This window comes from Microcoleus sp. PH2017_34_RAT_O_A, assembly GCF_020737885.1.
GTDB lineage: Bacteria > Cyanobacteriota > Cyanobacteriia > Cyanobacteriales > Microcoleaceae > Microcoleus.
In genome coordinates, this window is the sequence record NZ_JAEQDD010000019.1 from 23,989 (window position 1) to 79,784 (window position 55,796).

The 55,796-nt window shown below is 44.9% G+C and carries 47 protein-coding genes; 26 read left to right on the plus strand and 21 right to left on the minus strand.

The annotated features are described in order from the left end of the window. Positions 1 to 203 precede the first annotated feature (203 nt). On the minus strand, positions 204 to 2,282 hold the full coding sequence (locus JGK11_RS09160) for an abortive infection protein (protein ID WP_293190435.1): 2,079 nt from the start codon (positions 2,280 to 2,282) through the stop codon (positions 204 to 206). 8 nt (positions 2,283 to 2,290) lie between these two features. Further along, the gene (locus tag JGK11_RS09165) at positions 2,291 to 2,965 is read right to left on the minus strand and encodes a hypothetical protein (protein ID WP_293185215.1); all 675 of its coding nucleotides are present in this window, start codon (positions 2,963 to 2,965) and stop codon (positions 2,291 to 2,293) included. A gap of 237 nt (positions 2,966 to 3,202) precedes the next feature. Between JGK11_RS09165 and JGK11_RS09170 the strand changes: the two genes are divergently transcribed. Next, positions 3,203 to 4,120: an OmpA family protein gene (locus JGK11_RS09170; protein WP_293211342.1), complete on the plus strand. Its 918-nt coding sequence runs from the start codon at positions 3,203 to 3,205 to the stop codon at positions 4,118 to 4,120. 539 nt (positions 4,121 to 4,659) lie between these two features. Here JGK11_RS09170 and JGK11_RS09175 read toward each other — a convergent pair. Next, complete coding sequence (locus JGK11_RS09175; protein WP_293185217.1) at positions 4,660 to 5,772, minus strand: AI-2E family transporter; 1,113 nt, start codon at positions 5,770 to 5,772, stop codon at positions 4,660 to 4,662. A 144-nt stretch (positions 5,773 to 5,916) separates the two neighbouring features. Here JGK11_RS09175 and JGK11_RS09180 point away from each other — a divergent pair, with 144 nt between their 5' ends. Further along, complete coding sequence (locus tag JGK11_RS09180) at positions 5,917 to 6,897, plus strand: alpha/beta fold hydrolase (RefSeq protein ID WP_293185218.1); 981 nt, start codon at positions 5,917 to 5,919, stop codon at positions 6,895 to 6,897. A 61-nt stretch (positions 6,898 to 6,958) separates the two neighbouring features. Here JGK11_RS09180 and cysS read toward each other — a convergent pair whose 3' ends face one another. After that, positions 6,959 to 8,581: a cysteine--tRNA ligase gene (gene cysS, locus JGK11_RS09185; RefSeq protein WP_293196740.1), complete on the minus strand. Its 1,623-nt coding sequence runs from the start codon at positions 8,579 to 8,581 to the stop codon at positions 6,959 to 6,961. Positions 8,582 to 8,729: 148 nt separating this feature from the next. On the opposite strand from cysS, the gene JGK11_RS09190 reads away from it, so the two are divergent. Next, a complete protein-coding gene (locus tag JGK11_RS09190) occupies positions 8,730 to 9,020 on the plus strand; it encodes a type II toxin-antitoxin system Phd/YefM family antitoxin (protein ID WP_293185221.1) in 291 nt (96 codons plus the stop codon). A 24-nt stretch (positions 9,021 to 9,044) separates the two neighbouring features. Continuing rightward, positions 9,045 to 9,488 (plus strand): Imm30 family immunity protein, encoded by a 444-nt coding sequence (locus JGK11_RS09195; RefSeq protein WP_293185222.1) that lies wholly within the window; start codon positions 9,045 to 9,047, stop codon positions 9,486 to 9,488. Here the strand turns inward: JGK11_RS09195 and JGK11_RS09200 are convergent. After that, positions 9,481 to 9,600 carry a hypothetical protein gene (locus JGK11_RS09200; protein ID WP_325315896.1) on the minus strand — a complete coding sequence of 40 codons (120 nt, stop codon included), beginning with the start codon at positions 9,598 to 9,600 and terminating at the stop codon, positions 9,481 to 9,483. The genes JGK11_RS09195 and JGK11_RS09200 overlap by 8 nt on opposite strands. A 195-nt stretch (positions 9,601 to 9,795) precedes the next feature. Between JGK11_RS09200 and JGK11_RS09205 the strand changes: the two genes are divergently transcribed. Both JGK11_RS09205 and JGK11_RS09210 read left to right on the plus strand, forming a co-directional pair. After that, positions 9,796 to 11,154 (plus strand): P-loop NTPase fold protein, encoded by a 1,359-nt coding sequence (locus JGK11_RS09205; protein WP_293196739.1) that lies wholly within the window; start codon positions 9,796 to 9,798, stop codon positions 11,152 to 11,154. Further along, on the plus strand, positions 11,111 to 12,604 hold the full coding sequence (locus tag JGK11_RS09210; protein ID WP_293211344.1) for a tetratricopeptide repeat protein: 1,494 nt from the start codon (positions 11,111 to 11,113) through the stop codon (positions 12,602 to 12,604). Before JGK11_RS09205 ends, JGK11_RS09210 begins: the two co-directional genes overlap by 44 nt. A 280-nt stretch (positions 12,605 to 12,884) precedes the next feature. On the opposite strand, the gene JGK11_RS09215 is transcribed toward JGK11_RS09210, so the two are convergent. Beyond that, entirely contained in the window at positions 12,885 to 13,007 is a 123-nt protein-coding gene (locus tag JGK11_RS09215; RefSeq protein WP_293190426.1) for a hypothetical protein, read from the minus strand. 241 nt (positions 13,008 to 13,248) lie between these two features. On the opposite strand from JGK11_RS09215, the gene JGK11_RS09220 reads away from it, so the two are divergent. The 7 genes from JGK11_RS09220 to JGK11_RS09250 all read left to right on the plus strand — a co-directional run bounded on the left by JGK11_RS09220 (position 13,249) and on the right by JGK11_RS09250 (position 21,351). Continuing rightward, on the plus strand, positions 13,249 to 14,646 hold the full coding sequence (locus JGK11_RS09220) for a DUF4912 domain-containing protein (RefSeq protein ID WP_293185227.1): 1,398 nt from the start codon (positions 13,249 to 13,251) through the stop codon (positions 14,644 to 14,646). 578 nt (positions 14,647 to 15,224) lie between these two features. After that, the gene (locus JGK11_RS09225) at positions 15,225 to 16,541 is read left to right on the plus strand and encodes an ABC transporter substrate-binding protein (RefSeq protein ID WP_293182577.1); all 1,317 of its coding nucleotides are present in this window, start codon (positions 15,225 to 15,227) and stop codon (positions 16,539 to 16,541) included. Positions 16,542 to 16,621: 80 nt separating this feature from the next. Further along, positions 16,622 to 17,521, plus strand: a complete 900-nt coding sequence (locus JGK11_RS09230) for a sugar ABC transporter permease (protein WP_293182579.1) — start codon at positions 16,622 to 16,624, stop codon at positions 17,519 to 17,521. A gap of 174 nt (positions 17,522 to 17,695) precedes the next feature. Beyond that, a complete protein-coding gene (locus JGK11_RS09235; RefSeq protein WP_293182581.1) occupies positions 17,696 to 18,559 on the plus strand; it encodes a carbohydrate ABC transporter permease in 864 nt (287 codons plus the stop codon). 254 nt (positions 18,560 to 18,813) lie between these two features. Then, entirely contained in the window at positions 18,814 to 19,896 is a 1,083-nt protein-coding gene (locus tag JGK11_RS09240) for an ABC transporter ATP-binding protein (protein ID WP_293182583.1), read from the plus strand. A gap of 486 nt (positions 19,897 to 20,382) precedes the next feature. Then, complete coding sequence (locus JGK11_RS09245; protein ID WP_293196735.1) at positions 20,383 to 20,823, plus strand: DUF3574 domain-containing protein; 441 nt, start codon at positions 20,383 to 20,385, stop codon at positions 20,821 to 20,823. A 321-nt stretch (positions 20,824 to 21,144) separates the two neighbouring features. Then, positions 21,145 to 21,351 (plus strand): hypothetical protein, encoded by a 207-nt coding sequence (locus tag JGK11_RS09250; protein WP_293196734.1) that lies wholly within the window; start codon positions 21,145 to 21,147, stop codon positions 21,349 to 21,351. Here the strand turns inward: JGK11_RS09250 and JGK11_RS09255 are convergent. Beyond that, positions 21,348 to 21,530, minus strand: a complete 183-nt coding sequence (locus JGK11_RS09255; RefSeq protein WP_293196733.1) for a hypothetical protein — start codon at positions 21,528 to 21,530, stop codon at positions 21,348 to 21,350. The genes JGK11_RS09250 and JGK11_RS09255 overlap by 4 nt on opposite strands. Positions 21,531 to 21,606: 76 nt before the next feature. On the opposite strand from JGK11_RS09255, the gene JGK11_RS09260 reads away from it, so the two are divergent. After that, entirely contained in the window at positions 21,607 to 22,119 is a 513-nt protein-coding gene (locus JGK11_RS09260) for a hypothetical protein (RefSeq protein ID WP_293190424.1), read from the plus strand. A gap of 520 nt (positions 22,120 to 22,639) precedes the next feature. After that, complete coding sequence (locus tag JGK11_RS09265; protein ID WP_293211346.1) at positions 22,640 to 24,661, plus strand: ABC transporter ATP-binding protein; 2,022 nt, start codon at positions 22,640 to 22,642, stop codon at positions 24,659 to 24,661. A 768-nt stretch (positions 24,662 to 25,429) separates the two neighbouring features. Here JGK11_RS09265 and JGK11_RS09270 read toward each other — a convergent pair. After that, complete coding sequence (locus JGK11_RS09270; protein WP_293182595.1) at positions 25,430 to 25,639, minus strand: hypothetical protein; 210 nt, start codon at positions 25,637 to 25,639, stop codon at positions 25,430 to 25,432. Between the two features lie 151 nt (positions 25,640 to 25,790). Here JGK11_RS09270 and JGK11_RS09275 point away from each other — a divergent pair, with 151 nt between their 5' ends. Both JGK11_RS09275 and JGK11_RS09280 read left to right on the plus strand, forming a co-directional pair. After that, positions 25,791 to 32,057, plus strand: a complete 6,267-nt coding sequence (locus JGK11_RS09275; RefSeq protein ID WP_293211348.1) for a PAS domain S-box protein — start codon at positions 25,791 to 25,793, stop codon at positions 32,055 to 32,057. A 290-nt stretch (positions 32,058 to 32,347) separates the two neighbouring features. Then, positions 32,348 to 33,658, plus strand: a complete 1,311-nt coding sequence (locus tag JGK11_RS09280; RefSeq protein WP_293182598.1) for a cytochrome P450 — start codon at positions 32,348 to 32,350, stop codon at positions 33,656 to 33,658. Positions 33,659 to 34,066: 408 nt separating this feature from the next. Here JGK11_RS09280 and JGK11_RS09285 read toward each other — a convergent pair whose 3' ends face one another. Next, positions 34,067 to 34,663 carry a chorismate lyase gene (locus JGK11_RS09285; RefSeq protein ID WP_293211350.1) on the minus strand — a complete coding sequence of 199 codons (597 nt, stop codon included), beginning with the start codon at positions 34,661 to 34,663 and terminating at the stop codon, positions 34,067 to 34,069. Between the two features lie 275 nt (positions 34,664 to 34,938). Here JGK11_RS09285 and JGK11_RS09290 point away from each other — a divergent pair, with 275 nt between their 5' ends. Further along, positions 34,939 to 36,561 (plus strand): NAD(P)/FAD-dependent oxidoreductase, encoded by a 1,623-nt coding sequence (locus JGK11_RS09290; protein WP_293211353.1) that lies wholly within the window; start codon positions 34,939 to 34,941, stop codon positions 36,559 to 36,561. Between the two features lie 130 nt (positions 36,562 to 36,691). Here JGK11_RS09290 and JGK11_RS09295 read toward each other — a convergent pair whose 3' ends face one another. From JGK11_RS09295 to JGK11_RS09305, 3 genes are read right to left on the minus strand one after another with little or no spacing between them, the layout of a single operon-like run. Then, positions 36,692 to 37,030 carry a XisI protein gene (locus JGK11_RS09295; protein WP_293182604.1) on the minus strand — a complete coding sequence of 113 codons (339 nt, stop codon included), beginning with the start codon at positions 37,028 to 37,030 and terminating at the stop codon, positions 36,692 to 36,694. Continuing rightward, the gene (locus JGK11_RS09300; protein ID WP_293182606.1) at positions 37,018 to 37,434 is read right to left on the minus strand and encodes a XisH family protein; all 417 of its coding nucleotides are present in this window, start codon (positions 37,432 to 37,434) and stop codon (positions 37,018 to 37,020) included. Before JGK11_RS09300 ends, JGK11_RS09295 begins: the two co-directional genes overlap by 13 nt. A 2-nt stretch (positions 37,435 to 37,436) precedes the next feature. Continuing rightward, positions 37,437 to 37,988 (minus strand): cupin domain-containing protein, encoded by a 552-nt coding sequence (locus JGK11_RS09305; protein ID WP_293182608.1) that lies wholly within the window; start codon positions 37,986 to 37,988, stop codon positions 37,437 to 37,439. Between the two features lie 227 nt (positions 37,989 to 38,215). Here JGK11_RS09305 and JGK11_RS09310 point away from each other — a divergent pair, with 227 nt between their 5' ends. From JGK11_RS09310 to JGK11_RS09320, 3 genes are all read left to right on the plus strand, one after another. Continuing rightward, positions 38,216 to 39,181: a M48 family metallopeptidase gene (locus tag JGK11_RS09310; RefSeq protein WP_293205026.1), complete on the plus strand. Its 966-nt coding sequence runs from the start codon at positions 38,216 to 38,218 to the stop codon at positions 39,179 to 39,181. A gap of 299 nt (positions 39,182 to 39,480) precedes the next feature. Further along, positions 39,481 to 39,885, plus strand: a complete 405-nt coding sequence (locus JGK11_RS09315) for a DUF4359 domain-containing protein (protein WP_293190418.1) — start codon at positions 39,481 to 39,483, stop codon at positions 39,883 to 39,885. A 541-nt stretch (positions 39,886 to 40,426) separates the two neighbouring features. After that, a complete protein-coding gene (locus JGK11_RS09320) occupies positions 40,427 to 40,984 on the plus strand; it encodes a TerD family protein (protein ID WP_293182612.1) in 558 nt (185 codons plus the stop codon). 103 nt (positions 40,985 to 41,087) lie between these two features. Here the strand turns inward: JGK11_RS09320 and hpsP are convergent, their stop codons facing one another. Then, positions 41,088 to 42,320: a hormogonium polysaccharide biosynthesis glycosyltransferase HpsP gene (hpsP, locus tag JGK11_RS09325; protein WP_293211356.1), complete on the minus strand. Its 1,233-nt coding sequence runs from the start codon at positions 42,318 to 42,320 to the stop codon at positions 41,088 to 41,090. A 99-nt stretch (positions 42,321 to 42,419) separates the two neighbouring features. Here hpsP and JGK11_RS09330 point away from each other — a divergent pair, with 99 nt between their 5' ends. The 3 genes from JGK11_RS09330 (at position 42,420) to JGK11_RS09340 (ending at position 45,169) form a co-directional block, all read left to right on the plus strand. Next, positions 42,420 to 43,706 carry an ATP-binding protein gene (locus JGK11_RS09330; RefSeq protein ID WP_293182616.1) on the plus strand — a complete coding sequence of 429 codons (1,287 nt, stop codon included), beginning with the start codon at positions 42,420 to 42,422 and terminating at the stop codon, positions 43,704 to 43,706. Further along, positions 43,699 to 44,331 carry an RloB family protein gene (locus tag JGK11_RS09335; protein WP_293182618.1) on the plus strand — a complete coding sequence of 211 codons (633 nt, stop codon included), beginning with the start codon at positions 43,699 to 43,701 and terminating at the stop codon, positions 44,329 to 44,331. Before JGK11_RS09330 ends, JGK11_RS09335 begins: the two co-directional genes overlap by 8 nt. 205 nt (positions 44,332 to 44,536) lie before the next feature. Beyond that, positions 44,537 to 45,169: a DUF3455 domain-containing protein gene (locus JGK11_RS09340; RefSeq protein WP_293182620.1), complete on the plus strand. Its 633-nt coding sequence runs from the start codon at positions 44,537 to 44,539 to the stop codon at positions 45,167 to 45,169. Positions 45,170 to 45,314: 145 nt separating this feature from the next. Here the strand turns inward: JGK11_RS09340 and hpsO are convergent, their stop codons facing one another. From hpsO to rsmD, 5 genes are all read right to left on the minus strand, one after another. Beyond that, positions 45,315 to 46,484, minus strand: a complete 1,170-nt coding sequence (gene hpsO, locus JGK11_RS09345; RefSeq protein ID WP_293205030.1) for a hormogonium polysaccharide biosynthesis glycosyltransferase HpsO — start codon at positions 46,482 to 46,484, stop codon at positions 45,315 to 45,317. A gap of 92 nt (positions 46,485 to 46,576) precedes the next feature. After that, on the minus strand, positions 46,577 to 47,551 hold the full coding sequence (gene hpsN, locus JGK11_RS09350; RefSeq protein WP_293211358.1) for a hormogonium polysaccharide biosynthesis glycosyltransferase HpsN: 975 nt from the start codon (positions 47,549 to 47,551) through the stop codon (positions 46,577 to 46,579). An 18-nt stretch (positions 47,552 to 47,569) separates the two neighbouring features. Next, positions 47,570 to 49,267: a glycosyltransferase family 39 protein gene (locus tag JGK11_RS09355; protein ID WP_293211360.1), complete on the minus strand. Its 1,698-nt coding sequence runs from the start codon at positions 49,265 to 49,267 to the stop codon at positions 47,570 to 47,572. A 368-nt stretch (positions 49,268 to 49,635) separates the two neighbouring features. Beyond that, positions 49,636 to 51,096, minus strand: coding sequence for a phosphoglucosamine mutase (gene glmM, locus JGK11_RS09360; protein WP_293182640.1), 1,461 nt, complete (start codon positions 51,094 to 51,096; stop codon positions 49,636 to 49,638). Between the two features lie 406 nt (positions 51,097 to 51,502). After that, positions 51,503 to 52,045, minus strand: coding sequence for a 16S rRNA (guanine(966)-N(2))-methyltransferase RsmD (gene rsmD, locus JGK11_RS09365; RefSeq protein WP_293182628.1), 543 nt, complete (start codon positions 52,043 to 52,045; stop codon positions 51,503 to 51,505). On the opposite strand from rsmD, the gene JGK11_RS09370 reads away from it, so the two are divergent. Beyond that, on the plus strand, positions 52,016 to 52,153 hold the full coding sequence (locus JGK11_RS09370) for a hypothetical protein (protein ID WP_293211362.1): 138 nt from the start codon (positions 52,016 to 52,018) through the stop codon (positions 52,151 to 52,153). The genes rsmD and JGK11_RS09370 overlap by 30 nt on opposite strands. A 166-nt stretch (positions 52,154 to 52,319) precedes the next feature. On the opposite strand, the gene JGK11_RS09375 is transcribed toward JGK11_RS09370, so the two are convergent. The 3 genes from JGK11_RS09375 to JGK11_RS09385 form a co-directional block, all read right to left on the minus strand. After that, positions 52,320 to 52,463 carry a hypothetical protein gene (locus JGK11_RS09375; RefSeq protein WP_293182630.1) on the minus strand — a complete coding sequence of 48 codons (144 nt, stop codon included), beginning with the start codon at positions 52,461 to 52,463 and terminating at the stop codon, positions 52,320 to 52,322. 105 nt (positions 52,464 to 52,568) lie between these two features. Continuing rightward, the gene (locus JGK11_RS09380) at positions 52,569 to 53,015 is read right to left on the minus strand and encodes a hypothetical protein (RefSeq protein WP_293211364.1); all 447 of its coding nucleotides are present in this window, start codon (positions 53,013 to 53,015) and stop codon (positions 52,569 to 52,571) included. Between the two features lie 316 nt (positions 53,016 to 53,331). Beyond that, a complete protein-coding gene (locus JGK11_RS09385) occupies positions 53,332 to 53,793 on the minus strand; it encodes a CHAP domain-containing protein (RefSeq protein ID WP_293182636.1) in 462 nt (153 codons plus the stop codon). A 349-nt stretch (positions 53,794 to 54,142) separates the two neighbouring features. On the opposite strand from JGK11_RS09385, the gene JGK11_RS09390 reads away from it, so the two are divergent. Further along, a complete protein-coding gene (locus JGK11_RS09390) occupies positions 54,143 to 55,465 on the plus strand; it encodes an NB-ARC domain-containing protein (RefSeq protein ID WP_293211366.1) in 1,323 nt (440 codons plus the stop codon). The last annotated feature ends 331 nt before the right edge of the window (positions 55,466 to 55,796 follow it).

Genomic DNA, 55,796 nt, shown 5'->3' on the forward strand with positions numbered 1-55,796 from the left:
AAGACGGCGGTTAAAATCGCCGGATTCGTAGAAGACTCGGCGGTTAGAAACCGCGTCTACACAGACAAAACCCGCCTCCGCGGGTTGAAGAAAAGACGGTTAAAATCGCCGGATCTGATTAATTCTCTTCATTCCGCGGAGGCGGAATTTGTTTGTGTAGACGCGGTTTCAACCGCCGTCTTTTTCTTATATTATAATTTGAGTCAAAGTCCTGTAGGTGCGATCGGCTCAATATCTGGATCGAATCCACCAACTTGATTTGTGCGAATTATCCACAAAAAAGCTCCTTGTTTTAAGAGGATTTTGGCGATCGCATCTTGGGTACGCCTCGGCAGCATTGTTCGGTAACTCATAGCAGCTTTGAACGAATTCACGATGCCAGCAAAAAAGCTTTTTTTCAGTTCAGAATCAATACCCGCCAATCTCGCATTTTTGCGCCAATCTGGACGGACAACACCGAGGGGAATTAATACTTTTTCTAAACTCTCTCCTAAGGCTATTAACTGGTTAAATCTTTCGGTTTGTGCGGCGGTGGGATGTGTTTTCAGCCAGTCTTGAATCTGAGGATTTGACTCAATTTCCGCAGTGATTTTTTTAATTGTCGCGTAAATTGCCTGACTGGAATCTTGGACGCAAGAAGTTGCTGGCGTGACTAAACTGGCGCCGGTGCCGTCTCCGCTGCGGTAGCGCGCCATCATGATATCTAGTTGCTGGTTTAATTCAGTTAAAGGCGACAAGGTGATGCCGTCAAAGTCGTAGTCGCAACACACGCAGTCTAATTTACAGATGATATCGCACACCGGGCGATCGCCCAACCAGCCGCGCTGCAAGTCTCCCATGTAACTTTGCCATTTGCTGGAACCTGCTACAATGCCGTCTGGATTGTGGGCATAAACTTGTTTGTATTCTATGTCAAAACGCAGTTCGCGGGTAAAGCGATCGCGCACAACTTTTGCTACTCCAAAAGCAAAATGTCCGGTGACAATTCTCAGCGGTGCCGGTTCGCCGCCTTTGCCGCCGATACCGCCGAAACAGTGAATCACTATACCGATATCTCCTTCTTGCCAAGGGGAGATTGAATCGTTTTCTGTAGCATCATTTGGCATCAACAATACTCTTTTGGCTTGTCCTTTTTGCGCCCTAGTATTTAACCAGTTTTGGTCTTTTAAATAAGCGAGAGATTTTTGTAACCCGAAATGTGTTTCATCTGGGATTAATTGGGCAATTTTCCGGGGTTCGATAGCCTGAACAACAAAAATATTATCTTCATCTCTTTCGCCGTAAATGTACCAGCCCTCTGAATTTAATGGCGATTGTTCGATTTGGTGATTGGTAGACCTCGCTATCCCATTTTTGTCTGGCTGTACTTGGGGAATCCGAATGATTTCGGCGGCGCCGTCAAATTGTTGGGATGTTTGGCCCAAATGCCGGACAATAAATTTGTCGCTGTCGGGTTCTGGGCGCTGTAAAATTGAGACTAAGGCACAGAAACGTCCGATAATTTGTACTGGTTCGCGATCGATAATTAATTCTTGCGGGTCGCTGTTGCTATGGTTGATGGCAATCACCGGTCTCCGTAACATCACAGTCACGCTGTCTTCGCGTCTGCTACCTGCTAGAGTTTCTAAAGGGCCGACATTGCGCCAGCCGTTCAATCTATCTGGATGGATGTTGCCTGATTTTTGACTTTTTTGAGTTTGTTTGGTGAAGCTGATATCTTGACTGACGGCGTGGACAAAAAATTGTACTTGGCGATCTGTACTCCACTTCAAAAATGCTATTTTGCCAATGAAATTTTGATGTTTTTTGGGTGCATTGATCACTTCAAAAAAAACTGAGCCATAAATCTGGCGCTGTTCGTTTGATGGCAAAATCAAGCGCCCTTGCCAAAGTGCGATCGGGTTGTAGAGATGGGCAACTGCTGCTGCATCTTCGCAGACGATTTCTGGCTCCGGCTCTTCTAAAGTATCGCTTTCTGGTTCCTCAAAAAACGCCGGATAATTGGAATCTTCTTCGACAAATTGCGGTTCTAAAAAAACGTTTTTACCTGCGGCAATATTGGCAGTTGAATCTCGGTTTTTTAGGGGTGATTTCAATTTCAGAAAATGGCGTTTTTCCTCCAGCTTGTCCTGCAACCAATTGACAAAAACCCGAACAAAAATAAAAGCTGTGAGACCGAAAATCACAGCCAAAGCTGTCATCCCCAGAGTCAAAAGAAATTGCTCTAAAGATTGACCGGAAAGTAAAATAATTTTGGGCCAAATCAAAGAATATGCCGCCATAAATATATCTAGAAACGAGTTTTAGGTTCGATCCAGTCTGTGCTGGCTTGAGTGCCGAAAACTAGGGGTTTGTCTTGGGTGACAGATACGGTTTGGCCAGTCATATCGACGGCACAAAGAGGCCAAGATCGATCGCCCAAATGACCGGCGCGGAACAGAACTTGTCCCGGGCAAACTTGACTCCAACCCAACAATACAGCATGGGTGTAAAGACTGCGAGCCGGAGCAACGGTATAAGTATAATTATCATTTTTATCCCAAATGACCGCGTAGTCGGACATATCGGAAGAGTTGAACAACGCTTCAAATTCGCGGGCGAGAACGCGGGAACCCTCTTGATTCCAAGAAACAGGTACTAAAATTGCGATCGTCCCGGACATATCTGTGTCATCGCTAGCATACATTCCGCTTTCCGCCAGGGGCGAAGCAGCCGCCACTGTTTGCAGTTCCCCAGTTTTGAGATTTTCCACAAACATGACGCTGCTAACCCGACACCGCGACAATTCCGGCTGTACTTGCAATTCAATTCGACTGTAAGCCGCGTATTGGCCGTTAGTTGAAACTAGGGAAGGACTCCGATAGTAGCGGATACCTGTGCCAGCATTTGAACTCACCTTAGCGTGAGTCTCATTAATCCATTCCCAAGGCACGGGATAGGGGCTATTTAAAGGGTCAGCCATCATTTTTTTTCCACAAGTTCTACAGTATTATCTAACAGATTTAGGCTTACAGGCAGGGGAATAGCAATCGGGTTTTTGTCGGAAATGCTGTGCCGCCAAACCCCAGATTTGTAGAAACCGGGTGAATTTTTCAGATTTGAGATTTGTCCTCCAATCTAAAATCTAAAATCCAAAATCTAAAATTGGATATATAGGATAGTATCGAAATTAATCTGGTATGTGTACCGAGAGGGAGGAACCATGACGCGATATTCTACGGAAAAACCTTCAATCCCCCCGACTCGCGTCTCCAAGTCGCGGGGAAAAGGTTTATTTTTACTGTCGCTAATCTTTAGACTGCTGTTGCTGGGAGTAGGCAGCGGTTTTGCGTGGGTTTTGGGGATGGCGATCGCCCAAATTTATCCCTCACGCGCCACGTCTATGCCGATCGCCGAGAGATTGCTGCGCGTAACTCAAAATTTGACCTCCAGCCCGAAACGCGCCCCAGCAACGCCAATTCCAGCGCTTCCTGCACCAACCGCTACACCAACTCCCCAGTCGAAAGTCAATCCCGCCCAGAGAGAGAAATTGCAGGGAGATTTAAGAAAGTTGCAGGGCGAGCTCAACGCGCTAATTGGGCGCACAGCGGCTTTAGAAAGTCAGTTGGGTAGCAGCCGCCCGACGGAAACTTTGGAAAAGCGGTTGCAGTTGATGTCGCAGGAATTGGCTGCAACCCCAACGGAGGCCACTCCTCCTCTGGCTTTACCCGCGCCGAGCCCTCTCGATGGTAACGCGCAGCCACAGAATACGAGAAATCCAGTGTTTGCAGGGGATGCGCTGATGGTAACTTTGCCCAGCGATGTTTTGTTTAATACTGGCAGCATTTCTCTGCGGGCGGGTACCAGTGCGATTTTGGACAATTTGGTGGCGGAGTTGCGGAGTTACGAGGGGGCGACGGTGCGGGTTGCAGGCCACACTGACGACGCGGGAGAAGAGGCGGAAAATCGCAATGTGTCGTTTGCGCGGGCTCAGGCTGTGGTGCAGTATTTGTCTGGTGTGCTCGGGCAGAAGTATCATTGGGTGGCGATCGGCTACGGGGAAAGTCGCCCTTCGGTGGATAATAGTTCTGAGATCAATCGGCAGCGCAACCGTCGCATTGAAGTGGCAATTAGTCCTTAGTCATTGGTCATGGGGCATGGGGCATGGGGCATGGGGCATGGGGCATGGGGCATTGTCCGTAGTGCGAGCTTAAGTCATTGGTCATTAGAATTATTTGTAGGGTGTGTCGCCGTCAACCATCTCTAAATTTCACCAATAATCGATCGGGCGACGCACCGGATTATTTGTAGGGTGTGGATACGTCAACAATCTCTAAAGTTGACAAATAATCGATCGGGCGACGCACCGGATTATTTGTAGGGTGTGGATACGTCAACCATCTCTAAAATTGACAAATAATCGATCGGGCGACGCACCGGATTATTTGTAGGGTGTGTCGCCATCAACAATCTTTAAATTTGACAAATAAACTCAGGGCGACGCACCCGATCCAATATTTGAGGAAATAAGCCTTTTACGAGTTTGGTGTTTCTGGAAATAATTTTAATGAATGGTATCAGGTGCGTCGCCCTGAGATTGTCGATATTGAGTTAAGAATTTTTCATGGCGACACACCCTACAACTATTAAAATCAGTAAAATCCTCCCTCTCTCCCTCTCTTACGCCGAAGGTGTCAAAGGTGGTAAGTCAGAATTATTTTTAGCTTGATTTATTGTCTCTCGATATTCGCTCCTCAGCTTCGGTTTTAAATACAAATTCTCAATCAAAGCAGCTACTCCCGCAAACCAAGGCGGCACAATTACCGCGCCAATAATTCCTAATACTTGCACGCCTCCCAAGACAGACAGCAATTGATACAATGGATGCACGCCAACCGAGGAACCAACCAGCAAAGGATCTAGTACGTAAGTTTCCAAGTTTTGGATAAATACAAATAACAGCAATACCCACAACAACACCCATCCACCCTTAGCTAAGGCGACGATTAAGGCGGGTACTGCACCCAAAACCGGGCCAATGAAGGGAATCAGATTTGTCACACCTGCGATCGCACCCAAGCCCAAAGCAAACTCCGGCATCCCCAAAAAGCTCAAACCTGCGGTGATAAATATCCCTAAAATCCCCGAAACTAACACCCGCCCGCGAATGTAACTCCCCATTCTTTGCCCGATGGGCGTGGCTTGGGCGGCGAGTTTTGTGTCCCAAGGTTTCGGGAAAAACTGCACCAAACTTTTAATTAATGTGTCGCTGTCCGCTACCATGTACCCGGAAATAAATAATGCTAAAACTAGGCTGAAGAAGCCGCCGAGAATGCCTCTTGTTAAACTGTACGATCGCAAAACCAGTTGTTGGCTCGATCGAATCAGCCAATTTGTCAGCGATTGAGTGTCCAGCAACTGATTCACCAAAGCAGGTGCATCATCGGTGAGGCGACTGGCTAAGCTAGTCGCTACCACTTCCAGACTTTCGGCGTAAACTGGTAACTGTCGCACCAGTAACTGTATTTGATCGATGACTGTCGGCCCGATTAACACTACCGTCCCGCTGAATCCGCCAATCAGAGTTAAATAAACCAGAATCACCGCCAGCCAGCGGGGAACGCGCATGGTTTCGGCCCAATTGACGATCGGGACGATCGAAGCAGCGAGCACCACTGATATCATCAGAATTACTAGCAGACTCCGCAATTGCCACAGCAGCACTAGCAGCAAGGACGATGCTACAATGAGCAGCAAGTTAGGTATAGAAATTGTAATCCGCTGTTCAGACATGATTAAATAATAAAGGTCTGTAGTTGCGCTTATCTCCTCGCACAGGGCGGGTTTATTTATCTTCTGAGTTACCCCATATATTTTGGGTAAAACCCAGCCCTACTCATTTTATAATAAAAAGTAACATCGGCACAAAAAAATAATATGCAACCACAATATTCAACTCAAGATTTATCAGCCATTTCGTCTATCAAATCACCAACGCTGTTTTACGAATGGCAAAAATATCGCTGCGCTTATGATGTTTATCAACCAACTACTGCGACAGAAGATAGCATACCTTTGTTATTAATTCATCCCATAGGAGTTGGATTGTCAAGAGTCTTTTGGCACAGATTTTGCGAAAGTTGGTACAAATCAGGTAACACAAATCCGATTTACAATCCCGACCTTTTGGGCTGCGGTGATTGCGAAATGCCCGCTGTGGCTTGCTATCCTGAGGATTGGGCGGCACAGTTGCAGTTTTTCTTGGAGACTGTAGTAAAAAAACCTGCGATCGTCCTCGTGCAAGGTGCTTTACTGTGTGTAGCCTTGGAATTAGCCAAAATTCAGCAGGAAAGCGGTTCTAATTTAATCCATTCCTTAGTTCTCGCCGGGCCTCCAGCCTGGGCGGTGATGAACAAACATTCGACAGATAGAGAGCAAAGAATCGTCTGGAATTTGTTAGACTCTCCCTTGGGAAACGCTTTTTATCGATACGCCAGACGCGCTAAATTTTTGCGCTCTTTTTCTGCAAAACAACTGTTTGGCGATGCTGCTAAAGTTGACAGCGAATGGTTGGATGCTTTGCAAGCTGGGGCGGCAAATCCTGACAGCCGTCATGCAGTTTTCTCATTTTTAGCGGGTTTTTGGCGGCAAGATTATAGTACCACGATTCAACAGTTTATGAATCCGGCACTCGTTATTATGGGAGAAAAAGCCTCAAGCATCAGTCAATCAGGTAAGGAAGAAAAACCAGAGGAAAGAATAGCGCAATATTTGGCTAACTTTCCCAACGCAGAGGGTTTATTAATGCCGGGGCGCAATGTTTTACCCTACGAATCTACGGCAGAATTTGTGAGTGCTGTTGCGGAGTTTGTGAATGGAAGTTTGCAACCGCAGATATCAGCAGATGAACACAGATGAACGCGGATGGAATTTCGTCTGCGTTAATCCGCGTTCATCTGCGGTTAAAAAACTCTGAATTTCAACTGCGATGCCAAATTGTTGTGCCATCTTTTTGATCGATCAGAGTAATGCCCCGATCCTTGAGTTCGTTGCGAATGCGATCGCCCTCAGCGAAATTTCTAGCTATCCGGGCATCCTTCCGCTGCTGAATCATCGCCTCAATTTCCGCATCACTCAAACCGCCAACCACCGCATCGCTGTCAGCTTCCGGCTGCACTTCCAACCCCAAAACCCCCGCCAAACTCACCAAAGTCAGCCAATGAAGCTGCAACAATTCCGGCGAAGTTTCAGTTTTGCCTTGATGCACCAAAACATTGCTTTCCTTACCCAATTCCTTCGCCAATTCAAACAAAACAGCCAAAGCAGCCGGAGTATTGAAATCATTATCCATAGCTGCTTGGAATTGCTGCACAGCTTTGGTATCTTGTCCAGTTTTCTCAACATCCCAATTTAGTTTATCGGCATATCGGAGTCCAAAAAGCAAGCCTTCGTTGATAGTATTCCAGCCATTTCTAGCAGAGGCGATCGCATCTTCAGTAAAATCTATCTGACTGCGATACTGCGCCATAAACACAAACAGCCTCACCGCCATCGGTTCCACCGCTTTTGACTTATTACTTTGATTCTTACTCCCCCCCTTAGCAAGGGCAGATTCATTTTCACTCTTACTCCCCCCCTTAGCAAGGGGGGGCTGGGGGGGGTCAGATTCACTCTTACTCCCCCCCTTAGCAAGGGGGGGCTGGGGGGGGTCAGATTCAAGTTCTCCCGACCAATTCCCCTCCAACAAATCGCGAATTGTAATAAAATTGTGCAAAGACTTCGACATCTTTCTGCCATTAACAGTCACAAAAGCATTGTGCATCCAATAATTAGCCAAAGACTTGCCAGTCGCAGCTTCAGATTGAGCAATTTCGTTTTCGTGATGCGGAAAAGTTAAATCGGAACCGCCGCAGTGAATATCAATAGTTTCGCCCAAGCAATCGCGCACCATCGCCGAACATTCAATGTGCCATCCGGGGCGACCTTTTCCCCAAGATGATTCCCAAAAAGGTTCACCGGGTTTAGCACTTTTCCACAGGGCGAAATCTGAGGAATCTTGCTTTTTTTGAGCTTCTATTTCGGCAGTTTCCAATCTACCGCTAGCCCCGGCTGCCATTTCTTCCAACTTGCGGCCGGAAAGTTTTCCGTAGTTGTCAAACTTGCGAACACTGTAGTAAACGTCGCCACTGTTCGCATAGGCAAAGCCTTTGTTTTCTAACTCGTGAATCAGCCGTTTGATGCCGTCTATTGAGTGGGTGGCGCGGGGATATTCATCGGCCCTGAGAATATTTAGTTTGTCCATGTCGGCAAAATATTCGTCGATGAAGCGTTCGGCTACGGCTTCCATTGTGGAATTTGTCTCGCGGGCGCGATCGAGAATCTTGTCATCAATATCGGTAAAATTCTGTACGTAGCGCACCGAGTATCCCCGCCACATCAGATATCGGCGCACCATATCCCAGACGATGTAAGCGCGGGCGTGGCCGACGTGGCAGTAATCGTATACCGTAACGCCGCAGCAATACATCCGCACCTTTGAGGGTTCGATGGGATCGAAAGGTGATTCGCGGCGGGTCAAGCTGTTGTAAAGCGTTAGGGACATGGGATTTGAGATTTGGGATTGATGTATTGCTCTAATTTATTATAGTACCGCGTTTGATTCCGCTATTTTTTTTGCTATCAAAATTTGATTGACGAACTCCGTCGGCATGGTGTAGCATTGAATTGAATGCTAATTTAATGTTATTATTATGATCAACCTTTCAAGAGACATACATTCTCTCACCGATTTCAAACGTAATACGACTGAGTTTGTGCAGCGACTGAAGCAAACAAAAAATCCTTTAGTTTTAACTGTCAACGGGAAAGCAGAGTTAGTTGTTCAGGATGCTGAATCTTATCAGAAGCTTTTAGATGCAGTTGAGTTATTGGAGAGTTTAAAGGGAATTAAACTGGGTTTGGCACAAATGGATCGAGGGGAAGGGAAAAAAGCGGAGGATTTTTTTAATCAACTGTTTGATAAGTTAGACAGTTCCCCATGAATCAGATGAGGAAGGTAATAGCTGATGAAAGAAAATATTTGGATTAACTTTTTAGGAAAAAATAAATTAATGCGATCGCCTGATGAAGTGACAGCTTTTGAAAATGCTTTAGCCTCAGTTGCCGATCGTCCTCACAATGAAGATTTGCCAGATTTACATCTGATTTTAGACGATCGCTGCGAACAGCCAGAAGTCATGTTCGGTTTGATTCATTTTTTAGAATCTTTTGATGTGTCAGCACAGATTCAAGCATTTGTTACAGTTATACCGCAATTAATGCTCGTTGCTTCGGAATGGACGAGAATTCTCCACAACCGCATTTTGAATGATGATGATGCTTGTCGTTTGTATCGAGATATTTTGCATTCATTGAACTCCGAAGAACCTAGTTTTGTTCGTCAATTGCTGGAAGAAAGCGCTAGTTACAATTTAAGCAAGCGGGAACCAAAATTAGAGTTGGCTAGGTAAGAATGTTTAGGCAACAGCAAAATCTGTCAAAGGGCGATCGATCGTCTGGATGGTGAAAAGCCAGCACTATATCGCTTTGATGAACTTCTTCTTTTAACAGTTCGTTGGCGATTCCTTGTCTTTACAAAAGTATTGGAAAACCTGATTTTTAGGACAATAATTAATTATGGTCAGTCGGTGGCGATCGCCATTTTTTGAGTATCGTGTGAGATATGAGTTAGAATTGGGGTTGAAAAGCTCCACATTGCGATCGCCCCTAATCGCAGTCAACTGTGGGTTCCATCTACAATCCATAATCTAAAATCCGATGACTTCACTCCCACCCAACCGCGCCAAAACACTCAAGGAAGCTTACCGCGCTTGCGATGTCAAGCCTCTAGCGGGTGATGATATTGCCCGATATTATGTAGATTTGTCCGCAGTACGCAACACAGTGGCGATCGAAAATGTTAGCACGGATTTGGATCTTCAAGAACCGGGAGAATTTAACACAATTTTGTTTACGGGACATCGGGGATGCGGCAAAAGTACAGAATTAAAACGCATTCAGTCGCGGTGGGAAAATGAATATCGGGTGATTTATATAGAATTCGATCAGGAACTAGATGTTCTTGATGCTGAATATACCGATTTATATTTGCTAGTTATCAAAAAAGTAGCTGATGAGTTAACTGAATTAGGATTGAAGTTTGATCCAAAACTATTACATAGTTTTGAATTGTGGTTTAAAGAAGTCACTAAAGAAACAGAAGAAACTGTTCAATCTTCTGTTAGCATTGAAACTGAAGCAAGTGCAGGGGCAGAAATTCCCTTTATTTCTAAGCTGATGGCAAAATTGATCGGTCAAATCCGAGGTTCTAGTCAACACAAACAAGTTATTCGCGAAACTCTTCAGCGCAATCTATCCCGCTTGCAAACAGATATGAATCTGTTGTTAAAAGATGCTTTTGACAAGCTGATACGCAAATATCCAGGCCGTTACCAAAAAGGATTTTTACTGATTGTTGATAACTTAGACCGCATTACTCCAAGAGTTGCCAATCATTTGTTTTTTGATTATGCTCCTCAACTGCAAGAACTAGACTGTACAATTATCTATACAGTGCCGATTTCGGTAATTTATTCATATAAAAATGTCAGCAATTTATTTGATAGCAATCCCAACATCGTGCCAATGGTGAATATTTATGAATTTAACCGCAGTGAGTGCGATTTAAATTGCAATCAGCAAAGATTAGATGGAGTTGCCAGTTTGATCGAGAAACGAGTTGATGTTAGTGCGGTATTTGATGATCGAAAACAGTTGCTAGATTTGGCAAAAGCCAGTGGCGGTCATGTGCGACAATTGATGCAGATAACTCGATCGGCTTGTCGCACGGCCATTACTCGCAAACACAATAAAGTTTTGGCTGAAGATGTAACTTACGCTTTAAATCAACAGCAATTTGATTTTGAAAGGTCTACTCCTACACCAGAATATTATACAATACTAGCGCGAGTTTGCATCGACAAAGATATTGCTAAAGAAGAAATCGGACAAAATTTATTATTCAATCTTTCCGTCTTGGAATACAACGGCAATAGTCGGTGGAATTATGTCAACCCACTCGTAAAACAAAGTTATGCTTTCCAACAAGCCCTTAGATCAATTCAAGGAAATCCCTGAAATACACCAGCAAAGGATAATTGAATTCAATCAAGAATCTTTTGACCAATTGCTGACGTTTGTCGATATTGTTCCCGATGATGCCTTTGATTTGGGATTTATTGACTGTAATTTTGCGAAGGATACAGATGCGATTATTCAGGCTTTAATTAATCATCCCGATTGTCAAGAGATGCAGTTTGAGATTTGGGATTTTCCCGATCCTGATATGCGCTTTTTGATGGATGAAATTCTGAAGGTTTTGCCAGCAGTCAAGGTTCAACCAGACAAAAAGTTGATTTTCATTGTGCGGGGAGTGGAAAATGCGATCGGGATGACGGGGGAATATCCGCCAATGTTGGTAGATTTTAATTGGGTGCGAGATGCTTATCCGGTTATGGTACGGCATCCAATGATTTTTTGTTTGCCAGATTATGCGATTACGCGAGTTGCTAATTATGCGCCGGATTTCTGGGCCTGGAATTCGGGAACTTTTGTGTTTAAAACTCCGGCAAATACTAGGGATGATGCGATTTCTCAAACTCTGGATGCTAGCAAAGAAATTAGCAATTGTGAGGTTCCAGAAAAGCAGGAACGGATAGATTTATTAAAACGGTTATTGATTGAATACACTCCCTCGAATGGGCGCGAGGAAACTCAAGGTGATTTAAAAACTCGCATTAGGGTTTTGAATGATTTGGGAATTGCTTATCGCAGTCGGAGTGACTACTCAACAGCAAAATACTATCTGAAACAAGCATTAGATTTGGTTAAAGATGATGAAGATTTAGCCGAACTCAAGGCAAATTCTTTGCATGAATTAGCAATTGTTGAACGCAATCTAGGAGAAATCGAAAAAGCGATTACTTTAGAAAAGCAAGCTATGGAAATCTTTGAACGCATCGGCGATATTAAGATGAAAGCTGCTACTTTGCACAATCTAGCCATAATCTATGCGAATCAAGGGGAAGTAGAACAGGCGATCGCATTTTATCAACAATCTCTCGAACTTAAGGAAAAAATTGGCGATGTTCAAGGGAAAGCTGCTACTTTGCACTGTCTAGCAATAATCTATGCCAATCAAGGGGATGTAGAAAAGGCGATCGCATTTTATCAACAATCTCTCGAACTTAAGGAAAAAATTGGCGATGTTCAAGGGAAAGCTGCTACTTTACACCAACTAGCAGGAATCTATGCGAATAAAGGAGAAGTAGAACAGGCGATCGCATTTTATCAACAATCTCTCGAACTTAAGGAAAAAATTGGCGATGTTCAAGGGAAAACTGCTACTTTCGCAATGCTTGGACAGTTGTTAGCAGCGCAGGGAGATTTTGACCAAGCTTTGAATTATTTACAGCAATCTTTGAAGATTTTACAGCATTTGCGATCGCCCGATGCGGAGATAGTGAAGGAAATTATTGCTGAGGTTGAGCAGATGGATGGAGATCGTAAGTTTGCGCGCGGGATTTAGAAACCGGGTTTCTCACGAATATCTCGTGAGGATGCGTAAAATCTCGTAGAAACCCGGTTTCTGGCCGCCCTCACCCACCAAACCCTCCAAACCCATCACCAGCCCCGTCCCAGAATATGTCATCAAACCCTGATATTTGTCCGAACATCGATCCCCTGACGCTCTAAAATATCAATATTCCCTGACATATTGATCCCCGAATCCCCGAAAATGCGTATAAGTACCCATGATTAAGGCAAAAGACCCCTTGACCAGACCGGGAGTTGTCTGCAACATTAAGTCATGACAAAGCGATCCCAAAGAAATGCTTTGATTGAGCAACTTTGGGAGTCAGATAGCGCGTGTGCTGCCCGCACAGCGTTGCTAGCAGCACCGATCGCACTCGCAAAATCGATCTTGTCAATCAAGAATCGATAGATAAAGCTTTATTTAGATCGGACGGTGCGCGCAGAAGCCAATAAGTCAAAAACCCCGATCGCAATTGGGGACAAGACAAGGTAAAAACCAGCAAGGCTTCAAAGGTTGGAGAGATTCAGAAGCTCGATCGTAATTGTATTTAAAAGAGTTTCTAACTCAAAAAATCAACACATTAGTGTTGAATCGAAAAATCTAACCCGCCATCCAAATTAGTGGAGAACAAACTCATGGCAAAAGAACGCCCACCATTAGAAGAGATGACTTTGCGACAACTCCGCAGAGTTGCTAGCGAATGTGGAGTCTCTCGCTACAGCCGGATGCGGAAATCGCAACTTCTGGCATCAATTCAAGAAATTCAGCGCAACAAGTTTTCATACAGTCCATCTCGCAAACTAGAGGCACAAGAAGCAGTGGAAGCAGCAAAGTTTGAACTAGGTCAAGAAGATAGAACAGGCGGTTCTTTGGCGTCTGTAGATGAAGGTTTAGCAGATTTGCCCAACGGTTACGGCGAAAGCCGGGTTGTTTTGATGCCCCGCGATCCAGAATGGGCTTACACCTACTGGGATATCCCGAACGATCGCAAACAAGAAATGCGCCGCCAAGGCGGACAGCAACTCGCCCTGCGGATCTACGACGTTACAGATGTTAACCTCGACATCCAAAGCCCCCACAGCATTCAAGAATATCCCTGCGACGAACTGGCGCGGGAATGGTACGTGCCAATCCCCGTAAGCGATCGCGATTATGCGATCGACATTGGCTACCGCTGTGCAGACGGCCGTTGGTTGGTGTTGGCGCGATCGGCAGAAGTCCGAGTCCCGCCCATCTATCCCAGCGACTGGATTGAAGACCAATTCATCACCCTCGACTGGGAAGAAGACTTGCGCGGCCAAACCTTCGCCGAACTGGTTCCCCCGGCCAAGAAAATCGCACAAGCAACCAACGGCATCGCTTACAGCACCGGCAACGCCATCTACGAACAAATCTTCGGCATGGCAGAATCGGCAGAATCGATGCGCGTAGCAGGTTCGATGTTCGGTTCCATGCAGCACGTTGCAGGTTCGATCCAGCAATCCGCAATCCACGAACAAGCTTTGAGTTCCTACGTATTCCCCTCCGGTGTTGGAATGTGGGCTGGGGCAGGAATGTCTGCCCTCACTGCGTCAGGTGTGGGTATGTCCGGCCTCACTGCGTCAGGTGTGGGTATGTCCGGCCTCACTGCGTCAGGTGTGGGTATGTCCGGCCTCACTGCGTCAGGTGTGGGTATGTCTGGCCTCACCATGTCCGGTTTCGGTATGTCCTCCGGTGTCGGTATGTCGGGAGTTGGCTTTGCCGCCCCGATGCGCCCCCGCCAGTTCTGGTTAGTTGCTGATGCCGAACTGATCGTCTACGGCGCCACCGAACCCGATGCTACCGTCTACGTAGGCGGACAGCCAATCAAACTGAATGCTGACGGCACTTTCCGCTTCCAGATGTCTTTCCAAGACGGCTTGATCGACTATCCGATTTTTGCAGTAGCAGCAGACGGCGAACAAAACCGCGCTGTCCACATGAAATTCGAGCGCGAAACCCCTGAACGTCGCACCAACACTAAGGAAGATTCTGTTGTGGAATGGTTGGGCTAATCGTAAATGTCGATCGCGATCCCGGTAGGTGTTTGGGTTTGTGCCAATTTTTTAACCATCACAAGGCCTACCCGGAGCAAATGGCGATTTGTTAGGGTTAGTTTCAGACAACAACCCATAACACCCCCTATACACCGTTCTCCTATTTTGAGGAGCGGTGTTTTTTGTATTTAGAAGGAAGAGTTGACAGTTGACAGTTGACAGTTGACAGTTGACAGTTGACAGTTGACAGAGGGAATAAGGAATAAGAATTATTTCTTGGTAGGGTGCGTGAGGGCGAGAAATCTTTACATCCACACTTCGAGACTATGACTCACGCACCGCCCCAACGATTGAATCATATCAATGCTAGCGTCAACGATATTAGACACTCATCTCAACATCTGCCTGTAGATAGATGTTGACTTAACTTGCGATCGAACTCGTGACCTCAAAATTTGTAATTTTCACTCAACAATTATTAAGTAAGCTAAAGTTTACTTAAATTTTCATTGCACAAACTCGGTAAATCCCGCGAAACGAAAGAAAGCGAGTTATGAGATCAGTAAGGCGATCGCACAGTCATATCTCAAAAGCCAATGCCCAAAATAAATTCCCCGCCCCAGCGAAGGCAAAAGCGCCCCCGTCTTGTAGCCTTATTCGCTGTCACATTAGCAGCCGTCTTGCTGTTATTTATTCTGCCCGCACTGACTCAGCAGCCAGTTGTGCTCACCATGTTAATGCAAGGCCAAGACATTGCCAACTGGAAACCGTTTGTCAAAGAATTTGAACAGAAAAACCGCGATATTCGCATCAACCTCGTCGAAGGCCCCTTTGACACAAATCTCGTAGAAAATCTTTACACATCTGCCTTTCTTTTAGGCGAATCGCCCTACGACATCATCAACATGGATATCGTTTGGGTTCCCAAATTTGCCGCCGCAGGTTGGGTAAGGGATTTAACCGACAGAATTCCCCCCGAACAACTTGCAAAATTCATCCCCGGTAACGTTGAAGGCGGAAGGTATCGGGGCAAACTTTACCGAATTCCCCACGCTTCGGATGCCGGAATGCTTTATTACCGCAAAGACATTTTAAAACAAGCCGGAATTCCAGCACCGAAAAATTTTGAAGAGATGGTAAAAATCTCTCAAAACTTACAGCAACAAGGAAAAGCAACTTGGGGTTATCTGTGGCAAGGTAAACAATATGAGGGAGTATCTGCGATGTTTGTCGAAGTGCTCTCGGGTTTCGGCGGCTTCTGGGCTAATCCTCAAACTTTTGAAGTTGGGTTAGATAAACCCGAGGCCATTAAAGCAGTGGAATTTCTCAAAAATACGATCGCCTCCGGCATCTCTCCAGCGGGTGTTACTACCTACGGCGAAGAAGAAACCAGGCTGTTGTTTCAAAACGGCAAAGCGCTGTTTTTGCGAAACTGGCCCTATGTTTGGAAGCTAGCAAATGCCGAGGGATCTAAAGTGAGAGGCAAAATTGCGATCGAGCCAATGCTCAGCAGTATCGGTAAAACAGGCGGTTCTTGCTTGGGCGGCTGGGGCTGGGGAATATCCAAAACATCAAAACATCCAGAACAAGCCTGGAAAGCAATTAAATACCTCACCAGCGAGGCAACCCAGCGCAAATTCATTTTAGAAACAGGTTTAATTCCCAGTTACAAATCCCTATTTACCGACAAAGAAATAGTCGCCAAATATCCCCACTACCCGCAACTTTTAAAAGTAGTGGAACGCCCAGCCTTGCGCCCGCCCATTGCACAATACGCTCAAGCTTCTGATATTTTGCAGCGCTATTTGAGTTCAGCTTTTACTGGGAGAATGACTGCGGAACAAGCAATGAAAGCGGCGGCTAGCGAAACTCGCAATTTATTAGGAAGTTTGAAACAACCAAAAGCTTCTTGAACAGTTGACAGTTGACAGTTGACAGTTGACAGTTGACAGTCCTAAAGCCGTAAATGAGGGATAAATTAGGGCTAAAAAATATGCAATCAGACAAGATGCGACAGCGCGAACAAAGAACCGGATGGATATTAGTAGCACCAGCATTGATAATTCTGCTGCTAGTATTTGCTTACCCAATCTTGCGCGCGTTTTGGCTGAGTTTATTCACCCAAAACCTCGGTACTGAATTGAAACTGGTTTTTTCCGGCTTTGCTAACTACAGTCGAATGTTAGGCGACGGGCGTTTCTGGCAAACTTTAAGCAACACCACAGTCTTTACTTTTGCCTCTGTTGTGCTGGAATTAATTCTCGGCATGGGCATTGCCTTAGTCTTAAATCAATCTTTCACGGGGCGCGGCATTGTGCGGACAATTTCCCTGCTGCCTTGGGCGCTACCTACTGCATTGATGGGTGTAGCTTGGGCGTGGATTTTTAACGATCAATACGGCGTAATTAACGACATTTTACTGCGCTTGGGATTGATTCAAAAGAGCATTAGCTGGTTGGGAGATCCGACTTTGGCAATGATGGCAGTGATTACAGCCGATGTTTGGAAAACTACGCCGTTTGTCAGTCTGCTTTTGTTAGCGGGATTGCAATCGATTTCCGGTGATTTGTATGAAGCCCACGCCATTGACGGCGCCAGTAGTTGGCAGAGTTTCCGTCAAATTACCTTGCCGCTGCTGATGCCCCAAATTGTGATTGCTTTGCTGTTTCGATTTGCCCAAGCTTTCGGCATTTTTGACTTGATTCAGGTGATGACGGGAGGGGGGCCGGCTGGGGCGACTGAGACGGTTTCTATCTACATTTACAGCACGGTGATGAGGTATTTAGACTTTGGGTACGGGGCGGCTTTGGTGGTGTGTACTTTTTTGCTGTTAGTGGCCGCAGTTGCGATCGCCAGTTACCTATTATCGAGAGCCCGCACCACTCAAGTTTAGATTTGGGATTGGGGATTTTAGGTTGGTGGTAGTTAATGAATCAGATACGTTGAGGGAGAAATTAAAATCAGACTATTCATTGCTTCAATCTTCTTCCTTCCAGGTAGAGGTAGCTGTCAACTGTCAACTGTCAACTGTCAACTGAATGAAACGTTCCTTTCATTGGTATAAACTATGTCGATCGCCCGCGAACAACCTACCACAAAACCCTTTAACATCCGGCAATTAATCTTGCCCCTATCAGCGATATTAATTGTCGCCTATTTCCTCGCACCCATCATCTGGCAGGTGCTGACATCATTCAAAGTAAACGGCGATATCTCAGCAATTCCCAACGTCTACATTCCCGCACGAATTACCTTCGATCATTACCTGTCCTTATTCCAGCGCCGTCCGTTTGCACTTTACATTTTAAATAGCGCTTTTGTTTCCATTACTTCCACACTGCTGTGTTTAGCAGTAGGTGCTCCCGCAGCTTACGCATTAGCCAGATTGCGGCTGTGGGGCGAGAGAATTATTCTGGCAAGTGTGACAATTGTGACGCTATTTCCGGCGGTGTTGTTATTTTTAGGACTGTTGGAAATAGTCAAAGCTTTGGATTTAGGAAATAATTATTTAGCCTTAATTATCCCTTACACCGCCATCAATCTGCCGCTGACAATTTTGGTAATGCGGAGTTTCTTTCAGCAACTGCCAAAAGATTTAGAAGATGCAGCTAAAGTTGACGGTTACAACACCTTTCAAATGCTGTGGCAAATCGTGCTACCGATGACATTTCCCGCCTTAGTCACAACCGGAATTTTGACATTTATTTCAGCTTGGAACGAGTTTATTTTCGCACTGACATTTATGACTCGCGAATCTCTAAAAACAATTCCCGTCGCCACGGCTCAACTCAGCGGTGCATCAGTCTTTGAGATTCCCTACGGCCCGATCGCAGCAGCCACAGTTTTAGGAACCTTACCCTTGGTTTTGCTAGTTTTGGTGTTCCAACGGCGCATCGTTCAGGGTTTAACAGCCGGGGCTGTCAAGGGATAGTAAGGAGAGTTTTGAGTGGTGAATTTGTCAATAAAACAGTCAAATAGTTAAGGATCGCGAATTAAATAATTTACACAAGTTTGTGGAATGGGCGTCCCGCCCGTCCAGAAAGAACGGGCGGGACGCCCATTCCACAAGAACAATAAAGATTGTAAGTTATTTAATTATCATTCCTAAGTTGATTCCTAGTGACGAATAACCAATAACCAATAACCAATAACCAATAACCAATAACCAATAACCAATAAAAAATCATGGCAAAACTGCAACTAAAAAACCTCAATAAAACCTACAGCCCCAAAGTTGTACCAGTAAAAGACATTAGCTTAGATGTCAGCGAGGGCGAATTTCTGACCTTGCTGGGGCCCTCCGGGTGTGGCAAATCTACCACGCTGCGGTTGATTGCAGGGTTGGAACAGCCGACTAGAGGCGAGATTAGAATTGGCGATCGCGATGTGACATATCTCAGACCGGGCGATCGGGATATTGCAATGGTTTTTCAAAGTTACGCGCTGTATCCGCACATGACAGTGTACGACAATATGGCATCCAGCCTCAAACTCCGCAAAATATCCGACAGCGAAATCGATCGCTTAGTGACAGAAGTTGCAGCATCCCTCGGATTGACCGAATTAGTCGATCGCAAACCGGGTAAACTATCAGGCGGACAGCGGCAGCGAGTAGCCCTCGGACGCGCCTTAGTGCGCCAACCAGCAGTATTTTTGCTCGACGAACCTTTAAGCAATCTCGACGCCTTATTGCGAGAAAAAGTTAGGGCCGAACTCAAACAATTGTTTTCATCCCAAAAAGCCCCTGTAGTGTACGTTACCCACGACCAAACCGAAGCAATGACACTTTCTACAAAAGTCGCAGTTCTCAACAGCGGCAGCATCCAGCAATTAGACCCGCCACACTTGATTTATAACCGTCCGGCAAATCAGTTTGTAGCGGGTTTTGTAGGCAGCCCGCAAATGAATTTGCTAGTGCTTAAATGCCAGGGAAATTTTGCGATGTTGGGCGATTCTGGAGTTCCGCTACCAAATCTGCCGACAGTCCCACCAGAGATTGTCTTGGGAATTCGCCCGGAACACCTCAGCTTTGCAGATGTAGAGGCCAGGAAGAAGCCAGATCCAGAGGCAATTAAAGGTGAGGTTTATTTAGTAGAAAACTTGGGAATGCAAAATTTAGTTAGCGTCCGAGTTAAAGGTTTGGAGTCAGTAACGGTGCGCGCTTTGCTCCCAAATGACCGTCAGTGGAGTTCCGAAATTGTCGAGCTGGTTTTTCCGTCTCAGTTGCTGCACTGGTTTGATGTCAAAACTGGCGATCGCTTGAAATGAAAATTTGGCCTGTATAACACGATCGATTGAAAATAGTCTAACCCTGTGCTGAAAAATACTATTTCTGCTTTTAACTAAGTTATGACTGTAGTAAGAGGTATAAGTATTTGGCTGCTGTTAAGGTGATATTTGTGCTTGAAAAAGCTAGTTGACTGGTATCATTTGCGATCGATCGCCATCACAAAAAAGGTTTGTAGTGCGGACTTAAGTCCGCAGTATAGAGGTTTTCAGAAAGATGAGGTATGACTGACAGCTTATATAATAATAAACAAAGAGGGCTGAAGCCCAACTACGTCCGCGAATCTTTTTAAGAAAGGCTATACAAACTAATCTGCACATTTTATGTTAAATTATATCGCGAACGGTAGCATCGGTATTGTGCGATCGCTCGGGCGGTGCCTCAGTACCAATAGTCTCATAGTCGGTAGTTAAAGAGCGATCGCACTGGCGCACCCTACTACTTGTTTATTTATAGAAAATAATGACATGAAGAACAAACATCTTAACAGTCTTTGCTTGGCAGGCCTGCTGTTGCTCGTGCCGATTTGTCCGGGGACAATTGCCCGCGCTCAAATTTCCGAAACTTCCGATACTAACGCCAGTCCAAAAACCTTCCTCAAAGATGAACTGTATTTTGGCTTAACTAAACCCGGAGGCGAGACAATTTCTGAGTCAGAATGGCAGGAGTTTGTCAAGGAAGTTATTACCCCTCGTTTTCGGGAAGGGCTAACTGTATTAGACGGTTCCGGGCAGTTTCTCAACCAGGGCGGAATATTGATTCGAGAAAACTCTAAAATAGTTATTTTGATTTATGAAACTAGCCAGGAAAAAAATCGAGCTATTCAGGAAATTATCGAAAATTACAAGCGCAGGTTTCAGCAGGAGTCAGTGCTGCGAACGACCAGCGAAGTTAAGGTTTCTTTCTGATTAGCTCATCCAATCAGCGTTTTTATGATATTATTCCTAGTAATCAAGGTCATACCCTCAGAGATAAGTAGGGTGCATTCAACAGTTGACAGTTGACAGTTGACAGTTGACAGTTGAATTTTGACTGCTGACTGCTGACAGTTTAGGAGCGACCTCTACCCTTAAGTCAGAGAATTGGAATAATGAATAGTCTGATTTTAATTTCTCCCTCAAAGGGAGAGGCTTTCAACCAATTTTTTCTCGTAAAAATTATAATTTGTGGGTATCGATCGCACATTGCAAAAAGTCGCCAGAAAAACCAGCCCGGGAGAAAACAAAAATATGACGAACGATGGCAACCCAAAAGCCCAAGCGCCGGATAACGACGATGTACAAAAAAATTTGGACGGTATTGGGAAAGCTTTGATTGTGAGCGTGGCTTGGTCTTACGCAGAGGCATTGGAGCGAACAAAACGAGATCGAAAAGAACAGAAAGCTACGCCGGAATCTCAACCAGAATCTCAACCAGAATCTCAACCAGAATCTTAGACATCCGCCGCTGCGAAAACAGCGCAATTGCTTTCATCTACAGAAAAGCGATCGATCGCGCACCGGCGAACCATCACAATCATCGCGATCGAACACATTGGAATCGACTTTTTCGGCAGATTCCCGAAATTGCAGCGGTTTTTATGCCATTTTACCTCAATATATTTTATTTTACCCAAAGAGATTTAAATTAAACAAAGTACGGTTTTATAGCTACAGTGTACAGAACAAACAACCAATTTTGAGATCGGTCTCATGTCTAATTCAAAAATGATTGGCAAAGCGATCGCAGGTGGCATTTGCTTCGGCATCCTCGCCAGCAGCTTCAACGGCGCGCAAGGCCCAGCATCCGCAGCAGCACCAACAATTGCCGAAGCAGCAGCCCCCGCCGCTAGCAATATCGACAAGCAACTTCTAGGTCAATGGCAAGGTACAATCCCCTCCGGTCAGTCTTTCACCTTCGTCTTTGCCCCAGAAGGCAAATTGTTCATGATGGGTAAATGCCCCGACGGAGCCCCCTGCGCCAAAGAAACGAGGTATAAAGTTAATCTCGCTGCAAAACCGATGCACCTGGATGTCAGCCTCAACAAGACCGAAACCGTTGAGACTGTTTTTGAGTTGACTCCCGAAGGTCAAATGCGCCTTCAGGTGGAAGGCACCAATCCCGGACTGCCAAGACCGAATTCCTTAAACGACCAGGCAACCGTGTTTAAAAAGGTCTCCGAGACCACTGCACTGCCTGCTGGCACTCAAGTCATCGGTTATTGAGGAAAATTCTTCCCCCGCATTCGGCAGTTAAGTAGTTCTGGGTTTTGAGTTTTGGGTGTTGTTATAGGCAGTTTTCAATTCTATGAAATATAGTAGGGACACCGCGCCGTGCACATTGGTGTCAACAACCAGGTCAAACCCAGTCACAGATGGCTGTTTGACCATTAAACTTAGATCCCCCCTTAGCTTGCCCCCTACTCCCCCTTAAGAAGGGGGGGACAAGAAGTTACTCAAAGTCCCCCTTCTTAAGGGGGATTTAGGGGGATCTAGACTTGGCATAAAACCCATATTTCTCAAGGGTTTCAGCCTTAAGTTGACACGCCTTGGGCGAAGCGTAGCGGAGGGAGTGCAGTGTCCCTACCGTAGCATCTGTATTTTTTTTACTAAGCGTGAAAATCACCATCAGTTAAAGAATTTAAAATTTAAAACTGAAAATTTAAGAGTTTCCCGCTGCCTTCTGTCTTTAACAGGCCCTGCTACAATCCACTTAATCTCCTTTTAACTTTTGCCATAGACTTCCATGAGTGAAACCGTCCTAGAAGTTCGCAACCTGCGGGTTGAATTTCAATCTGCGGACGCAGACAATGCGTCCGCAACAGTCAAAGCTGTTGACGGCATTTCCTTTGAGGTGAAGCGAGGGCAAACTCTGGGAATTGTCGGAGAGTCGGGTTCGGGAAAATCGGTAACATCCCTCGCTGTTATGGGTTTGCTGTCAAGTTCGTTAACGAAAATCCAGGGCGAAATATGGTTTTCTCCGACAGCAGATGGCGCTACCAAGCAGCCTGTGAATCTGCTGGAAATGCCCGATCGGGAAAAACAAACCTACCGGGGAAGCCAGATTGCGACGATTTTTCAAGAGCCGATGAGTTCGCTAAATCCCGTTTTTACGATCGGCTTTCAACTCACAGAAGCCATTTGTCTCCACCAAAAGATATCCCAGACAGCAGCGCGGCGCAAAGCTGCTTCGCTATTGCAAGAGGTGAAGCTGCTACCGGGGGACGAGGAACTGCGGCAGCGCTGTTTGGCTTTGCGGCAAGAAGCAGGTGCCCAGGACGATCGCGATTTCATGCCACAAGTCAACGGCCAAAAACAAGCTATGCTCGATCGCTATCCCCACGAACTCTCCGGCGGTCAAATCCAGCGCGTGATGATTGCGATGGCCATTTCTTGCAATCCCACTTTATTAATTGCTGACGAACCGACAACAGCCTTAGACGTAACCGTGCAAGCAACAATCTTAGCTTTGCTGCGCGAGTTGCGGGACTCTAGAGGCATGGCAATGATTTTTATTACCCACGATTTAGGCGTCATTGCTGAAATTGCCGATACGGTGGCGGTGATGTACCGAGGTAAAATTGTTGAATGCGGTGCGATCGAGCAAATTTTCAGCAATCCCCAACATCCTTACACAAAAGGTCTCTTAGCTTGCCGCCCAACTCTCGAACGCCAAATGCGCCGCTTACCGACAGTTTCCGATTTTATGGAAGTCACCACAAATGCTAGCGGCGAATTGGTAATTGTCGAGAAAAATGTCGATTTAGACGGCGACAGCAGCGGCGGACTTTCCACTTTTCCCACCGGAAAACCCCCTCGGCTGCCGAATATTTCCGAGCCTTTGCTAGCTGTTAATAACTTGCGAGTCGGTTTTCCGGTGCAAGGAATGTTTGGCGAAACTAAACGCTTGTTTATGGCGGTAAACGATATTTCTTTTGAGGTTTACCCGGGCGAAACTTTGGGTTTAGTCGGCGAATCTGGCTGCGGTAAATCAACTTTAGCGAGAGCATTGCTGCAATTAATTCCGATATCCAGCGGCAAAGTGTTTTTTGAAGGTCAAGAAATTACCCCTCCTACCAAAAGTAGTTCCCGAGGGCAGTGGATGGCTAATTATCGGCTCAAAAAAGAGTACGATCGCCAATTGCGCCGGCTGCGGCGCGATTTGCAAATTATCTTTCAAGACCCTTATAGTTCTCTCGATCCGCGCCTGAGTGTTGGGGAAGCGGTGATGGAACCGATGGTGATTCACAGCTTTGGCAAAAACCCGAAAGAAAAGCGCGATCGCGCCGCTTATTTGTTGGATAGAGTGGGTTTAAATCCCGATTTTATGCGGCGCTACCCCCACGAATTTTCCGGGGGACAGCGGCAGCGAATTTGTATTGCTAGAGCTTTGGCTTTGAATCCTAAGTTTATTATTTGCGATGAATCGGTTTCTGCATTGGATGTATCGGTGCAGGCGCAAGTTTTAAATTTGCTCAAGGAGTTGCAAACAGAGTTTGGACTGACTTATATTTTTATTTCTCACGATTTGAGCGTGGTCAAGTTTATGAGCGATCGCGCGATCGTCATGAACAAAGGTAAAATCGAGGAAATTGGCACAGCCGAGCGCATTTACCGCCAACCGCAGCAAGCTTACACGCGGCAACTGATAGCTGCTATTCCGGCGGGGAATTTGGAGCGCATTCGGCAACAGCAATTAGGTCGCCAATCTGCTTTGTCTGCTGCGAATGCGCCCCTATCGCCTGGGGATGAATCGCAACAAATGTGATATTATCTAGTCCTTAAAATTAACCCCGAGCCTTTGGCAGCATCGGACTAAATGCCTCATCCAACCAATTTGATTGTGGTGGTTTGATGGGATACAATTCTAACCAAATCCCAGAATTAAGCCTACACATGGATTGTACCAAGGTTTGTAGTGCGGACTTCAGTCCGCTTTATACTGCGGACTGAAGTCCGCACTACAAACCGTTTTTGTGATGGTAATCAACCGGACACGATATTAATACCAGATTGATAATTGTAGCAAGAGTTTTGTGAACTTGTATTAATACAGTTAAAAAAATCAAAATCCAAATTAAACACTTAACACTGGATTCTGCCTTCGGTATGGAGAATGTCCGGTTATAGCAATTTGCAACACTCGCGAAGTACAACGGATCCATTCCCAATTCCCAATTACCCGGGAACATAGGAGTTTAACTAACAACTCCTACCAACATCTTTTTATTTTTTTTTCATAAATCAACAGTCGATCTTCATTTTAACTTCACAATTAATAGGTAGTATGAAATTTGGTTGAATTTGACGGAGAGTGCGGGTTTTTCAACCAGCAGTCAGAGAGTTCCCCGCAGTATTTTAGTACATCAAACCGGGTCATAACTTACGCAAAAAGTGGTTTGACAAGATACTCTTACGCGGTAATGTGCTTCAGGCGCACTCTAGATAATTAAATTTTGCGTGCTGGACTAGCTAGATTAGGCCAAATGTCCAATGACCAACAGCAATATCTAGTCCATTATTAAAGATAAACCCTTTATGCCCTTACAAAAAATGATAAAAGCCGCACCGCAGCTAAAAAAATATTACTCGCTAATTCCGTAAATACACTTAATTTTATGGTTGTGTTGCATAAAATAAGGAAAAAATGCCAATGCTTGATTTCGCCAGCTAGAAAAAATTTACCCGAAAGAATTGGTTGAAAGCCCCAAGCCTGCTCGGGAGAAATTAAAATCAGACTATTCATTACTCCAATCCTCGGACTTAAGGGTAGAGGTAGCTCTCAAATAGTCAACTGTCAACTGTCAACTGTCAACTGTCAACTGTTGAAAGTATTTTAACATCTTTAGAGTTGTTTTTAAGTCTTAACTCATCAAAAATTAAACTTATTCAAAAAAATGAAAGATCTAGTTCATATAGAAGAATTACAAAACACTAAATTGTTTAAATTCCTGCAACTATTATTGATAAAATTAACGGCAGCAGTCACCAGCAGACAGAAGGCAGAATGCAGTATGCAGTATGAACAAACAATCAGCCTCGCGACGATCGCCTCAGGCAGTGTATTCTCAGTTGCGAGTGTGGTACTGCTTGTATTAAACGGGTTGCTGGTAACAGGCGGAGGCGATGGTTTGTGCAAGAGCCAACTCGCCCTGGGATGTTTGGCTGTAGCCAATATTGTCATGTTGGTGGTGTCCGCGCGATCGCACGCCTCTGCTGTCTGGGCCTACAACGATCGCCAAGAGAGCAAGTTCAACCAGGGCGATCGATTTTTTAGCCTGTCGCCAGATATGCTCTGCGTAGTTGCTTTTGACGGTTATATTAAGCACATCAACCCAGCAGCCGAAAAAATCCTCGGCTATTCCCCAGCCGAAATGGTGGGCAAACTCTTCATTGAATTCGTCCATCCAGGCGATCGCGAAACTACTCTAAAACAAGCTGAAAGGATTGCTGCGGGGAATAATATCGTTGGGTTTGAAAACCGCTGGCTGTGTCGCGAGGGGTCTTACAAGTGGATAGCCTGGACTGCTAGCCCTTTCTGCGAAGAAGAATTGATCTATGCTGTCGCCCGCGACGTTACCGATCGCAAACTCGCCCAAGAGTCGCTCCAGCACAGCAATTCAATCTTGCGTTCCGTGATTGAAAGCACGCCGGATGTCATTTTTGTCAAGGATATTCAAGGCCGCTACGCGATCGGAAATTCTGCCCTAGCTAATTTTTTTGAAAAACCTATTGAGGCAATTATAGGCAAAGACGATACAGAATTATTTCCCGCTGAAATAGCCAAAAGAATGATAGATTCAGACATCGAAATTCTAGCATCAAGAATACATTTCAATCAGGAAGAAAATCTCCATATAAATGGACAAATGCAAACATTTCTGACAGCAAAATGCCCTTGGTACGACTCGGAAGGAAATGCGATCGGCATCATTGGTATATCACGCGACATCAGCGATCGGAAAGCAATAGAAGCAGCACTACAAGAAAGTAACATCCTCTTTGAAAACGTCATCGAAAGTACAGGCGACAGCATTTTTGTCAAAGATATTCAGGGCCGCTACCTATTGGTCAATTCTACGGTTGCGGGCATGATTGGCAAGCCAAAATCAGAAATTTTTGGCAAAAATGATGCCGAATTATTTCCGCTGGAGATTGCGAATATGCTGGCGGAAAATGACCGCCGGATCTGGCAATCTGGGATTGAGGAAAGCATCGAAGAATTAGTAAAAGATAGTGAGGGCAACATCCTGACATTTCTTTCTACCAAAAGCCCTTTGCGCGATCGCTCTGGAAACATCACGGGCGTGGTGGGAGTTGCTCGCGATATTAGCGATCGCAAACAGGTAGAAGCCGCCCTGCGGCGCAGCGAAGAGCGGTTGCAGCTAGCTCTTTGGGGTTCCGACAGCGGAATGTGGGATTGGAATATAGTTACTGACGAAATGTATTGCAACCACGAGTACAGTGCTTTGTTGGGCTACGAACCAGACGAACTACAAGCAAATGCGATCGGTTTGTCACAGCTAGTTTATCCCGACGATTTACTGGTATTGAACCAGAAATTAAATGCCTATTTGGAAAATCCAGAAAATGGCTATGCTGTTGAGCATAGAATGTTAGCTAAATCCGGCGAATTTAAATGGATTTTGGCGCGGGGGAAAGTCGTAGAAAGAGATGAAAATAATGCTCCGGTGAGAATGATTGGCACTATTTCTGATATTGGCGATCGCAAACAAGCCGAAAAAGCTCTCCAAGAAAGCGAGCAAAAATATCGGTGTTTAACTGAAGCCACCTCCCAAATTATTTGGGATACTACCGCCGCAGGCGAAGTTGTCGCCGAACAAACAGGATGGAGTGCATTTACGGGAGCGACTTACGACGAAATTAAAGGATGGGGGTGGCTCAATAACATCCATCCCGACGACAGAGAATATACTGCCAGGATGTGGTCTGAGGCACTTGCCGATCGCACCTTATTCGCAATAGAACACCGCTTGCTGCGGCACGACGGCGAGTACAGGTATATGACCGTGCGCGGTATACCCGTATTGAATGCAGATGGCAGCGTTCGCGAGTGGGTTGGCATCCACTCCGACATTACCCCAGCCCGCCGCGCCGAGGCAGAAATGTGGCAGCAAAAAGAATTTCTGAGCAGCATCTACGACAGTGTGAACTACAGTATTTTCGTACTAGATGTCGGCGCAGACGAAGAATTTCGCTACGCCGGCTGGAATCGAGCAGCAGAGTTACTCAGTAACATCAGCAAGGAGGAAGGATGCGGCAAAACTCCAGAAGAACTTTTCCCAGCATCTACGGCAGCGTTTTTCCGGCAGAAATTAAGAGAATGCCTGCTAAAAAATAGCTCTCTTTCTTACGAAGAATCTGTTAGTCTTGAGACTCAAGAAGTCTGCTTTATCACAACTCTGACTCCGCTGCGAGACGAATTTGGGAAAATTTGTCGCATTGTGGGAAGTGCTACCGACATTACAAAACGCAAACAAGCCGAAGCACAATTGCGCGAACAAGAAGAATTTTTAAACAGCATCTATAACGGATCGAATCAAGTTATTTTCGTGGTAGATGTCGCCGCCGGAGAGTTCCGCTATGCAGGCTGGAATGCAGCTACAGAAGCATCTACAGGCATTTTGAGTGCTGATGTCAAAGGCAAAACTCCCGAAGAAGTGTTTCCCCCAGCAGTAGCAGCAAATTTTCGGCAAAGATACCTCGATTGTTTGGCCGCAGACAGCTCGATTTCTTACGAAAATAGCGCCGAATTGGCAGGTGTAGAAAATTGGTTTATCGTAACTCTGACGCCCCTGCACGATACCTCTGGCAGCATCTACCGAATTATTGGTAATTCCACCGACATTACGGCTCGAAAACTTGCAGAAGCAGCGCTGCAAGCTAGTCAGCACTTTGTTGAGCGCATTGCCAATACCAGTCCGAATATTCTCTATGTTTACGACGAAATCGAGCAGCGAAATGTGTATGCCAACCGCGAAATCACCGACCTCCTGGGCTATACAGTGGCAGAAGTTCAAGAAATGGGCAGCAATCTGTTGCCGACAATTATCCACCCTGAAGATTTAGCTAAATTTCCCAGATATATCCAGCAAATAGAAAATGCTCCCGACGGCGAGGTGGTTGAGTACGAATATCGGGTACTCGACAGACAAAATAGTTGGCGCTGGTTAGTCAGTCGCGATATTGTATTTAGCAGAACAGAGTCGGGCAAAATCCAGCAGCGTCTCGGTGTTGCTGCCGACGTTACAGATCGCAAATTCGCAGAACAAGCTTTAGCAGAACAATTGAAACTTTCTTCATTCACAGCAGATGTGGGAATTGCTCTGACTGAAAACCGCACTTTACCTGCAACTTTGCAAAAATGTACCGATGCAGTTGTGCGCCATCTGGATGCTGCGTTTGCTCGGATTTGGACGCTCAATGAAGAGGGAAATGTCTTGGAATTGCAAGCAAGTGCGGGGATTTATACTCACATTGACGGCGCTCACAGCCGCATTGCGGTCGGCGAGTTCAAGATTGGTTTAATCGCCCGGGATCGACAACCTCACCTCACTAATTCTGTGCAAGAAGATGCCCGAGTCAGCGACAAAGAATGGGCGAAACGAGAAGGAATGGTGGCTTTTGCTGGATATCCGTTGATTGTTGACAATCAGTTGGTGGGAGTAATCGCCATGTTTGCTCGCCAGGAGTTGACGGAATCTACACTGATTTCTTTTGCGTCAATTGCCGATTCGATCGCCCTGGGAATCAAGCGCAAACAAACAGAACTTGCTCTCGCCGCCCAAAAGCAAACTTTGAGGGGAATTATTGACAATGCTCCCATCTGGGTGTGGATGGCAAATGCTAGCGGGCGGATGTTATTAGCCAACAAAACTTTCTGCGAAGATGTAGCTATTCCCGAAGAGAAGTTCTTAGCAGCCTCTCACTATTCCGAAGTTTTTGGATTAGAAGCATCTGCTAACTGCATGGTATCAGATGCACAAGCCTGGAGCCAAGATCCTCCCTGTTATTCTGAAGAATTGCTCCAGTTGGTTGACGGTGAATACCACCAGTTGGAGATAATTAAAACTCAGGTCAAAGATGATTGCGGTAATGCGATCGGCTTAATCGGTTTGGGTTTGGACGTAACGAAACAAAAAGAAGCTCAAAGACAGTTGCAAGAGTCGGAAGCGAGATTCCGCAAATTAGCAGAGCAGGAAGCGCTGCTTAACCAACTAGCTAGCAATATCCGCAAATCTCTGGATTTAGACACTATTTTGGCCACAACTGTGCAGCAAATACGTGAATTGCTGCTGCTCGAACGGTGCATATTTATCTGGTATATAACCAACGAAACATCAGCATTTTGGAATGTAGAATACGAGGCAAAAAATGATGAACTACCTTCCTTGCTGGGTGTATTTCCGGCTAACTTGACTGGTTCTAAAGCCGAGCGAATTGCCAATATTGAAATAATTCGGGTGGATGATTTTAAAAATGTTACCGATCCAGTAGAGCGGAATTTTTTCATGTGTATAGGATTACAGTCTATGCTGGACATTCCCATTCAGACATCTTCAGGTAAAATAGGGGTAATTTGCTGTAGCGCTTCTAGCAGCATCCGGTGTTGGAGCGATGAGGAAGTGGAACTGTTAGTGGCTGTGGGCAATCAATTGGCGATCGCCATTAATCAAGCCGAACTTTACGAAACATCTCGCCTCGTCGCCGCCGAAGCTTCATCAGCAGCCATGAAGCAAAAATTGCTCAACCAGTTAGGCAGTCAAATCCGCGCTTCTCTCGATTTAGATACTATATTGGCAACAACTGTACACCAAATTCGCGACTTGCTACAACTCGATCGCTGCTTGTTTATTTGGTATGTATCCGATGTCGAGATACCCGCTTGGGATGTCGTCCACGAAGCTAAAAATGATGACTTGTTCTCGCTTGTGGGTTATTATCCTGCTGACGTAACGGGGAGTCTGGCCCAAAAAATAGCCCAATCGGAAATCTACCAAATAGATGATGTTGCAAATTTGAGCGATCCCATAGAAAGAGAGTTCTTTTTGCAGTTGGGTTACAAGTCTGTCTTGGATTTGCCGGTCAAAAGTGCAGGGGGTTTAATTGGTGTTGTGGGCTGCGTGGCTTGTCGCGAGATGCGGAGGTGGACACAAGACGAAGTGGATTTGCTATCGGCAATTGGCGATCAATTGTCGATCGCCATCAGCCAATCCGAACTCTACACCCAAAGCGTCGATTCAGCCCGAATGGCGCGAGAACAAACTGCCCAACTAGAAGCAACTCTGTGCGAACTTAAGCTTGCTCAAACCCAGCTCGTGCAAGCAGAAAAAATGTCGAGTCTCGGTCAGATGGTAGCAGGAATTGCCCACGAAATCAATAACCCAGTCAGCTTTATTTTCGGCAATCTTACCTACACAGAAGAATACACCACAAACCTGATGAAACTGCTGCAAATGTATCGAGATGAATACCCGGAACCGACCGCAGCTATTCAGGAGGAAGTAGAGGCATTAGAGCTAGATTTCTTGTTAGACGACTTGCCAAAAATGCTGTCTTCGATGCAGGTGGGAGCAACTCGCATCCGAGATATCGTGCGGAGTTTGCGAAATTTCTCTCGCCTTGATGAATCTGAAATGAAAAAAGTTAACATTCACGAAGGCATCGACAGCACGTTGATGATTTTAGAACACCGTCTGAAAGTTCAGCCCGTTAGCGCAGCGGGTACGGAGTACCATCGCCCAGCAATTCAAGTCGTTAAAGAATACGGACAATTGCCGCTGGTAGAGTGTTACGCCGGACAATTGAATCAGGTGTTTATGAATATTATAGCGAATGCAATTGACGCTTTACAAGAACCGCTTCCAAATTCAGCAATTATCCGCATTTCTACAGAGGTAGAAGGTAATTTTGCTGCGATTAGAATTGCTGATAACGGTGCAGGTATCACCGATCAAGTCAAGCAGCGGATATTTGATCCGTTCTATACTACAAAACCGATCGGTTCGGGGACGGGAATGGGTTTGGCGATTTCTCATTCTATTATTGTCGAAAAACACAAAGGTGAAATCAAGTGTTTCTCTGTGGTGGGGAAAGGCACTGAATTTACGATCAAGATTCCGATTCAAAGAAGAGAAAATTAAATAGGTTCTATAGGGTTAACTCTTAGGTACGTAGTTGCGCTTCAGCGCTCTTTCGGGTGCATCTGGCGCAAGGCGAATATATCCGTATGGGCTATAGCATGACCTCGGTGAATATGAGATGATAACTAATAACTTATATGCGGTCATGCTTCGCCCTCTTCCTTGCGCCAGATGCACCCGCTCTTTCATATGTATAAAAGCGCTGAAGCGCAACAACGTACCTTTATACAGTTGCGTAAATTCAGTTAATATGATATGAACAATCTAAAATCTGAAATCTGAAATCTGAAATGACATTACCTCCAGGCAATTTGGGTTTACCGCTAATTGGCGATACCCTCAACTTTTTACAAGATGCTCAATTCGCCAAAAAACGCCACCAACAGTACGGGCCAATTTTCAAAACCAGCATCTTCGGACAGCCTACCGTGTTTGTGTCCGGCTCAGAGGCGAATTTGTTTGTTTTAAGCCATGAAAATCAATATTTTGTTATGAGTTGGCCTCCGAGCATGAAAGCGCTTTTAGGGCCGCTTTCCTTGGCGCTGCAAACGGGTTCGGAACATCAAAATCGGCGCAAGCTGCTGTACCAAGCGTTTCAACCGCGAGCTCTGGCGGGCTACATCGGCGGGATGGAAGATATCACTGGGCGCTACTTGGAAAGATGGACGCAGATGAGCGAGTTTGCGTGGTATCCCGAACTGAGAAATTATACTTTTGATGTTGCTAGTAAGTTGTTAGTTGGGATTGATGCTGGTTCGGAGACGGCGCTGGGACATTATTTTGAAACTTGGTGCGAGGGTTTATTTTCGATTGCTTTAGATGTGCCGTGGACTAAGTTTGGAAAGGCGAAAAAGTGCCGAAAGTTACTGTTATCAGAACTTGAAAAGATTATTCGCGATCGCCAACAAGATATGGGAGAAGGGAATGATGCTTTGAGTTTGCTGATTTCGGCTCGCGACGATGACGGAAACAATTTGAGTTTGGAGGAGTTGAAAGATCAAGTGCTGCTGCTGTTGTTTGCGGGACACGAGACTTTGACTTCGGCGATCGCCTCTTTTTGCCTTCTCCTAGCTCAAAACCCCGATGTGATGGCAAAAGTTCGCGCGGAACAACAGCAGTTTTCGGCAACTGAACCGCTAGACTTGGAACAGCTCAAACAAATGACTTATTTGGAGCAGGTGATGCGAGAAGTGCTGCGGTTGGTTCCGCCGGTGGGAGGCGGTTTTCGGCGGGTAATTCAGGCTTGCGAGTTCGGCGGCTACGAAATTCCCCAGGGTTGGAGCGTGCTTTACGAAATCAATCAGACGCATCAGGATAGCTCAGTTTATCCCGAACCCGATCGCTTTGACCCCGATCGATTTAGTTTGGAGCGATCGACAAATGCTAAACCTTTCAGTTACGTGCCCTTCGGCGGCGGTTTGCGGGAATGTTTGGGGAAAGAATTCGCGCGGTTAGAGATGAAACTGTTTGCGGCGAGGATGGTTCGAGAGTGCGAATGGGATTTGTTACCGGATCAAGATTTGAATTTAATCCGAGTACCGACTCCACACCCGCGTGACGGTTTGCGAGTGAAGTTCCGGCAAAAAATTGCAGGTTCGTAGTGAGGACTTCAGTCCGCATTCAGGTTCGTAGTGAGGACTTCAGTCCGCATTCAGGCTCGTAGTGAGGACTTTAGTCCGCATTCAGGTTCGTAGTGAGGGGAGCATCTCAGTTTTGCATTTATAGTGCGAGCGTCCCCGCTCGCGTATGCTACAAATCGCGAGCGGGGACGCTCGCACTATAATAAAAAAAATGCTTTTTGCAAAATTGAGATGCTCCCAAGCGTGAGGACTTTAGTCCGCATCTATCCGAGGACTAAAGTCATCACGCTCCGGTGCATTTGGTTTTTGAAGAGGGCGAAGCATGACCGCAGATAAGTTATTAGTTATAATCTCATATTGACCGCGGTCATGCTTCGCCCCTACAAATATATTTGACAAACCCAGATGCACCTGCGATCGCCTACAATATTACAACTCCATCGGCCCCAAATACTTAGTCAAATAAGGCGAAAACACCTCATAAATCAGTGTCAGCGGCTTCCCGTGATGCCAAAACAAATAGTGTCGCCCCCAAAAAGGCCCCGACTCTTGAAAAGCCGACTCCAAGGCCACCGACTCACCGCAATAAATGCCTTGCACATCGCGATACAATTCAGTCCGCAGGCGCGCTAAACTTGCCCAAATTGGCAAAGATTTATTTTCCAAATATTCATCTACGTGACTCGCTTCCCACCAAGAAGTCGCGTAGGCGAGGCGCTGTCCCGAAGCTGTACGCAGCCACACTTGACGGCGCAGGCGCGGCCCTGGAACCGCCACAATTTGTGCAGGCGCGCCGTCTGCATCCTCACCCACTAAGGACATATCGATCACATCTACTTCTGTGGGTTCCCCTGTCAGCAGTTGCAGGTGACGGGTGGGGGAACCGTCGCCCAAGAGCAGTATTTGCCATGCGGGTGCTAGCTTGGTGTGGGGTAAACCCTTCTGTACTGCGTCTTCTGCTCCTTCCCACAGGGGGTTGAGAGCGTGCCAGGTTTGGCTGTTTTTTGGTGTAAATGTTGCAGTCAAGGGTCTTTACAAAACTTAATTTTTTGTTTATTATAACGCTTCTGCAATCTACAGTTTAAATCTGTTTAGAAACGGGTTCTCCGGCCCGTTCCACAATAAAATTGAGTTTTTGTGGAACAGGCATCTTGCCTGTTTTGAGAATGTTACGGGCTCTCCGGTCCGTTCCACAATAAAATTGAGTTTTTGTGGAACAGGCATCTTGCCTGTTTTTGAGAATGTTACAACATCTCAGTTAAATCCATTACCCAATCCGTTGCCGAACTTCTTTGCCCTATATGTTACGAATAACCGAAATCAAACTTCCCTTAGATCATCCTGAAGATGCGATCGCCAGCGCCCTTCTCAAAAAGCTGCAAATTCCCCCCGCAGAATTGCTCAGCTATACCATCTTCAAACGCAGCTACGACGCTCGCAAAAAAGCCGAAATTGTTCTTGTCTATATTGTGGATGTCGAGACAACACAGGAAAACGAACTTCTGCAACGCTTCAAAAAAGACCCTCATGTCATGGTGACGCCAGACACGAGTTATCGCTATGTAGCCCAAGCCCCCAGCAATTTGACGACAGTTCGGCCCATTGTGATCGGTACGGGGCCGTGCGGTATGTTTGCAGGGCTGATGCTGGCACAAATGGGGTTTCGCCCGATCCTTTTGGAACGTGGCAAAGCTGTGCGCGATCGCACGGCTGACACCTTTGGATTTTGGAAGAAAAAAACTGAATTCAACCCAGAATCTAACGCCCAGTTTGGCGAAGGCGGTGCGGGAACTTTTTCCGATGGCAAGCTCTACAGCCAAGTTAAAGATCCTCAGCATTACGGGCGCAAGGTGCTGACAGAACTTGTGAATGCGGGTGCTTCACCGGAAATTTTATATATTAATAAGCCGCATATTGGTACGTTTAAATTGGTGGGAATTGTCCAAAGTATTCGCGCCCAAATTGAATCCTTAGGCGGTGAGATTCGGTTTCAAACTCGTGTCGAAGATATTCATATCGAAAATGGCAAAGTGCAGGGAATTACTACAGCCAGCGGAGAATATATTGCTAGTAATTATGTAGTTCTGGCGGTGGGACACAGCGCCCGCGATACTTTTGAGATGTTATTCTCGCGCGGTGTTTACATTGAGGCTAAGCCTTTTTCGATTGGTTTTCGGGTGGAACATCCCCAAAGTGCGATCGATCGCTGTCGTTTTGGCGATCGGGCGGGCCACAAGCTTTTAGGTGCCGCCGATTACAAACTGGTTCACCACTGTGCAAATGGTCGTTCTGTCTACAGTTTCTGTATGTGTCCCGGCGGTTTGGTAGTGGCGGCGGCGTCGGAACCGGGGCGACTTGTGACGAATGGGATGAGTCAATATTCTCGCAACGAACGCAATGCTAACAGCGGGATTGTGGTGGGTATCACGCCGGAAGATTATCCGGGTCATCCGTTGGCGGGAATTGAGTTTCAGCGTCGCCTAGAAGAACGGGCATTTGAGTTAGGAGGTGGCACTTACAACGCCCCTGGGCAGCTTGTGGGAGATTTTTTGGCGAATCGCCCTTCGATCGCCCTAGGCGCTGTGCAGCCTTCTTATACGCCCGGAGTTGTGATGACTGATTTGAGCGAAAGTTTGCCGGATTTTGCGATCGTAGCCATCCGCGAAGCACTTCCGGCTTTTGACAAACAAATTAAAGGATTTGCGATGGATGATGCGGTTTTGACTGGAGTGGAAACGCGCACTTCTTCACCAATTCGGATCAAGCGCAAAGACGATTATCAGAGTTTGAATACTGAAGGGCTTTATCCTGCGGGGGAAGGTGCGGGATATGCGGGTGGAATTCTGTCGGCGGGGATTGATGGGATTAAGGTGGCGGAGGCGGTTGCTTTGAGTATTTTACAATCTTTAAAGCACAAAGTTTGAGGTAGGATTAACTAAGATTTTGCACAATGTCAATTAGCCTTTTATGAACAGGCAAGATGCCTGTTCCACAAAGATTAAATTTCTTGTGGAACAGGCATCTTCCCTGTTGCTGTTGATGTAACATCTCAGATCAACCAACTGCAAATTCGGTGTATTGTCGGACATGAGGTGCATGATAGGCTAGCACAATTTCCTGGGATGGGACGCCTCGTGCTATTAATTGATTGGCGATCGCCTCTTCAGTTCCGTCATGCTGTACCCAAATTTTCCCATCTTTAATGTCTACATGAATTATGCAGCCATAAATTCGAGTGTTACTATCTTTCCAACCCACATGAACCAGTTGATAGCGATCGCTGACTAAATCGAAAATTGTCTCGCTGGAAACTGGATCGTGAGGCGATCGCCTCTGAGATCGTTCAGTTAGCAATTCCTGAATATATTGACGATACAAACTTACTTTATCCATTCAGAAATCTCCTGTTTTTCGGTGTCGTAAACTAAAAGTGGAATTTGATTGCGTTCAATTACCGTTTGAATAAATGAGTATTTGAAAAATTTTCTGTGAATACCTAATGGAATTGCCAGGTAAAGAGTTCTCTCTGGATCGTCAAATTCTAATGCAATCCGATAGTTGATAAATTGTCCCACTGCGGTATGAAACTCTGAAATCGTCGATGGTGCCAAAAACGTTTTGATTTCAATCGCAATTTTTTCATTATCCTTTGTAGCTGCTAATAACTGTTCTGCACCCAGATCGATATAAAAATCAACAAATCCGAGATCGATATGATAAGGGTCATCGGTAATTGTCCAACCCTGATTTTCGAGGGCAGTTTTGACGAGTTCGTGAAACTTATCTTTAGCTGGCATATTTAAACAGTAGCTAATTGCGATCGAATTTGAGTATCCGTATATTCCGGTGTCCAACCGACCGTGGTGGTAAAATAGCGCACAGCTTTAACTTTCCGGGCTGCTGTCAAATAAAACCAGTGTTCCGTATTCGCTGGTACGTTGATAAATTCTTCGGGCTGTACAGTCACTTCTACTTGACTACCGTCGGGACGCACAAAACCGAAAATTCCTTCTCCTGCTACAATGTAGCGGACTTCATCGTCAGCGTGAATGTGACACTTGTCGAATTTGGAGAGCAGAGTGTCGAGGCTTGGAATGTCTGGGTGTAGTACAATTAAGTCGCGGGATTGATAGCCTGCGCTTTCCTTGAGTTGCTGAAAGTAGCCGTCGAGGGCTTGTAGCACTTGCTCTTTTTGATTGTCGTCGATCGCATCGAGAGCCAGCAATTCCCGAATTTCTGGGTTGTCACCCACCGGCCAACTATTGAGTTGAATGTTCAAAGGAGCAAGTTCGCGGGTAATATCGCTCAGTTGAGTATAGGTTCTACCGTTTTCGAGTCGCAGGATAGCCATTTTTGCACGTTCCTATTTTTGATTAACAGACACAGCGAAAGACGCTTGTCGATCGCGCCTGTACAATAAAAACAATTTTAACTCACATTTTGCAGCATTCTCAGGCAAGATGCCTGTTCCACAAGAGTTGAAGATTTATCGCGATAAGATTGATAAGTCAGGCGCCCGGTAGCAACCGCTGCGATCGGCAACACTGAGATATTTTAGATGTAACTTTTGCAACAACTATGCCTACTTATACTGGAATTTCTAGCGAAGCTTTTCAGCATCCCCTCGATCGCCAAGCCGAGACCGCATTACGCAGCGTACCTGGATTTGACTTAATTGCCAGCAAATTTGTAGAATTTGTCTACGAACGACCGCAATTCGTTTACCTAATGGGAAATAGCATACAAGTCGGCCCGCGCCAATATGCCAGCATTTATCATATATTTCGGGAGTGCGTGCAGGATTTAGATATTTTTCCAGAACCGGGTTTGTTTGTGTCTCAGAATCCCGCTGTTAACAGCTATGCCCTCGGGAAAAATCAACCCTATATAGTTTTAAACACTGGTCTTTTAGATTTGCTGGATGAGTCAGAAATCAAAGTAGTCCTGGCTCACGAGTTGGGACACATCAAATGCGGGCATCCAACTTTAAATCAAATGGCGATGTGGGCGATGAGCATCGCATCAACAATTGGCGAGATGACTTTTGGGCTGGGAAATATTGTCGGAAGTGGTTTAATTTTCGCTTTTTATGAGTGGCGGCGGAAGGCTGAATTATCGGCAGATAGAGCAGCTTTGTTGGTGACGGATGATTTGAACAATGTGATGAAGACGATGATGAAACTTGCGGGAGTTAGCAGTAAATATGCAGATCAATGCAGTTTGCAAGAATTTATCCGCCAGTCTGACAACTATCAAGAACTCGATCGCGACAATCTCAACCAAGTGTATAAATTTTTACTTTACAACGGTGGCCAAGGCGTGATGCTGAGTCACCCTTTCCCGGTGGAAAGGCTGCGGTATTTGCGAGATTGGGCGGCTTCCGAGGAATACCGGCAAATTAAGCTGGGTAACTACAAGCGGGCTGTAGCTGAGGGTGCGGTTGATGTGAAGTCCCAAACATCTAACAGCGAGACGGAGGCTTTGCGCCGTCAGATTGAGGAGTTGCAGCGGGAGATCGATCAACAAAAATCTAAGCAAAAATAAGTTGAGGATGTGCCGCAAGTACCTTGCGGCTGTCATTAGCGCCTTCAACCACTGTTTGCGTAAGTCTTTGAAAATTTACCGGATTTGGGGGAGGGAGGAAAGTAAAAGGAAGACAGGCTGCGGATCTCCCATCCCGCTACCTCGGAATTATATTAGAGTGCGATCGTCCCCAAAAGCCATAGCCTGCATTTGCAACTTCCCTCCAATCTACAAACTGTCCTCTTTTTTCTGAAATCTGTTTCTCAGAAGGTGTAGTTTAAATCTAGATAAGCTTATAACTCAATCGGGGCAAGAAAAAAATGATTATTGATAAAGCAATGAATACTCACAAACCAACTTCTAATTTTTTCGGGAATATCGGAAAAATTGCGATCGCCCTCAGCGTGCTAGTCGCCGGAATGGCCTTTACAAATCCTCCGAGAGATAAATACCTAACTTATGCTTCCGGCGTGCTCGAAACCGAGTTTAAAAACACCGTGCGTAATGATTCCCGCGTACCCAAAGCTTTGAGTGGCGTTGCAGAGACTTTCCTGACTTCCCAGCGCGGCTCGATCGAACACTTGCTCGACAATACAACGGAACGTCAGAACTTTGGCGTTGTCAGCATTTACACAACTCAACTAGGTAAAAAAAGCTATCAAACGGTTGGAGCTTTTGGCAATTTCGTTACCCTCCCACCTAGTTCGGCAAATGCTGAAAAGTAATGTCAAATTAAGTTAAATTATAGAAACCGGGCTTGCGATCGAACCCGGTTTTTACTTACTAGAAATAATTGGTTTAAGGCCGGAACCTTTGTAGGGAGAAATTAAAATTAGACTATTAGACCTATTGCAAAAAACAATCTATTCTATAATTAATAGTTAGCATTTTATTATGCTAGTTTTAGCAGCAGGTACGTAGTTGCGCTTCAGCGCTCTTTCCGAGATCCAAAAAGAGCGCTTTCATCGCAACTACGTACCTAAATTTAATAGACATCTTGCCAAAAAGATATCTGCGATCATTAAAGATTTATAGCAATCCTAAATGATTGATGAAGATTGGTAGCGGTAGTGGATGGTGCGTGCCTACCACCTATCTATCGGGGCAACCTGGATCTTTAAGAGCAACTACAAAAAATATCCAAATGATGGGAAGACTACTATATTATAAAAATATTAAGTTTTATTAAACACGAAAAGTTCTCGTCCCACTTACTATTAAAATAAATAAGATAAATTTTTATGTTTGACAAATAAGCAGATGGCTATGCAATTAAGTAAGGGTGAGAGATTTAATCTCTCTCAAGAAGCACCGGATTTAAAAAAAATGGCGATCGCCCTCGGTTGGCAGGTAACGGAGGCAGGACAAAGCTATGACATTGATGTCTCTGCATTTATGCTAGGTTCGGACGGCAAATTACCTGACGATAATTTTTTTATCTTTTACAATAATCTGCAATCCTCTGACGGTTCGGTACTGCAATCGATTCCTGAAAACAACCCAGCTAAAGAAAATAAGACTATTTACGGCATTATCTTAGAAAAAGTTAATCCTGAAATTGTGGAAATAACTTTTGTTGTGACTATTCACGAAGCAGATAAAATCAATGCAAGTTTTAGGAATATCAGAAATAGTTTCATCAAAATTGTCAATTTGGATACCGGAATCGAACTTGTCCGGTATGAATTAACAGAGAGTTTTACACTAGAAACGGCTCTAGAATTTGGTCGTTTGTATAGAAAGAATGGAGAGTGGAGATTTCAGGCGGTAGGAGCAGGATATCAAGCTGGATTAAAGAGTTTTGTTGACAAGTATTGTAGGTGAAATAGCAATAACATTACTGCAAAGCAGCGATGAAAAAATATCGCCGACAGATTCTGATAGCAGCACAAAAACTCGCCGCCGGAGAAGAAGTAAAAGGTAAATTTTAGTCGGATTCGTTAATAGATGACAAAATGTGCTGGTAAGCTTCGATGGTTTTTCGGGCGATCGCCTCCCAGTTATAATATTTTTTAGCATAAGCTTGCCCGTTAAAGCCCCTGCGCTGCCTTTCCTGTGGTGCGAGGAGGGCTGATTCGATCGCACGGGCGATCGCCCCTACCTCCAGAGGCACCACCCACCCAGCCTCCGCTTGCTGAATGTCATCCCAGATATAAACGCGATCGGAAATAACCACAGGTACACCCGCAGCCATCGCTTCTGCTACGGCAATACCAAAGTTTTCGTAATAAGAAGGCAACACAAATAAGTCAGCTTTTCTCAACATCTCAGCTTTTGAATCACCGCTAACAAAACCCGTTATTGTAGTAAATCTTTCTAAAATTGATTTTTTTATTTTGACTTTAATTTTGGCTTCGTAATCGGCATCTTGGGGATTAGAACCTGCTAAAATAAAGTTAAATTTTAGACCATCTTCTAAAATACTTTCCAGTGCCGTAATTAGCAATTCTAATCCTTTTTTAGGTTCGATTCGCGACATAAATAAGATGATTGGTATTTCCGAATCAGGCAATATTTCAGGGTAAGCATCTGCCGTCACCCCCAATGGAATTATCAAATCTTTTGGAACAGACATCTTGCCTGTGCTATCTAATAGTAAACAATCTTGTGGCACAGGCATCTTGCCTGTGCTATCCAAACCAAACCTTTCTGAAATTTTAGCTTCTTGCTTGCTAGTGAAATGAATTGCTGCCGCACCTGCTAAATTAGGTCGTTCTAAAAGTGTAGCATAAACCTGTTTTAAAAGCTTTTTCTTCTGCAAATCTGCGGGGTCAAGCATACCGCAGGGCCGGATAATATACGGTAACTTGTGCCCTCTGGCAATTGTCGCAGCGAAAGAAGTTACTGGCGAGAACAAAGCGTGAATGTGAGCGAGGTCAAATTGCCGCGCATTTTGATTTAACCACTGCAATAAACTCAGAGAAAACTTATATCTGCGAAACGGAGAACAGCGGAAATAAATAATCTCATAGCCGTTTTGTTTGATTGGTAGATTTAACGGCACATCTAAAGGATCTTGACCGATATCTCCGTTAGAATCTGTAGTGATAATTGTGACATCAATGCCTTGGGAAGCGAGGGCGGCAGAAAGTCCTAGTACCATTTGACTCGGGCCACCGTAGACGAGGGAAATTGAGGGGATAATTTGAAGGATTCGCATGATTAGCCCTTGGTCTTAATTGCGGTAGCTGGTTGTGTTATTATATAAAAAATTGCAAGATTTGCACTTTATACTAATTTAGGCGATCGGAGGCAAGTTATGCTGATTGGATTCAGCGTCGGCAACTACAAATCTTTTAAAGAAACTGTCACACTCAGCATGGTAGCTTCGTCAATTACGGAGGACGATCGAGAGCTTGACGAAAATAATGTATTTGAAATCAATCATAGATTAAAATTGCTAAAAAGTGCTGCTATTTATGGAGCAAATGCCAGCGGCAAAAGCAATCTTGTTGCTGCTGTTAACTTTATGAAGTGGTTTGTCCTTAACTCATCCAAAGAAACGCAAGTTTCAGAGGCGATCGATATTGAAGCATTCAGGCTAAGCACAGAGACAGAAAAAGAGCCATCATTCTTTGAAATAGTTTTCTTGCTAGAAGGCAAAAATTTTAGATATGGTTTTGAGATTAATTCTGAACAGGTTGTTGCTGAGTGGTTGTTTCAAAGTGATGAAGATTCAGAAACAATGCTTTTTGAACGGGATTTTGACAGCTTTATATTAGATGATTTCCCGGAAGGGCAAGGTATTAGCGATAAAACTAGAAATAATGCTTTATTTCTTTCTGTTGTTGCACAATTTAATGGTAAACTTTCTGGCAAAATCCTGCTGTGGTTCAGTAAAACTTTGCAATTGATATCAGGCTTGCAAGATAGGCAATACCGCAAGGAAACTTTAGAGTCTTTTGAGAACGATCGCCACAGGCATGATATTATTGAATTCATTAAAAAATTAGACTTGGGTATTGCTGATATCCAAATCACAAATCAACCTGTATTTATTATTTCCAATAATACAGCATTATATGGTAATTCCTACGGTAGTTTATATCCTATTTCTGAAAGCAAACCAGCCGTGAAAACAGTTCATCGGAAATATGATGCTGACGGTAAGCAGACTGCTATAGAAATATTCGATATTGAAAAGCATGAGTCTGAGGGAACAAACAAATTGTTTGCATTAGCAGGGCTGCTTCTCGATACTTTGAGGACAGGAAAGATTTTATTCATAGATGAACTTGATGCCCGACTACATCCGTTGATTACTCGTGAATTAATCTGCTTATTCAATTCTAACGAGACTAATCCCCACAACGCACAGCTTATATTCACGACACATGACACAAATCTGCTTAGCAGCAAGACTTTTCGCCGAGATCAAATATGGTTTACCGAGAAAGACAATAAGGGCGCTACTGATTTGTACTCTTTAGTAGAGTATAAAGTAGGAAAAAATGCCTCATTTGAACACGATTACATCATCGGAAAGTATGGTGCTATCCCTTTTGTTGGTAATTTCAAAGAACTTCTAGGTGAACTCTATGCCTAAAAAAAGTTCGTCCAGAAGAACTATTGATTACTCTAAAAGAAAAGTTAAAAATAGAAGATGGTTTTTAATCGTGTGCGAAGGTGAAAAAACAGAACCCAACTATTTTAGAAGTTTCGCGGTAGACACAAAGGTAATCAAGCTTGATATCAAGGGAGAAGGGAAAAACACGAGGAGTTTAGTAGAAAAAGCTATTGAGTTAAAAAATGACTCAGAATACGACGAAAGCGATCGATTTTGGTGTGTCTTCGATCGCGATATTAACGGTAAAAATTCTAACGACGCGCAAAATTTTAATGCAGCTATGACTCTTGCAAAAAATAACGGCATTAAAGTAGCGTACTCCAATGATGCTTTTGAACTTTGGTATTTACTACACTTCCATTTTTATAATACTGGAATTTCTCGCAAGGATTATCAAAATATGTTGACGAAGTTGCTCGGATACGAGTATCAGAAAAACAGTGAAACGATTTATGAGGAACTGAAAAACAAACAACAGGATGCGATCAAACACGCAAAACGGCTTTTAATGGAATACGATCGCCCTAATCCTGAAAGTGATAATCCTTCAACAACAGTGCATCTGCTAGTGGAAGAACTTAATAGTTTTATTCCTAAGAGTTGATGAATTTTGACACGATATACCTTAAATATACTTGGTATTAGCACAATTTGACTTCTTCCCATGAGTCTGTGTATCCCATACGCGAGATAAAATTTATCTGATCGGGCTAACCCAATGGTGTTGTGATACGATCGAGCAAGATTAATCATGCAGAATACCAAAAATGACTGTTCATTTTTAAGTAACTTTAGGAGTTGAATCAAAAATGGCTAAACAATCTCTCTCATTTATGCCGATCGCAATTTCGATGTTAGCCGCCATTAGTTATCCGACAACCAATGCAGCCGCTACCGCCGAAGTATCGCCATTACAGCCAACAGCATCAGCCATAACCGTCGCACAGAAGCCCACTCCCAGCGACACGAATAAAAAGCTTCCTGACGTGCCGGCAAAGCTACAAGTGCCTGCTGGTAATGCTTTAATCTCCGAAGTGTCAGCCAAAGGCGTGCAAATTTACGTGTGTCAACCCAAAACTGGCGATCGCACTCAATTTGAATGGACATTAAAAGCACCGGAAGCTGATTTATTTAATGCAAGTGGCGCATTAGTTGGCAAACATTACGGTGGCCCAACTTGGGAGTATACTAAAGACAAGAGTAAAGTCGTTGGCGAAGTAAAAGAACGTGTAGATTCGCCCGATCGCACTACCATTCCTTGGGTGCTACTAAGTGCAAAAAGCAATGAAGGTAACGGCTTATTTAGCAAAGTTACCTATATCCAGCGCGTCAATACTAAAGGTGGCAAAGCCCCAGCTACCGGATGCGATTCTTCAAAACAAAATAGCACTACCCGCGTGGATTACACAGCAGATTACTACTTCTTTGCTGCCAATAAGTAATACGCTTGTTAAAAGGTTTTGCGGCAAAAGAAGCGTTTGGTTTATTTGCACGAATCCTTGAATAACCCAGGTGCGTCGCTATGAGATTGTTGATATGTAGTTAGGAATTTTTCATGGCGACACACCCTACGACTTCTATCTTCTGCTACAAAAGTTGTTTGTAAAAGTCCAATAACTGCTCAGCTAAGGCTTGATTTGTATAACTTGTCATAACTTTATGATAACCCCGATCGCCCAAATCAACAGCAAAATCCCGCGCTTCCATCAATTGCTGCAAACAATCGCGCAAAATCCCTGCATTTCCCTCTGGGAAGACTAACCCCGCATCGCCGATAACGTGGGGAATTTCGCCGCAATCGGAACCGATAACCGGGATTTTACAAGCCATCGCTTCAATTAAAACATGACCGAATTGTTCTTTCCAGCCCACGGTAGTCAAAGTTTTGAATTTATAGCTGGTTTGCGAGGGCAATACCAAACAGTTCATTAAGTTAATGTAAGGTGGAATTTCTTCATGGGAAACGCTTTCTACCCAGATTATTCGATCGCTGATGCCCCATTCTCTACATTTTTCTTCCAAGTGCGATCGCAATTTTCCTTGTCCTACTAACAACCACTTCCAAGAAAGTTGTTTCAATCCTGCTAATGCTTCAGCTAAAGTTAGCAGTCCTTTTTCTTCGACAAATCGCCCTACAAATCCTACCACAAAATCTGTTGGTTTAATGCCAAATTTTCTAGATAACTCAATATCTTTAGCAGCAGGCACAAACAATTTTTCATCTACTCCAAGTTGGGGCATTACTGCCATTGCACCTGTGTAGCCCCGCTGGTGCAAAATTTTAGAGCCATCTAAATTGCCGGCAATAATTCCGTCGGTATTCTGAAGATTGCAATTTTCTAATAGGGAAATAGGCCATTTCAATTCATAGGATAGATTCCACCAGGTAAATAATATATTTTTGGCTTGGAGTTTGAGTAATTTATTGAGTATAATTAATTGGCTGTAGGCTAGGGATTTTGAACCTTGTTCGACTTGGATAATCTGCGGTTTGAATTCGTGTAAAAGTCTAATTATATCTGTACCAAATGTTAGCAAGCCTTGATTGTTTTGACTAAAATTGGAGATGGGAACTATTTTAAATGAGTCTTCTTGATAAAATTCGGTTTCGATGATTTTATTTTGTACGCCTCCGGGTTTCCAGCGTCGTGGCACTACAATTGTTACTTCAATATCGGGTTCTAGGTTGGCTAATATTTTGAATTTTTCCCGATTTATGTCAACTATATAGGTGTGGCTGGCAACGAGGATTCTCATTTATTGGGAATGGGGAATGGGGCATTGGGAATGGGGCATTGGGAATGGGGCATTGGGCATCGGGCATCGGGCATTGCGAATTAATTCATAAATTATTTAGGGTTGATTTTGTCTTGATTTGTGTAAATTTGTCCGTCATTCCAGAGCGATTTGATGAGTGTTATGAGGGCACTGATAAAACCGAGGATATAAAAAGCAAATCTAGTGATAATTTTTAGGGGCGATCGGCTTTTATGACAAGGTGGATGCCCCAAAACGTGGCAGTCAAAGAGTTTGGCAAAAAATCGCAGGCATTGAAAGACGGTTAAATTTTTCAATCCCATCAGGAAGTGGTTGTGATAAAATGTGGTTTGATATTCGATCGATCGCGTGCTGACATCGTGACATCCGCCGCTTTCTTCCCCCAAGTGAACTAAACAAGCACTGGGATCGTACCAAATTTTCATGCCAGTCGATCGCAATCTCAAACAAAAATCCGACTCCTCCCGCACCGCACTCCCTGCAAACCGCTCGTCAAACGTCAAATCCCACTCGGCAAAAACCTGACGGCGAAACGACATATTGCAGCCTCTAGCCGAGAGTACCTGCTGCGGTTTGACTGTATGCACCAAATCGATAAAATACCAAGCAATGCCCGGATCCATGGCTTCTGGGGGCAAAAAGTCGATCGCCAAATCGCCTCCAGAATTACCCAGTTTCATTCTGTCAAAAACCCTGCCCGCCACACATCCCACATCCGGTTTTGCTAAATAATTATCAGCATGAGCGGCTAAAAAACCATCCGGCAATTGTACATCATCATCAATAAATAAAATAATCTCTCCCACAGCGCGCCGCACAGCATAATTTCGAGCTCCCGGTAAACTCGCCCAATCTACCGGAAACCACCGAATTTTCCCCGCAGTTGCCAATTCCTCTAAATAAACTTGAGTTTCCGATTCGTGAGTGCGAGTTTGATCGATTACCAGCACTTCAAAATTCGGGTAATTTTGCCGAATCGCGTCAGCCAATGTCTCTCGCAGGGGTTGCTCGCGGTTGTAGGTAGGTATCACAACAGAAATCATCATTCGCAGTTGCCACTTTAATTATTTCTCTAAACGCCAAAGCCACACATCGCCCGGTGGGTAAATTGGTGTAATTTTATATTTTTGCACTTGTTCTAATTCAAATCGCAATAGCTCGGTGCTTCTGTAGAGAAATACATCGCTAAAACCATCAGGAATTTTAACTTGCTCGGGTTTCACTGCTAGCAAAAGCTCTACTTGCGGCTTCAGCAAATAGCTGACAGACAGTATTTTTCCGGTGAGGTTGTTGCCTCCGTGACAAATCACTAAAGGTTTTTGGGCTTGATTGACAATCGCCGCTACTGCGGGATTGTATTTAGTGCTAGAAGGATACTTGTTCCACCAAAGTTGTGACTGTGAGCTGACGGCACAAGAAACTATTTCACTCGATATTAGGGCTATTAAACCGAGCTGCCAGAGTTTTTGTCGTGGATTGTTGGCGGTGGTAATTTTAGCGCTAAAGAGGTAGGCAACAGCTAGCTGGATTCCTAAAAGATAGGGAACTAGATAGCGATCGGCAATGCCTCCCACTGCTATCAATACTATCGCTGTAATTCCGATCGCTGTCAAGACCAACAGCCAAACTCGTTTGGGAGTTGAGTAGCAAAGCAAGTAGATTGAATGTGCGATCGCTAATATTAATATAACTGCTACAATCAGTCTGATTGAATCAGTAGTATTGCTCGAACCTAATTTGATGATTCCACCCGCCCAATGGGTGTCAATAAAAGTTCTACAGGTGATAATAATCAAAGGTTTAAGTGAAGATAGGGCCGAAAGAGAAAGATGGGGTAAACCTACTGTTGCAGCGATTCTGGGCGAGTTATCAACTAATACGAAAATCCAAGGAGCGAAAATGAGTGTTGCTGCCGCTGAAGCTAGTAAATAAGCAATTAATGTTTGGCGAACACGCCAATTTTCAGTGATAATTACGTAGATACCGTGGGCTAATATTACTATAAAAAATAATAAACTACAATACAGTCCTACAGTTAGGGCGATCGCATAAATCAACCAAACGCCTTTGCTCAATTTCGATGTAGATTTAAATGTAGATTTAAATGTAGATTTAAATGTGGCGGTAGATTTTTGTAGGGCGATCCTCTTCGTTGGCGCAGCCCCCGTAGGGGCGGGCTTCGCTAACGCCCGCAGCAGAATGGCATTCGACAGCAAGACGAGGACAGCAAACATCATGTACGGCCTTGCCTCTTGCGCGTACAAGACGTGAAAAGGCGACACAGCCATGATTGTCACAGCCATCCATCCCGCACGTGCAGAGCGAAATAATTCCCAGCACAGCCAATAAACGCTCGGAAAAATCAACAAACTCATCCAAGCTGAAAGACTTCTGACAGTTGCCACTTCCGGGCCGAACCACTGCACCCAAAATCGGGCTAAAATAAAATATAGCGGCGGTATTTGAGGTTCTTCTGTAGCTAAACCTTTAACTGTATCCAACCAACTTTTTTCGGGATTTATCTGCTGGTATTTCCGCTGCAAATCTTGAACGGTAATTGTTTTTCCTTGAAAATCTTGCTGTACCATTTCCGTCCAGGTGTAGCCAGAAATTCGCAGCGAGGTGATAGATTCGTCGAAGGAGTAGACTTTGCGATCGAGGTTTGTAAATCTAAAAAATATCCCCGTTATTAATATGACGACAATTAAAATTTTTAACCAAGTTTGGTGTAACCGCCCATTTTTAATTGATTTGCTGTTCATAAAATCAGAAATGGGGAATTGAAGAAAGAAGAAGTTAGTTGTTTAGTCTATAAGTAATAAGGATGAGGGAATAAGCATGAGAAAGTGGTTTCAATATCCCCTATATTTTACTAGAGGATTCTTGCCATTGGTGTCAACTCAATCTCAAGCTTAGTCTTAGCCTAATGTCGATCGCCGAGAGCTAGATCCCCCCTCACCCTCCGTAGGTACGTTGTTGGGCTTTAGCCCTCTTTAGGCGTATATCTAAAGAGGGCTAAAGCCCAACAACGTACCTAGAGAGATACACAGGATTTCAGACTCAAGTTGACACTTCCCTCTTCCTTCTTCCTTCTTCCAACTGTCAACTGTCAACTGTCAACTGTCAACTGTTAGATAGCGATGTGTTGCTGAACGGCTAAGACTAAATTTTCAGTCCAGAAGTTAGCTAAGTCGGCGCTGGCAGCTTCTACCATAACTCTGATTAGCGGTTCAGTGCCAGAAGCGCGAACCAAAATCCGTCCCTGTTCTCCCATTGCAGTTTTAGCGCGATCGATCGCCTTTTGCATGGGTTCGCACTCGTGCCATCTTAAGCGTTTTTCGCGATCGTCCACCCGCACATTTACCAACAACTGCGGATATGTTTGGAAACTGTCACTTACCAATTGTGACAAAGATTCCCCTGACTCACGCACCAGCGAAGCTATATGCAAAGCTGTCAACAAACCATCGCCACTAATACCGAAATGCGGACAAAGAATGTGCCCCGACTGTTCGCCGCCCAACATCGCACCCGTGCGCTGCATTTCAGCGTGAACGTGCTGATCTCCGACGTTTGTTCTAGTTAGTTTGCCCCCCAATTCTTCCCAAGCTCGCTCGAAGCCCAGGTTAGCCATTACAGTAGAAATAATTAAATTATCCGGTAACTGTTCGGAGGCGCGCAATTGCTGGCCCCACAGATAAAGAATGTAATCGCCGTCAATCGATCGCCCTTTGTTGTCAACACCCAAAACTCGATCGGCATCACCGTCAAAAGCAAATCCCAAATCAGCCTGGTGTTCCAAAACCGCCGCTTGCAAACTGTCGAGATGAGTAGAACCGCAGTTAACATTAATGCGAGATCCATCAGGAGAATTGTGCAAACAGATCACATCCGCCCCCATTTGCTCAAACACCGCCGGCGCCAAACCAGCAGCAGCCCCCCAAGCCAAATCCAAAACCACCCGCATTCCCCGCAAATTCATCTGTTGCAGCGAATCTGAGAGAGAATCAGCATAATCTTTAATCAACTCCGGGCGGTGGTAGTGATGCCCCAAAGCCAAGCTAGCAACCGCAACCTTAGCCCCTCGGATTCCCGCTTCGATTTGTTCCTGCAAATGCTGAGACAGCTTTGACCCGTTGGGGCCGAAAAACTTAATCCCATTGTCTTCTGGGGGATTGTGGCTAGCCGAAATCATCACTCCGCCCACAGACTGCGAAATGCTTGCCAGATAAGCAACGCAGGGAGTGGGACACAAGCCCAAATTCCACACTTCCAAACCGGCGGCTGTCAAACCAGCCGACAGTGACATTGCCAGCATATCGCTGGAATTTCTGCTGTCTTGTCCCAAAATCACAGGGCCCTGGTTGGGGGCATTTTGGCGTAGAACTTGCCCAGCCCAGAATCCAACTTGCAGCGCTAGGGGTGCAGTCAGCAATTCTCCAACTTTCCCGCGAATTCCGTCGGTGCCGAAAAGTTTTGTATTTGGTAGGGAGAGGGTATTTCCCAGCAAAATCGTATCGCGTTTGACTGGTTGTACCGAGTTAGTAGCCGAAAACTCGCTGCCGCGATGGCGCGAAGGTGTCTGAACCATATTCACTCCTTTAGGAATATTCACACTCACACTTTGCAGTTCATGTTACAACTGAAAGATCTTTTTTTCAGCGTAAAGTTAATTTATTTCGAGGATTTCTCAGGAAACTTGCTTTGACAAGCTACGGAGCAAGTTTAACTTCTTCAGAAAAATTTGTATGGTATCTAAGGGAAAAACTTTTATGGGGCGCGCCAAGAGGATCGTGGCGATCGCTCTTGGGGACGCTTCCACACGGATTTGAGACGATCCTGATGCCCTTTGAGTCTGTCAATCGATTTTAGATTTTAGATTTTAGATTTTAGATTTTAGAGGCGACCCCACGGATAAATTCGGGGGAAGAGAGGATTTTCGATTTTCGATTTGGGGGATAAATCACGTGGCGGGTACCACCTGTGAAATTCGCTTGTCAGCAACTGCGGGTATAGAAGGTTAATGCTGTGTTGCCATATACTTTTTGGCGGCAAATTTCTAGGCCGGGTATCGGTTGGGTCGATCGCTCCGGGCTGTGTTCGATCGCGATTTCGCCATCAGGTGCTAGCATTTCTTGGCTGGCGATCGCGTTCAACACAGGTTCGTACAAGTCGCTGGCGTAGGGCGGATCGAAATAAATGCGATCGAATTGCTGTGGTGATAGTGAGGCTAATTTGGCGATCGCATTTCCCCGCAGAATTTGGAACGTTTGCGAAGAGTCTGCTACTTGCTCCCAATTTTCGCGGATAATCGCACAAGCATTTGCCGACTGTTCGATGCCGGTGACACTCAAAGCCCCGCGACACAAGGCTTCTGCACCCATCGAACCGCTGCCGGTACAGATATCGAGCCATTTGCAATCTGCGATCGACCCTTGCCAAATATTAAATAAAGCCTCTCTCACTCGCGCCAGAGTCGGGCGAGTTGCCAGTCCCGGCAGAGTTTTTATTTGGCGGTTTCCGTAGATTCTGATACTCATAAGAAGAAGGAAGAAGGAAGAAGGAAGAAGGAAGAAGGAAGAAGGAAGAAGGAAGAAGGAAGAAGGAATAAAGTATTTGTAGGGTGCGTCGCCATTAAAAATCCCTAAATTCAATGAACAATCTCATAGCGACGCACCTTACACTTCGGGCTAGTGGAAACAAACTACCAACTCGGTTAGTACCACTAATTTTTATAAATTATATTATAATTTGACCAAAAATGGAATTTGGAGCCGACAAAGCAGCTCCATTCTTTTGGGAAAATCGTATCATTTAAAACCCAGACTTAACAGTATTTTCTGCTTGATTAGATTCAGGTACTGGTGTCTGGGCTTGTTTGACACATAATACAGCATTGCTGACTACCAGTGATACTAACACCACTTTAACAGGAAACGAAACAGGAGGAGTATTCATAAATTTATAATTGGTAATTAGTAATTAGTAATTGGTAATTGGTAATTGGTAATTGATTCCGAAGTTTGGGCAACCACCGGGGATTGCCCTAGGGAATAACAACTATCAAAAGTTGTTGATAATCATCGGTTGGGTTTGTCGCGCCGGAGGAGATGCCGGTACAGGAGCAGGATAAGGTTGTGGATAAACCGGATAACCTGGTTGCGGATATCCAGGTGCAGGTGGATATGTTGGTTGTTGATAAATTGGCTGTTGATTGGGTTGTCCGGGATATTGAGGTACAACATTAGGTTGTCCGGGATATTGAGGTGCAGCATTTCCGGGAAAACTTTCAGGAGAACCAGCAGTTCCTTGGGGAAATTGCTGTTGATTTTCTGGGAGATTTTGAGGATAAGATGGAATTCCCAAGATGCCTTCAACAGCGCGGCGGAGAATTGGTCTCAGGGGAATTGCTAAACTCATTTCGGCGCTTGAGCCGATCGCCATTACAGACAGCGTTCCGACAATAGCTAGTTTTCCGAATCCTTTTTGCAGTTGGTGTTGAGCAATCATGGTTTGTCTTCCTTGTCAAGTGATTTTAGATTTTGGATTTTAGATTTTAGATTGAATTCATAGATGAGTATGGGTATTCAACTAAAATCTAAAAGTTAAAGTGTTGGTGAATAGATAGATGCAGCCGAGAACTAAGGCATGGGGCGAGAATTGGGTGCGTTGCCGTATTGATTCCGGTTTTTTTGTTTGTGGTTGTTTGTGGCTGCTTGCTTAACTGTTGATACTTTCCCACAAGCCAAAAGCAAGGGCTACGGAAGAATCGGGAGTTAAGCAAGGAGTTAAGAATCTCGATAAATACCGAAACTTAGGATTTATTTCATCGCACCCAAAACGAGACATCGCGGCGGCCGTTAACAGAAGTTCCAAACTGGGTAACGTTGACATTGTTGCAGTTGAATTCCCCGAACAAACCGCGATTTCCTTGGTTGCTACCTCGAACGGCGATTGTCCCGTTACCGTTAACTCTTTCAACTACTCCAATGTGTCCGTGAGTGCGATCGGCACCGGGGAATGAAGACTGCATAACAACGACTGCACCGGGTTGAGGCCCAACTTGACGGAAGCCGTTACGTTGCAACACTGAACCGTAATCTTTGGCACTCCAAACATAGGGAGGACGCAGTTGAAAACGATTGTTTGCGTAGTGTACGCACTGGCAAAATTGCGCGGCTGCGGCTGGTTTGATATTGGATAAACTCGCAGTTACGACTGTGCTGGCGGCGGCGAAAGCAGTTAACAAAGCTAGGGAGATTTTGGAGGAAGAAGTAAATAATTTCATGGTTGATTCCTTGTTTGTTTGCGGTTGTTTGCTTAACTGTTGATACTTTCGCAGAAGCGCCAAAGGATTTCTCGCCAGAAACGGGACTTAAACAAGGAGTTAAGGATGGGTCGAAATATTTTTGTCAAGCCTTTGCTCGGAAAGGGTTTCAGGCGTTATAAAATTTAAAGAGGGCGAGAAAGTTAACTCCGGCTTCTCCTGAGTCGATCGCAAATTCCGATTAATTCCGGCGTACACCCCATCTCTCGCGAGGTTTTCCCTCGCCAACCGCCGTCTCAAGCGGAGTGCGCGTGCTAACAGAGAGCCCGATTTAAAATCTAAAATCTAAAATCTAAAATCTAAAATCCAAATGAATGTACCCAAAGCAAGGCGCGATCGCGGCAGAATACTTACAGACAAAGGATGGAAGAAAATCTGGGACGCGATTTATCTCAAATTTACCGATCGCCCCAGCTTGCAAACCATCTCTGAACAAACCGATCCTGGACTTAATCGAAATTCTCCGTCTTTCGTCTCGACGGATACGGTGTCTAATATATTGAACCGGCGAGCCCCCGCTGACACAGCCAAAATGGAGAGTTTGTTTGCAGCTTTTGGACTGCGACTCGAATCTGACGATCGCACTTCCGGGGATATTTCCGGTAATCTCGCGCCCGCGCCCACTCCTCAAACCCCGCAAAATTGCAGCGAATTGCCGGATATTTCGGGGTTTTTCGGTCGCCGGGAAGAACTGGGTTTCTTGAAAAACTGGATTTCGGGCGATCGCTGTCGGTTAGTTGCGATCTTCGGGATGGGCGGAATTGGTAAAACTGCACTTTGCGCGCAATTAGCCAAGCAAATTCAAAACGAGTTTGATTTTGTCATCTGGCGGAGTTTGTCGAATCAGCCGAGTTGTCAAGATTTGGCGATCGGCTTAATTCAATTTATCTGCGACTGTCAGGGCAAAAAATTGCCAGAAAACCTCAGTGACGGCATTTCCGTTCTGATTGAATATTTGCAAGCGCACCGCTGTTTAATCGTGCTTGACGGCGTGGAAACGATCTTAGATACGGGCGGTTTTGCTGGCAAATATCGATCGGGCTACGAAGATTACGAAAGGCTGTTCAGACAAATAGGAGAATCCAACCATCAAAGCTGTTTATTGCTTACCAGTTCGGAAAAATCTAGAGACATAGCTATGTTGGAAGGTCAAACTCGTCCCGTTCGATCTTATAAACTCACAGGTTTAGACAATATGGCCGCGCGGGAAATTCTGACAGAAAGAGGCTTAATTCAAGAAAAACAATGGGACGAATTAATTGACTGTTATGCCGCTCATCCTTTAGCCCTGAGGATTGTTTCAGCAATGATTTTAGAGTTATTTAATGGTAAAAGTTCAGAGTTTATCAGAGAAAATACCGTATTTTTAGGTCAAATTAACCATATTTTATCGCAGCAATTTCAGCGACTTTCGGTATTAGAAAAAGATGTAATCAAGCAGTTGGCTACGGCGGGAGCACCAATGGATCTAGCTCAATTGCGCCGCGGACTTTCTGAACCGGTTAAAACATCGAATTTGATGGAAGCGCTGGAATCTCTGGGATGGCGATCGCTAATTGAGAAAATCACAGTCAGCGGCAATGTCGCTTTCACGTTACAGCCGGTGGTGAGGAAATATGCGATCGAGCGATAGGTATTAGCTGGTACGATATGCTGCGAGATCGTAATTTTAGGATTGGGATAGCGATCGCAAATCATTAAGGATTGCTATACACCTTTTGAAAAAAAGCAGGTATGTAGTTGCGCTTAAGCGCTCTTTCCGCAAGTCTTAAAATTAATTCAGGTATGAGGTATGTAGTTGCGCTTAAGCGCTCTTTCGGCAAGTCTTAAAATTAATTGAGGTATGAGGTACGTAGTTGCGCTTAAGCGCTCTTCCCGCAAATATTAAAATTAATTGAGGTATGAGGTATGTAGTTGCGCTTCAGCGCTCTTCCCGCAAATATTAAAATTAATTGAGGTATGAG

What these genes read in the sequence shown, in the direction of transcription:
- JGK11_RS09270 (WP_293182595.1), bottom strand. Translation starts at nt 25,639, where the DNA reads ATGAATAGTCTGATTTTAATTTCTCCCGAGCAGGCTTGGGGCTTTCAA.
- JGK11_RS09380 (WP_293211364.1), bottom strand. Translation starts at nt 53,015, where the DNA reads ATGATTGCTCAACACCAACTGCAAAAAGGATTCGGAAAACTAGCTATT.
- JGK11_RS09290 (WP_293211353.1), top strand. Translation starts at nt 34,939, where the DNA reads ATGTTACGAATAACCGAAATCAAACTTCCCTTAGATCATCCTGAAGAT.
- JGK11_RS09190 (WP_293185221.1), top strand. Translation starts at nt 8,730, where the DNA reads ATGATCAACCTTTCAAGAGACATACATTCTCTCACCGATTTCAAACGT.
- JGK11_RS09180 (WP_293185218.1), top strand. Translation starts at nt 5,917, where the DNA reads ATGCAACCACAATATTCAACTCAAGATTTATCAGCCATTTCGTCTATC.
- JGK11_RS09205 (WP_293196739.1), top strand. Translation starts at nt 9,796, where the DNA reads ATGACTTCACTCCCACCCAACCGCGCCAAAACACTCAAGGAAGCTTAC.
- JGK11_RS09320 (WP_293182612.1), top strand. Translation starts at nt 40,427, where the DNA reads ATGCAATTAAGTAAGGGTGAGAGATTTAATCTCTCTCAAGAAGCACCG.
- hpsO (WP_293205030.1), bottom strand. Translation starts at nt 46,484, where the DNA reads ATGAGAATCCTCGTTGCCAGCCACACCTATATAGTTGACATAAATCGG.
- JGK11_RS09375 (WP_293182630.1), bottom strand. Translation starts at nt 52,463, where the DNA reads ATGAATACTCCTCCTGTTTCGTTTCCTGTTAAAGTGGTGTTAGTATCA.
- JGK11_RS09265 (WP_293211346.1), top strand. Translation starts at nt 22,640, where the DNA reads ATGAGTGAAACCGTCCTAGAAGTTCGCAACCTGCGGGTTGAATTTCAA.
- JGK11_RS09330 (WP_293182616.1), top strand. Translation starts at nt 42,420, where the DNA reads ATGCTGATTGGATTCAGCGTCGGCAACTACAAATCTTTTAAAGAAACT.
- JGK11_RS09300 (WP_293182606.1), bottom strand. Translation starts at nt 37,434, where the DNA reads ATGCCAGCTAAAGATAAGTTTCACGAACTCGTCAAAACTGCCCTCGAA.
- JGK11_RS09305 (WP_293182608.1), bottom strand. Translation starts at nt 37,988, where the DNA reads ATGGCTATCCTGCGACTCGAAAACGGTAGAACCTATACTCAACTGAGC.
- glmM (WP_293182640.1), bottom strand. Translation starts at nt 51,096, where the DNA reads ATGGTTCAGACACCTTCGCGCCATCGCGGCAGCGAGTTTTCGGCTACT.
- JGK11_RS09390 (WP_293211366.1), top strand. Translation starts at nt 54,143, where the DNA reads ATGAATGTACCCAAAGCAAGGCGCGATCGCGGCAGAATACTTACAGAC.
- JGK11_RS09250 (WP_293196734.1), top strand. Translation starts at nt 21,145, where the DNA reads ATGACGAACGATGGCAACCCAAAAGCCCAAGCGCCGGATAACGACGAT.
- JGK11_RS09340 (WP_293182620.1), top strand. Translation starts at nt 44,537, where the DNA reads ATGGCTAAACAATCTCTCTCATTTATGCCGATCGCAATTTCGATGTTA.
- JGK11_RS09225 (WP_293182577.1), top strand. Translation starts at nt 15,225, where the DNA reads ATGCCCAAAATAAATTCCCCGCCCCAGCGAAGGCAAAAGCGCCCCCGT.
- JGK11_RS09315 (WP_293190418.1), top strand. Translation starts at nt 39,481, where the DNA reads ATGATTATTGATAAAGCAATGAATACTCACAAACCAACTTCTAATTTT.
- rsmD (WP_293182628.1), bottom strand. Translation starts at nt 52,045, where the DNA reads ATGAGTATCAGAATCTACGGAAACCGCCAAATAAAAACTCTGCCGGGA.
- cysS (WP_293196740.1), bottom strand. Translation starts at nt 8,581, where the DNA reads ATGTCCCTAACGCTTTACAACAGCTTGACCCGCCGCGAATCACCTTTC.
- JGK11_RS09240 (WP_293182583.1), top strand. Translation starts at nt 18,814, where the DNA reads ATGGCAAAACTGCAACTAAAAAACCTCAATAAAACCTACAGCCCCAAA.
- JGK11_RS09195 (WP_293185222.1), top strand. Translation starts at nt 9,045, where the DNA reads ATGAAAGAAAATATTTGGATTAACTTTTTAGGAAAAAATAAATTAATG.
- JGK11_RS09385 (WP_293182636.1), bottom strand. Translation starts at nt 53,793, where the DNA reads ATGAAATTATTTACTTCTTCCTCCAAAATCTCCCTAGCTTTGTTAACT.
- JGK11_RS09275 (WP_293211348.1), top strand. Translation starts at nt 25,791, where the DNA reads ATGAAAGATCTAGTTCATATAGAAGAATTACAAAACACTAAATTGTTT.
- JGK11_RS09170 (WP_293211342.1), top strand. Translation starts at nt 3,203, where the DNA reads ATGACGCGATATTCTACGGAAAAACCTTCAATCCCCCCGACTCGCGTC.
- JGK11_RS09335 (WP_293182618.1), top strand. Translation starts at nt 43,699, where the DNA reads ATGCCTAAAAAAAGTTCGTCCAGAAGAACTATTGATTACTCTAAAAGA.
- JGK11_RS09165 (WP_293185215.1), bottom strand. Translation starts at nt 2,965, where the DNA reads ATGATGGCTGACCCTTTAAATAGCCCCTATCCCGTGCCTTGGGAATGG.
- hpsN (WP_293211358.1), bottom strand. Translation starts at nt 47,551, where the DNA reads ATGATGATTTCTGTTGTGATACCTACCTACAACCGCGAGCAACCCCTG.
- JGK11_RS09220 (WP_293185227.1), top strand. Translation starts at nt 13,249, where the DNA reads ATGGCAAAAGAACGCCCACCATTAGAAGAGATGACTTTGCGACAACTC.
- JGK11_RS09235 (WP_293182581.1), top strand. Translation starts at nt 17,696, where the DNA reads ATGTCGATCGCCCGCGAACAACCTACCACAAAACCCTTTAACATCCGG.
- JGK11_RS09230 (WP_293182579.1), top strand. Translation starts at nt 16,622, where the DNA reads ATGCAATCAGACAAGATGCGACAGCGCGAACAAAGAACCGGATGGATA.
- JGK11_RS09280 (WP_293182598.1), top strand. Translation starts at nt 32,348, where the DNA reads ATGACATTACCTCCAGGCAATTTGGGTTTACCGCTAATTGGCGATACC.
- hpsP (WP_293211356.1), bottom strand. Translation starts at nt 42,320, where the DNA reads ATGCGAATCCTTCAAATTATCCCCTCAATTTCCCTCGTCTACGGTGGC.
- JGK11_RS09245 (WP_293196735.1), top strand. Translation starts at nt 20,383, where the DNA reads ATGAAGAACAAACATCTTAACAGTCTTTGCTTGGCAGGCCTGCTGTTG.
- JGK11_RS09210 (WP_293211344.1), top strand. Translation starts at nt 11,111, where the DNA reads ATGCTTTCCAACAAGCCCTTAGATCAATTCAAGGAAATCCCTGAAATA.
- JGK11_RS09355 (WP_293211360.1), bottom strand. Translation starts at nt 49,267, where the DNA reads ATGAACAGCAAATCAATTAAAAATGGGCGGTTACACCAAACTTGGTTA.
- JGK11_RS09260 (WP_293190424.1), top strand. Translation starts at nt 21,607, where the DNA reads ATGTCTAATTCAAAAATGATTGGCAAAGCGATCGCAGGTGGCATTTGC.
- JGK11_RS09160 (WP_293190435.1), bottom strand. Translation starts at nt 2,282, where the DNA reads ATGGCGGCATATTCTTTGATTTGGCCCAAAATTATTTTACTTTCCGGT.
- JGK11_RS09310 (WP_293205026.1), top strand. Translation starts at nt 38,216, where the DNA reads ATGCCTACTTATACTGGAATTTCTAGCGAAGCTTTTCAGCATCCCCTC.
- JGK11_RS09175 (WP_293185217.1), bottom strand. Translation starts at nt 5,772, where the DNA reads ATGTCTGAACAGCGGATTACAATTTCTATACCTAACTTGCTGCTCATT.
- JGK11_RS09295 (WP_293182604.1), bottom strand. Translation starts at nt 37,030, where the DNA reads ATGGATAAAGTAAGTTTGTATCGTCAATATATTCAGGAATTGCTAACT.